This is a genomic window from Paenibacillus sp. D51F (genome assembly GCF_053345695.1).
This window is the reverse complement of record NZ_JBKFAO010000019.1, coordinates 1-54,990: the sequence shown is the minus strand read 5'-3', so window position 1 is coordinate 54,990 and position 54,990 is coordinate 1. Positions and strand designations below refer to the sequence as shown.

Sequence of the window (54,990 nt, the reverse complement as noted above, 5' to 3'; positions counted from 1 at the left end):
TTCAGCAGCCATTTGAGCGGCGTAAGGCGTGCTCTTGCGCGAGCCTTTGAATCCGAGGTTGCCGGAGCTTGCCCAGGAGATGGCGTTGCCGTGCGGATCCGTAATCGTGACGATCGTGTTGTTGAACGTCGAGCGGATGTGCGCTACGCCGGATTCGATATTCTTCCGGTCACGGCGTTTGGTGCGAACCACTTTTTTAGGTTTAGCCATTGTTCTTTATCCCCCCTTATTTCTTCTTGTTCGCTACAGTCCGACGAGGACCTTTACGCGTACGAGCGTTGGTCTTCGTGCGTTGTCCGCGAACCGGCAGACCGCGGCGGTGGCGGATACCACGGTAGCATCCGATTTCAACAAGACGTTTGATGTTGAGGGAAATCTCACGGCGGAGATCGCCTTCTACTTTAACAGACTTGTCGATTACTTCGCGCAGCTTGCTTACTTCGTCTTCCGTGAGGTCGCGAACGCGCGTGCTTGCGCTGACGCCAGTTTCAGCCAGGATCCTCTTAGCAGTCGTTTGACCGATGCCGAAGATGTACTGGAGAGCAATCTCAACGCGCTTGTCGCGCGGCAAATCCACACCAGCTATACGTGCCATGGGCAGTGTCCTCCTTTCTTAACCTTGTCTTTGTTTGTGTTTCGGATTTTCGCAAATGACCATAACGTTGCCTTTGCGGCGAATGACTTTGCATTTCTCGCAAATAGGCTTAACCGAAGGTCTGACCTTCATTGGTAATTACCTCCCGATTCCTTCTTCCATAGAACCCCGCGGTCCTATTTCCGATAGGTAATGCGTCCTCTGGATAAATCGTAAGGCGACAACTGGATAACCACTTTGTCTCCGGTCAGAATACGGATAAAGTGCATTCTGAGCTTGCCGGATACATGAGCGAGAATCTGGTGACCGTTCTCCAGCTCAACCTTGAACATGGCGTTAGGCAGCGGTTCAAGAACCGTTCCTTCGACTTCAATGACGTCTTCCTTGGCCATCCTCATTCTCCTTTCGATCAGCGTACTTCTGTATAACGAATCTAAGCTTGGCATTGGTCACCCGGCCCGTCTCGGACATGCTGTCCGAAACTTCGCTGCTGAGAGCCGGCAGTAACTGAAGATGCTGCACGTTCTTCTTCTTCGGCGAGTCGAAGCGCCGTGCGTCTCCATCGGCGATCAAGACGAACCGGTCGTCGATCAATCCGATGATGATGGCGCAGCTGCCCTCGTCCTTGCCTCGAAGCACTTTGACAAGACGGCCGATCTGAGCCAGCGGATCCAAGTTCCTCTTACTCCGAATCCGGCAGCTTCGTCAAAATCTCGCAGCCGTTCTCCGTGACTGCAACCGTGTGCTCGAAATGAGCGCACCAGGAGCCGTCAACCGTTACAACCGTCCAATTGTCCGTCAGTGTGCGGACATAACGCTCCCCGATGTTCACCATCGGCTCGATGGCCAGCACCATGCCTGGTTTCAGCCTCGGGCCCCGGTCCGGAATGCCGTAGTTCGGAATCTGCGGCTCTTCGTGAAGATCCTGGCCGATTCCGTGACCTACATATTCGCGAACGATGGAGAAGCCCTCGTCTTCCACCGCTTTCTGGATGGCGTGCGAGACCGTATACAGCCGAACATCCGGTTTGACCTGTTCAAGCCCGGCGAACAGCGAACGTTCGGTGACCTCCAGCAGTCGGGAGACTTCATCCGTAACCGTCCCTACCGGATAGGTCCAAGCCGAATCCCCGTGGTAGCCCTCGTACTGAGCGCCGATATCAAGCGTGATGATATCGCCTTCGTTCAGCTTGCGGGATCCAGGGATGCCGTGCACCAGTTCTTCGTTGACAGAAGCGCAAATGCTGCCAGGGAATTGATTGTAGCCTTTAAACGACGGAATAGCGCCTTGACTGCGAATGTAGCGATCGGCGATATCATCCAGCTCGCGGGTCGTAATGCCCGCCCGCACAGAAGCAGCCATAAGACGGTGTGTCTCGGCTACTATGCGTCCCGCCTCTCTCATGAATCGCAGTTCGGCTTCAGACTTGCAGATTATCATTCGTTCGAACCCCGCAGAGCGGCAACGATCTCGGCCGTTACTTGGTCAATTTCCTTCTCTCCGTCCACTTCGCGCAGCAAGCCTTTGCCGCCGTAGTATTCCAGAAGAGGAGCCGTCTTCGAGATGTACTCGTCGAGGCGTGTACCGACCTTCTCCTCGGTGTCGTCCGAACGCTGGTAAAGCTCTCCGCCATCCTTGTCGCAGATGCCTTCAACCTTGGGAGGGTTGAACATCACGTGATAAGTGGTGCCGCAGGTTTTGCAGATGCGGCGTCCCGTCAGCCTGGCCAGCAACAGACCGCGATCGACATGCAGGTTGACTACATGATCGATGCCGCGTTCCATTTCTGCCAGCATGGCGTCAAGCGCTGCAGCTTGCTGAAGAGTGCGCGGGAAGCCGTCCAGCAGGAAGCCTCTCTCGCAATCAGCCAGCAGCAGGCGTTCCCGCACGATCCCGTTGGTGATTTCATCCGGGACAAGAAGACCTTGATCCACGAATTCTTTCGCCTTCTGGCCAAGCGGAGTGCCCTGCTTCATCGCCAGCCGGAACGCATCGCCGGTGGAGATGTGAGGAACGTTGAACTTTTCTACGATTCTCTCGGCCTGGGTGCCTTTGCCGGCCCCCGGAGGACCCATGAAAAGAATGTTCATCCTGTCTTCCTCGCTTTAAGCACAATAGGCACGCGCGGGCTGACCACTACCTCCAGCTGGAGCCAGCAAGCCGCCCGTTCGAAGCCCAGTGTTATTTATTGATAAACCCTTTGTAGTGACGCTTGATCAATTGGGTTTCGATCTGCTTCATCGTGTCGAGAGCGACGCCGATGACGATCAGCAGCGAAGTACCGCCAAGCTGAATCGAACGATCCAAGCCGGCCAAGGATCCGAACAGTATCGGCATCAGCGAGATAACCGCCAGGAACAGAGCTCCGAAGAGGGTTATGCGGGACATGACGCGCGTAATGTAGGTCGAGGTCGGTTTGCCCGGGCGAACGCCTGGGATATAGCCGCCGTTCTTCTTCATTTGATCCGCCATCTGTACAGGGTTGATCTGCACGAAGGTGTAGAAGAAGGTGAAGCCGATAATCAGTATAACATAGATCACCATGCCGAGCGCCTTGTCGTAGCTCAGGTGGTTGATGATCCATTGAGCCCAGCTGTGGCCGGACCAGAACTGAGCGATCGTCGATGGGAACATCAGCAGCGATACCGCGAAGATGACCGGGATAACCCCTGCGCCATTGACCTTCAGCGGAATATGCGTCGATTGTCCGCCGTACATCTTGCGTCCGACAACACGCTTGGCGTATTGGACAGGAATCTTGCGGATGCCCTGTTGGACGAAGATGACGCCGACGAGCACGGCCAGAACCACAATCAGAATGGCCAGAACCTTCAGCACGCCCATGAATACTTCACCAGGCTGATCTACGAAGTAAGTCGTGTAGATCTTCCCGATGTGGCCCGGCATGGCCGCGATAATACCCGCGAAGATAATTACCGAGATGCCGTTGCCGATGCCGCGCTCCGTAATCTGCTCGCCCAACCACATGAGGAAGGCTGTACCGGCCGTCAGGATGACGGCGATCATCGCATAGGTAGCGAAGCCCGGATTTTGAACCAGTTCCATGTTAGTGAGACGATTGAAGCCTACTGCCGTGGCAAAGCCCTGAACAAGACCCAACACAATGGTACCATAGCGCGTAATCTGCGCCAGTTTCCGTTTGCCGTTCTCGCCTTCCTTGGCCCATTCCGCGAAGCGCGGAATGACATCCATGGAAAGCAGCTGCACGATGATCGATGCCGTGATGTAAGGCATGATTCCGATCGCGAAGATCGAGAATTTGAAGAGCGCGCCGCCCGTGAACGTGTTCAGCAAACCGAACAGATCCGAACCTTGGTTATTGCTTGTGAAGACGCTCTTGTCGATGTTGGGCACCGGAATGAAGGAACCGATGCGGTATACAAGCAAAATGAAAAGGGTAAAGAGGATCCTCTTGCGAAGGTCTTCCACTTTCCAAATGTTTGAAACCGTCTTGAACAATTAGATCACCTCGGTTTGACCGCCGGCAGCCTGGATCTTCTCTACCGCAGATTGAGAGAACTTGCTTGCTTTAACCGTAAGTTGAACCGTTACTTCGCCATTGCCGAGAATCTTGATTCCTGCGAGAGGGTTTTTGATGATGCCCTTCTCAACGAGAACTTCAGGAGTTACTTCGGAGCCAGCTTCAAATACATTCAACTCTTCGATGTTGACAATCGCGTACTCTTTGCGGAATGGATTGTTGAAACCACGCTTAGGCAGACGACGATACAGCGGGTTTTGACCGCCCTCGAATCCAGGACGGACACCGCCGCCGGAACGGGCGTTTTGACCTTTATGGCCTTTGCCCGCCGTTTTGCCGTTGCCGCTACCGATACCGCGTCCTTTACGGAACGGGCTCTTGCGGGAACCTTCAGCTGGTTTAAGATCATGCAATTTCATCGTTCGTTGCACCTCCTTGTTGCTCTTTGAAAGTCTATGGATAGCGATTTGCTCGCTCTTATACTTCTTCTACTTTAACCAGGTGGTTAACCGTAGTCACCATGCCGCGGATAGCGGGGCTGTCGTTAAGGACAACCGTCTGGCGAATTTTGCGAAGACCGAGCGAAGCGACCGTTGCGCGCTGCTTCTCGTTGCGGCCGATCAGACTGCGGACGAGGGTTACTTGCAATTTAGCCATCGTGTTCCCCTCCTTAACCCAAGAGCTCTTCGACAGTTTTTCCGCGAAGCTTGGCAACATCTTCAGCGCGTTTCAGGCGGGAAAGGCCTTCGAGCGTTGCGTTAACCATGTTCATGGAGTTGGAAGAACCGAGGGATTTGGTCAGGATGTCGCCGACACCTGCCAGTTCCAGTACTGCACGCACAGGGCCGCCGGCGATAACGCCGGTACCTTGGGATGCTGGTTTAAGCAGAACTTCACCAGCGCCGAAGTGGCCGAGCACCAAGTGCGGGATCGTCGTGTTCACGAGCGGAACAGAGATCAGGTTTTTCTTGGCATCCTCAATACCTTTGCGAATGGCTTCAGGTACTTCAGCTGCTTTGCCGATACCAGCGCCTACATGTCCTTTGCCGTCTCCGACAACAACCAGGGCGCTGAAGCTGAAGCGGCGTCCGCCTTTAACTACTTTTGCTACGCGGTTGATGTGGACAACCTTTTCGGTCAGTTCACCCAACGCATTTGCATCAATACGCAAGTCGATTTACCTCCTTTTAGTTAGAATTGGAGACCCGCTTCACGGGCTGCATCAGCCAGTGCTTGAATCCGTCCATGGTACAGGTAGCCTCCACGGTCGAATACGACGCTCTCATGGCCTTTATCCTTCGCACGCTTCGCGATCAGTTCGCCTACGAGTTTAGCGGATTCGACGTTGCCGCCGTTGTTCACTTTCTCAGCAAGCTCTTTGTCCAGCGTAGATGCGGATGCGATCGTTACTCCAGCCACATCGTCGATCAGCTGAGCGTAGATGTGCTTGGAGGAGCGGTAGACGGAAAGCCGAGGACGCGCTACAGTGCCGTTGATTTTCTTGCGCACGCGCAGGTGGCGTTTCAGACGGGCTTTGTTTTTGTCGCCTTTGGTGATCATTGAGGGATCCTCCCTTCTTGAATAGATGAACCTCTATACCAATAAGCATAGCCTTATGCTTATTTTTTCTTACCGGCTTTGCCTTCTTTGCGGATAATGCGCTCGCCTTCGTACTTGATGCCTTTGCCTTTGTATGGCTCTGGCTCGCGTACGGAGCGGATTTTCGCAGCCGTTGCGCCGACAAGCTCTTTGTCGATGCCGCGGACCGTGATTTTGTTGTTGCCGATCACTTCGAACTCGATGCCGTCAGCAGGCACGATTTCAACCGGGTGGGAGTAGCCGACGTTGAGGACGACTTTCTCACCGGATTTGCTAGCGCGGTAACCAACGCCTACCAGCTCAAGATTCTTGGAGAATCCATCCGTTACACCGCTGACCATGTTCGCGATGATGCTGCGGGTCGTGCCGTGCAGGGAGCGGTGCAGCTTGTTGTCGGAAGGACGTTCTACGAGGATCGTGCCTTCTTCCAAGTTGACTTTGATATCTTTGTGAACCGGACGGCTAAGGGAACCTTTCGGTCCTTTTACCGTGATCACCGTTTCGTCCAGGGAAACATTCACGCCGCTAGGGACGGTAATCGGTTTGCGACCAATACGGGACATTGTTGCACCTCCTATCGTTGTGGCGATTTATTACCAGACGTAGCAGACGACTTCGCCGCCAGCTTTGCCTTGACGTGCTTCTTTGTCGGTCATAACTCCCTTGGATGTGGAGATAATCGCGATTCCGAGACCGCCGAGTACGCGCGGAACCTCGTTGGATTTCGTGTAAACGCGCAGGCCAGGCTTACTGATACGTTTCAGACCAGTAATGACACGCTCGTTGCTGGAGCCGTATTTCAGGAAAATACGGATCATCCCTTGCTTGCTGTCCTCGATATATTCAGCGTCACGAATGAAGCCCTCGCGCTTGAGAATATCAGCGATTTGCTTCTTGATTTTCGAAGCGGGCATTTCAACGGTTTCATGACGAACAAGATTCGCGTTGCGGATACGGGTAAGCATATCTGCGATCGGATCAGACATAACCATTCTTGTGTACCTCCTTCCCGACTAAAGCTGATTACCAGCTGGCTTTTTTGACGCCAGGGATCTGGCCTTTGTATGCTAATTCACGGAAACAAATCCGGCAAATTTTAAACTTTTGCAGAACCGAGTGCGGACGTCCGCAACGCTCGCAACGAGTGTAGGCGCGGACTTTGAACTTCGGAGCGCGTTGCTGCTTAACTTTCATCGAAGTTTTTGCCACTTTGGTATTACACCTCCTGATTCGCGATTACTTCGCGAACGGCATTCCCAGTTGGGTCAGCAGCTCACGAGATTCTTCGTCCGATTGAGCCGTCGTTACGATAACGACGTCCATACCGCGGACTTTATCGACTTTATCGTATTCGATCTCCGGGAAGATCAGCTGCTCTTTAAGGCCAAGGGTGTAGTTGCCGCGACCGTCGAAAGCTTTGGTCGATACGCCGCGGAAGTCGCGTACGCGAGGCAGGGCAACGTTGAACAGCTTGTCGAGGAAGTAGTACATGCGGTCGCCGCGCAGTGTAACTTTAACCCCGATCGGCATATTTTCACGAAGCTTGAAGCCGGCGATGGACTTCTTCGCACGCGTGATTACCGGTTTTTGACCGGAGATGAGGCGGAGATCTTCGACAGCGACGTCAAGCACTTTGGAGTTGGCAACAGCTTCGCCTACGCCCATGTTGATGACGACCTTTTCGATCTTCGGCACTTGCATCACCGTCTGGTAGCTGAACTTCTGCATAAGAGCAGGAGTGATTTCATTCAGAAAACGATCTTTCATTCTTGCTGCCATGGTAAAGGGTCCTCCTTTCCGTAAAGAGTAATTAGTCGATAACTTCGCCGGAGCGTTTAGCTACGCGGACTTTTTTGCCGTTATCAAGCACTTTGTAGCCGATGCGCGTTACTTTGCCGCTCTTCGGATCTACGTGCATCACGTTGGAAACGTGGATCGGAGCTTCCTGCTCGAGGATGCCGCCCTGCGGGTTCGCTTGGGAAGGACGCGTATGCTTCTTCACCATGTTAACGCCTTCGATCAGGACACGGTTCTCACGAGGATAAGCTGCGATGACGCGGCCTTTTTTGCCTTTATCCTTGCCCGTGATGACGATAACGGTATCGTCTTTCTTCACGTGCAGCTTGTTGTTGTGGGATTCCAGAACTTTTTTAACCTTTGGCATGTGTTACACCTCCTGCTCCTTGACTTCAATCACGCCGCCAGGGCGTTAATTAGATAACTTCCGGTGCAAGCGATACGATCTTCATGAAGTCTTTCTCACGAAGCTCACGGGCAACTGGTCCGAAGATACGGGTACCGCGCGGGCTCTTGTCTTCCTTCACGATGACTGCTGCATTCTCGTCGAATGCGATGTAGGAACCGTCCTTACGGCGAACTGTACGCTTCGTGCGCACGATGACCGCTTTGACTACATCGCCTTTTTTGACAACGCCACCGGGTGTTGCTTGTTTGACAGAGCAGACGATCAGATCGCCGATGTGTCCTACGCGACGTCCCGTACCACCCAGAACGCGGATACACATCAGTTCCTTTGCGCCAGAGTTGTCAGCAACCGCAAGGCGTGTAAAAGGTTGAATCATTGAAATGTCCTCCTTTCAGTCATGATGGCCGAATCGTCTTAAAGTACAACGGCTTCTTCGACGACTTGAACCAGTCTCCAACGCTTGTCTTTCGACAGCGGACGAGTTTCCATGATTTTAACCGTATCACCGATTTTCGCAGTGTTGTTTTCATCATGGGCTTTGAATTTCTTCGTGTATTTGATGCGTTTATGGTACAGATCATGTTTTTTGTAGGTTTCTACAGCCACCACGATCGTTTTATCCATTTTGTCGCTGACCACTTTGCCAATCTGAACTTTGCGGTTGTTGCGTTCGCTCATGTTCTTCCTCCTTCCTCAGGCTGGGCCGTTCAGGCACAGGACTGAATTAGCTGCTGATTCCCAGTTCTCTTTGGCGCAGTACCGTTTTGGCACGTGCGATTTCTTTCCGTACCGCGCTGATGCGGGTCGGATTATCCAATTGGCCGGTAGCCAGTTGGAAGCGGAGGTTGAACAGCTCTTCTTTAAAGCCGGCAACCTTTTGGTTCAGCTCGTCAGTGGTCAGGTTGCGGAATTCATTAGCTTTCATTTGCTTCACCACCCACTTCTTCGCGTTTCACAAACTTCGTTTTAACCGGGAGCTTGTGGGCCGCAAGGCGCAATGCTTCGCGTGCGATTTCCTCGGATACGCCGGCAAGTTCGAACATCACTTTGCCTGGTTTAACGACGGCAACCCATTTCTCCACGTTACCTTTACCGCTACCCATCCGGACCTCGAGAGGCTTTTGGGTGATTGGCTTGGAAGGGAAGATCTTGATCCATACTTTACCGCCACGTTTGATGTAACGGGTCATGGCGATACGAGCGGATTCGATCTGACGGTTCGTGACCCAACCAGGCTCAAGCGCTTGAAGGCCGAATTCACCGAAGTGAACTTCCGTGCCGCCTTTAGCGCGGCCTTTCATATGTCCGCGTTGTTCTTTGCGGTGTTTGACGCGTTTAGGTACCAACATGATTAGTTGCCTCCTTCCTGGACGGCTGCTTTCTTCTTCACAGGAAGGATTTCACCGCGGTAGATCCATACTTTTACGCCGATGCGGCCGTAAGTCGTATGTGCTTCAGCTGTGCCGTAGTCGATATCGGCGCGCAGCGTATGAAGCGGCACGGTTCCTTCGCTGTATCCTTCTTGACGAGCGATCTCGGCGCCGCCGAGACGACCGCTGACAGAAGTTTTGATTCCTTTTGCGCCTGCGCGCATCGAGCGCTGCAGAGCTTGCTTCATCGCGCGGCGGAACGAAGTCCGGCGCTCAAGCTGTTGTGCGATGCTTTCGGCAACGAGCGTTGCGTCCAGATCGGCTTGTTTGATTTCGGAGATGTTGATGTGTACTTTTTTGCCGTTCGTCAGGCGAGTCAGTTCGTTGCGAAGGTTTTCAACTTCGGAACCGCCCTTGCCGATTACCATGCCTGGCTTCGCGGTGTTGATCGTGACGTTCACGCGGTTGGATGCGCGCTCGATCTCGATGCGGGACACAGCAGCGTCTTTCAGCTTGCCTTTGAGGAATTCGCGAACTCGAACGTCTTCCATCAGAAGATCGCCGAAATCTTTACCGGCGTACCATTTGGATTCCCAATCCCGGATGACCCCGATGCGAAGACCAACCGGATTTACCTTTTGACCCACTCGTTATCCCTCCTTATTTTTCAGATACGACCAGCGTGATGTGGCTGGTGCGTTTGTTGATACGGCTTGCGCGGCCCATAGCGCGCGGCATAAACCGTTTCATAGTCGGCCCTTGGTTAACGAATACCTGGGATACGACCAGTTTGTTCACGTCGAGCTGGTAGTTATGCTCGGCGTTCGCAATTGCAGAGTTCAGAAGTTTTTCCACGATCGGGGATGCGGCGCGCGGAGTGTGGCGCAGAATTGCGATCGCTTCGCCAACTTGCTTGCCGCGGATCAGGTCGATAACGAGCTGAGCTTTGCGGGGTGCAATGCGCACTTGGTTAGCATGTGCTTTAGCTTCTGCCATGACAGGTACCTCCTCTCAAACAGCGATGGTATGGAAAGGGCAACGCAACTTAACGTCTGCCCGTTTTTTTGTCGTCGTCGTGACCTTTGTAGGTACGAGTCGGCGCGAATTCACCGAACTTGTGTCCAACCATGTCTTCCGTCACGTATACCGGCACGTGCTTGCGGCCGTCATAAACAGCCAGCGTGTGTCCGATGAATTGCGGGAAGATGGTGGAACGGCGGGACCAGGTTTTGATCACCGTTTTCTTGTTCGCTGCATTCAGTTCTTCAACTTTCTTCAGCAGGTACCCGTCGATGAAAGGACCTTTTTTCAAACTACGACCCATGGATCTGCTCCTCCCTTCCTCGAAGCGTTAGCGTGACGTACTTACGTCACGCACAATCGCTCAAGCGGTTATTATTTCGTACGGCGACGAATAATATATTGGCTCGATGCTTTCTTCTTCTTGCGCGTTTTGGCACCAAGGGTTGGTTTGCCCCATGGAGACATAGGCGACTTGCGTCCGATTGGAGCGCGGCCTTCACCACCACCGTGCGGGTGATCGTTAGGGTTCATGACAACGCCGCGAACTTCAGGACGCTTGCCCAGCCAACGGGAACGGCCGGCTTTACCGATTTTCACGAGCTCGTGATCCTCGTTGCCGACAGAACCGATCGTTGCACGGCAAGTTTTCAGGATGCGGCGCACTTCGCCGGAGCTGAGACGGATAACCACGTAGGTTTCCTCTTTACCGAGAAGTTGAGCTTCCGTGCCGGCTGCGCGAACAAGTTGTCCACCTTTGCCAGGCTTCAGCTCGATGTTGTGGATAAGCGTACCGACTGGAATGTTTTCCAGTGGAAGCGCGTTGCCCACTTTGATGTCTGCGGATGGACCGGAAACGATCGGATCGCCGACTTTAAGGCCTTTAGGCGCGATGATGTAGCGCTTCTCGCCATCGACATAGTTGATCAGAGCGATGTTCGAAGTGCGGTTCGGATCGTATTCGATCGTCGCTACGCGGCCTTCGATGCCGTCTTTGGTCCGCTTGAAGTCGATGATGCGGTATTTGCGCTTGTGCCCGCCGCCGTGGTGACGAACCGTGATTTTACCCTGGTTGTTGCGTCCGGCTTTTTTGAAAAGCGGCGCCAGGAGCGATTTCTCCGGTACGTTTGTTGTGATCTCTTCGAATGTCGAGACCGACATGTGGCGACGAGCCGGGGAAGTCGGTTTGTACTTCTTGATAGGCACTATGTTTCCCTCCTTATCTTGTCAGGTTAGACCGACTCGAAGAATTCCAGCTCTTTGCTGTCTTCGCTCAGTTGAACGAAGGCTTTCTTCCACTCGGACGTGTATCCGGAATGACGGCCGTAGCGCTTAGGCTTGGCTGGCACGCGAAGCGTGTTCACGTTCGTCACTTTAACGCTGAAGATCTGCTCGATGGCAGCTTTGATTTCCGTTTTGTTGGCACGGATGTCAACTTCGAACACATAGCGTTTTGCGCTCATGAGCTCAGTTGTCTGTTCCGTGATAACCGGGCGCTTGATAATATCGCGTGGATCTTTCATTACGCAAGCACCTCCTGTACTTTCTCGACCGCATCCTTGGTGATGATGAGTTGGTCATGCGACAGCACATCCAGAACATTGATGCCCGAGGCTGCGACGAACTTCACACCAGGAATGTTGCGGGCGGACAGAGCCACGTTGTTCTCGAATTCAGCCGTTACGACGAGCGCTTTGCGGCCTACTTTGAGGTTGTTCAGAACGGCTTGGAATTCCTTGGTCTTCGGAGCAGCGAAGCTCAGTTGATCGAGAACGATCAGCTCGCTAGCGATGACTTTGGAAGACAGTGCCGAACGAATAGCCAGACGACGAACTTTGCGTGGCAGCTTGAAGCTGTAGCTGCGCGGAGTCGGTCCGAATACCGTACCGCCGCCAACCCATTGCGGGGAGCGGATGGAGCCTTGACGCGCGCGTCCGGTTCCTTTTTGCTTCCAAGGCTTGCGGCCACCGCCGCGAACTTCGGAGCGTCCTTTGGTTTTGTGCGTGCCAGCGCGCTCGGCTGCTTGTTGCAGCAGAACTGCGCTATGCAGTACGTGAGTGTTAGGCTCGATGCCGAAGACATGCTCGGAGAGCTCGATGTCGCCGACTTTTGCGCCGCTCACATTTACCACATCTACTTTAGGCATAGCTTGTTCCTCCTTTCTTCAGGCGGCTAGTTATTTCTTCACCGTTTGTTTGATTTTAACGAAGCTGTTTTTAGGACCCGGAATGGAGCCTTTAACGAGCAGTACGTTGCGTTCAGCATCGACGCGTACGACTTCAAGCTTCTGAATCGTAATCGTCTCATGGCCCATATGTCCCGGAAGGCGCTTGCCTTTCGGTACGCGGTTCGCTTGGATGGAACCCATCGAACCAGGACCGCGGTGGTAACGCGAACCGTGCGCCATAGGGCCGCGGCTTTGTCCCCAGCGTTTGATAACGCCTTGGAAGCCTTTGCCTTTGGATACGCCCGTCACGTCAACGAACTCGCCTTCAACGAACAGGTCAGCTTTGATTTCTTGGCCAACTTCGTATTCGCCCAGGCTGATGCCACGAATCTCACGAACGTAGCGCTTAGGAGCCGTATTGGCTTTTTTGGCATGGCCGACTTGCGGCTTGTTGGCGTTTTTCTCTTTTTTGTCAGAGAAACCGAGCTGAACAGCTTCGTAGCCATCATTTTCTTGGTCTTTCTTTTGCAGGACGACGCATGGGCCGGCTTCGATAACCGTGACTGGCACGACATTACCTTCAGCTGTGAACACTTGCGTCATTCCGAGCTTTTTACCTAAGATACCCTTCATGTTGACACCTCATTTCGTTCTCACTTTAGCTTGCGCTTGTGGATAACTTACAGTTTGATTTCGATATCTACACCGGACGGCAGGTCCAGGCGCATCAGAGCATCGACCGTTTGCGGAGTCGGGTTCACAATATCGATCAGACGCTTATGCGTACGCTGTTCGAATTGCTCGCGCGAATCCTTGTACTTGTGTACTGCACGGAGAATGGTGATGATTTGCTTTTCCGTCGGAAGCGGAATCGGACCGGAAACGCCTGCCCCGGAACGTTTTGCAGTTTCAACGATTTTCTCTGCAGACTGATCAAGAATGCGGTGATCGTATGCTTTCAAGCGAATACGAATCTTTTGCTTTGCCATATAAGTCCCTCCTTCTATCGCCCAATTTAGTATCGGACATACTCCGCGTGAACTCCTTACACATGCTCCATGGCAAAGGAGCCGGGTGTGTCAGCAACCTCCCGCATCATCGCAACGTCACAGACCAACAGACAATATTTTATCACGTCACACATGCTAATGCAACATGTAAATAGGCTTGCGCTTATGTTTCCTTCTTTTGCTCTGAAAAGCCTTCTATAGGCCGTTTTTTTCGATGAAGGCTTAGCACGGATACGAGATGTCGGATGATTGGATTCCTACCTGCAATAGAGAGATTCGATTGAGTTCCTTCTATAGAAATAGAGATGCGTAATCAACATGCCTTCTATGGTCATATAGGTGAGAGACGCTCATCCACCCCATTCCACTTCCCGTTAAACACCAAACCTAAGCGCTGGATAGATTATAGAAATAAGATGGAAAACAAAAAAAGCCCCCGCCGAAGCGGGGGCTTGTCCGATCCGCAGCTAATGCTGCAGGATCATTATTTTTGGATGGTTGCTACGGCGCCAGCGCCTACCGTACGGCCGCCTTCGCGGATCGAGAAGCGAGTTCCTTCTTCGATAGCGATTGGAGCGATCAGTTCAACGGTAACCGTGATGTTGTCGCCAGGCATAACCATTTCCGTACCTTCAGGCAGGTTGATGATGCCCGTTACGTCCGTTGTACGGAAGTAGAACTGTGGACGGTAGCCTGTGAAGAAAGGCTTGTGACGTCCGCCCTCTTCTTTAGTCAGGACGTAGATTTGAGCCGTGAAGTTCGTGTGCGGCTTAACCGAACCCGGTTTAGCCAGAACTTGTCCACGCTCGATGTCTTTACGGTCAACACCGCGAAGCAGTGCGCCGATGTTGTCGCCCGCTTGAGCGGAGTCCATCAGCTTGCGGAACATTTCCACGCCCGTAACGACGGATTTGCGGGATTCTTCAGCCAGACCGATGATTTCAACTTCATCGGAGACTTTGACTACGCCACGGTCGATACGGCCAGTTGCAACCGTACCACGGCCCGTGATCGTGAACACGTCCTCGACAGGCATAAGGAAAGGCTTAGCCGTGTCGCGCTCAGGAGTCGGGATGTAAGTATCAACTTGCTCGAAGAGCTCGATGATTTTTTCAGCCCAAGGACCTTCTGGGTTTTGCAGAGCTTCACGAGCAGCGCCGCGGATGATTGGAGTGTCGTCGCCTGGGAACTCATACTCGTTAAGAAGGTCGCGAACTTCCATCTCAACCAGCTCGAGGAGCTCTTCGTCTTCAACCATGTCGCATTTGTTCAGGAATACGACGATGTAAGGCACGCCTACTTGGCGGGAGAGCAGGATGTGCTCGCGCGTTTGCGGCATAGGGCCGTCAGCTGCGGATACAACCAGGATCGCGCCGTCCATTTGAGCTGCGCCGGTGATCATGTTTTTAACATAGTCGGCGTGGCCTGGGCAGTCAACGTGTGCATAGTGACGGTTAGGCGTTTCGTACTCAACGTGAGCCGTCGAGATCGTGATACCGCGCTCGCGCTCTTCTGGAGCTTTGTCGATTTGGTCGAAAGCCGTAGCTACACCGCCGTATTTTTTGGAAAGAACAGTCGTGATGGCAGCCGTCAGCGTCGTTTTACCATGGTCGACGTGACCGATCGTACCGATGTTAACGTGCGGTTTATTACGTTCAAATTTAGCTTTTGCCATTGAACTTAATCCTCCTTAAGGTCAGGAAAGTTTATGTTAGGTGACAGACGAACACCGCAAGCGGTTCTTCGCCTGTCACAGCGAACCTATATAGAGATTACTCCGATTTGCTCTTGGAAACAATCTCTTCTTGGATCGATTTCGGAACTTCTTCGTAGTGGGAGAGTTCCATGGAGAACACGCCGCGACCTTGGGTACCGGAGCGAAGGGTCGTGGAATATCCGAACATCTCGGCGAGAGGCACCTTGGCACGAACGATTTGCGCGCCTGCGCGCGAATCCATGCCTTCGATGCGTCCGCGACGGGAGTTCAGCATGCCCATGACGTCGCCCATGTACTCTTCTGGGATCGTGACTTCGACCTTCATGATCGGCTCGAGAATGACAGGTTTACACTTGTCTTTCGCAGCCTTGAGGGCCATGGAGCCTGCAATCTTGAACGCCATCTCCGAGGAGTCGACGTCATGATAGGATCCGTCGACGATCGTAGCTTTGATGTCGACCAGCGGGAAGCCGGCAATGACACCATTCTTCATGGACTCTTCAATACCCGCTTGAGTTGGGCCGATGAATTCACGAGGTACGACGCCACCGACGACTTTGTTCTCGAAGACGAAACCGCTGCCCGGCTCGAGTGGTTCGAATTCGATCCACACGTGGCCGAATTGACCGCGACCGCCGGATTGGCGAACGAACTTGCCTTCGACCTTAGCCGCTTGACGGAAGGTCTCACGGTAAGCTACTTGCGGTTTACCAACGTTCGTCTCTACTTTGAATTCGCGGAGCATGCGGTCAACGAGGATTTCAAGGTGAAGCTCACCCATGCCTGCGATGATCGTTTGTCCCGTTTCTTCGTCCGTATGAGCACGGAACGTCGGATCCTCTTCCGAGAGCTTCTGCAGAGCGATACCCATCTTGTCTTGGTCAGCCTTGGTCTTAGGCTCAACCGCGAGTTGGATAACCGGCTCAGGGAAGTTCATGGATTCGAGGATGACCGGATTCTTCTCATCACACAGCGTATCGCCAGTCGTCGTATCCTTGAGGCCTACTGCAGCGGCGATATCGCCGGAGTATACCGAGCTGATCTCTTGACGGCTGTTCGCATGCATTTGAAGAATACGTCCGACCCGTTCGCGCTTGCCCTTCGTTGCGTTGACAACGTAAGAACCGGAGTTCAGTACGCCGGAGTAAACGCGGAAGAAGGTCAGCTTGCCGACGAAAGGATCCGTCATGATTTTGAATGCGAGAGCCGAGAACGGCGCTTCGTCGGAAGATTCGCGGGTCGTCTCCGTACCATCCTCAAGGGTACCCTTGATAGCAGGAACGTCGATTGGAGCCGGCAGATAGTCAACGACTGCATCCAGCATCATTTGCACGCCTTTGTTGCGGTACGAGGAGCCAGCGATGACCGGGAAGATCTTCACTTCAATGACGCCTTGGCGGAGCGCTGCTTTGAGTTCTGGAATGGTGATTTCTTCGCCTTCCAGATACTTCATCATGAGTTCTTCGTCCAGCTCGGCTACTTTCTCGACCAGTTCTGCGCGGAGCTCTTCGGCTTGGTCAGCCAACTCGGCAGGAATTTCGACTTGCTCAGGATCTTTCCCGAGGTCGTCTTTGTATTTGTAGGCAACACGTTCAACGAGATCGATTACGCCGACAAAATCATTCTCGGCGCCGATCGGCAGTTGAATCGCAACAGCATTGGCTTGCAGACGATCGCGCATGTCTTTGATGACATTCAGGAAGTCAGCGCCGATGATGTCCATTTTGTTGATGTAAGCAATCCGCGGAACGTTGTAGCGGTCAGCCTGGCGCCATACGGTTTCGGACTGAGGCTCTACGCCTTCCTTTGCACTGAAAACACCAACTGCCCCGTCCAATACGCGCAGGGAACGTTCAACTTCAACGGTGAAGTCAACGTGTCCCGGGGTGTCGATGATATTGATGCGGTTGCCCTTCCACTGAGCGGTCGTCGCGGCAGACGTGATCGTGATGCCGCGCTCCTGCTCTTGTTCCATCCAGTCCATCGTCGCTGCACCTTCGTGCACTTCGCCGATTTTGTGGGTACGGCCTGTGTAGAACAGGATCCGTTCGGTCGTGGTGGTTTTACCCGCATCGATATGCGCCATAATCCCGATGTTACGCGTATTTGCCAAGGAGAACTCTCTTGCCATTGGAATGTCTCCCTTCAAATTGTACTGCTAGAATCCTACCAGCGGTAGTGAGCGAATGCTTTGTTGGCTTCCGCCATTTTGTGCGTGTCTTCGCGTTTTTTAACGGAAGCGCCGGTGTTGTTGGAAGCGTCGAGAATTTCAGCTGCAAGACGCTCTTCCATCGTTTTCTCCCCGCGGTTGCGCGAGTAGTTCACGAGCCAACGGAGACCAAGCGCGGTACGGCGCTCAGGTTTAACTTCGATCGGCACCTGGTAGTTGGCGCCGCCTACACGGCGGGCTTTAACTTCCAGTACAGGCATGATGTTCTTCAGGGCTGCTTCGAATACTTCCATCGGATCTTTACCGGAGCGTTCTTGAATCAGTTTGAAGGCATCGTACAGCAGTGTTGCAGCAACACCGCGTTTGCCGTCGATCATGATGCGGTTGATGAGACGCGTAACGAGCTTGCTGTTGTACATAGGATCCGGCAGTACGTCGCGTTTTGTTACAGGACCTTTACGTGGCATGTAGCAAGTCCCCCTTTCCCTCAGTATCTAATAAGTTGAAGTTTATAAAAGTATTACTTTTTAACTTTAGGACGCTTCGCGCCATATTTGGAACGAGCTTGCATACGGTTGTTGACGCCAGCCGTATCCAATGCACCGCGAACGATATGGTAACGTACGCCCGGAAGGTCTTTTACACGTCCGCCGCGAATCAGAACGACGCTGTGCTCTTGCAGGTTGTGTCCGATACCCGGAATGTAAGCCGTAACCTCTACGCGGTTCGTCAGACGAACACGAGCGTATTTGCGAAGTGCGGAGTTAGGCTTCTTCGGAGTCATCGTGCCTACGCGAGTGCAGACACCGCGTTTTTGCGGAGCGCTGATTTCCGTAGCCTCACGCTTCAGGGCATTGAATCCCCGCTGCAGTGCTGGCGATTTGGACTTGACCACTTTTGCTTGACGGCCCTTGCGGACCAGTTGGTTAATTGTTGGCATGTCGGTTGCCACCCCCTTCCCATAATTCATGAAACGCTGAACTGATTGACGCTCATTATTTAAGCCCACAGATCCAGGCGGTTCATCTTTGGACAAACAAAAGTTTTTGCCTGACGTATTGAGCGGAAAAATCCGAACCTTACCGGCAAAAACAACGTTCCTACTCTTCATCTCCAACCATTGCTGCCATCGCGGCTCCGACTTCAATCCCGCATTGCTCTCCGAGATCGGTCATCGTCTCCGTCCAAGTCACTGGCACGCTCATTCTTCCGCATAACTCGACGATAGCGCCGGTCAGCCTGTCATCAGCGTCTCTGGCTACATAGACGTGAATCGCCTTGCCTGATTCAACGGTCTTGGTCGTCTGCTTCGTGCCAATCTTGTAAGCCATGGATTCACCATCCTTGCTTAAGCACAGAAATCCACTCACAGGCACACTTCGATATAGTAGCACTAGACTTATCCCCATGTCAAGATGGGCATGTCCATTTGATCAAAAGATATTCCGGTTTCAAGAGCACGCCCATAAAAGAGCAGCCGCCCGAAGGCCGGGCAGCTGCTGATGTTGAGCGGTGTTGCAAGGCTCCGTCGAATTAGGATTCGACCGGAACCGTCTCGCTGAGCTCGGCTTCCGCAACTGCGGTCTCGAGTTCGTCCTCTTGGCCGACGAAGCGGATGCTGCGGTAACGGTTCATGCCCGTACCGGCAGGGATCAGCTTGCCGATGATGACGTTCTCCTTGAGGCCGAGCAGCTGGTCGACCTTGCCTTTGATGGCAGCGTCGGTCAGGACGCGGGTCGTTTCCTGGAAGGATGCCGCGGAAAGGAACGAATCCGTCTCCAGGGAAGCCTTGGTGATGCCGAGCAGTACCGGCTTGGCGACTGCCGGCTCGCGGCCGGACAGAAGCACTTCGCGGTTGGCTGCTTCGTATTCATGCACATCGACAAACGCGCCAGGCAGAAGCTTCGTGTCGCCGGCATCGACGATGCGGATTTTGCGGAGCATCTGCTTGATCATGACTTCGACGTGCTTGTCGTTGATTTCTACGCCTTGGTTCCGGTATACGCGCTGAACTTCCTGCAGGATGTAGTTCTGTACCCCGCGGATGCCTTTGATGCGCAGCATTTCCTTCGGATCGATGGAGCCGTCTGTCAGCTCGTCGCCGGCTTCCAGATGCTGGCCTTCGATGACGCGGATCCGGGAACCGTAGCTGACCGGATACACTTTGGACTCGGCTTCGCCTTGAACTTCGATCTCACGGCGGTCCTTCGTTTCGCGGATGCTCTTCACGACGCCGTCCAGTTCGCTGATGATCGCTTGGCCTTTAGGGTTACGCGCCTCGAAGAGCTCCTGGATACGCGGCAGACCTTGCGTGATGTCGTCGCCGGCAACGCCGCCGGTATGGAACGTACGCATGGTGAGCTGGGTTCCCGGCTCGCCGATCGATTGAGCCGCGATGATGCCTACGGCTTCGCCGATCTCTACATGCTTGCCTGTCGCCAGGTTGCGGCCGTAGCAGATCTTGCAGACGCCGTGACGGGCGCGGCAGCTCAGTACGGAACGGATCTGAAGCTTCTCTACGCCTGCATCGACGATCGCATCGGCCTTCTCGGCGTCGATGAGATCGTTGCGGGCAACGATGACTTCTCCCGTCTGCGGATGACGGATCGTCTCGAAGGAATAGCGGCCCTCGATACGGTCGTACAGATCCTCGATGACTTCCTTGCCGTCCTGAATCTTGGCGACCGTGATGCCTTTGTCCGTGCCGCAATCGTCCTCGCGGACGATAACGTCCTGGGCGACGTCGACGAGACGGCGGGTCAGGTAACCGGAGTCGGCTGTACGGAGGGCGGTATCGGCAAGACCTTTACGCGCGCCGTGAGTCGAGATGTAGTACTCGAGTACCGTCAGGCCTTCACGGAAGTTCGACTTGATCGGGAGCTCGATGATGCGGCCGGATGGGTTGGCCATCAGACCACGCATGCCGCCCAGCTGGGTGATCTGCGATTTGTTACCCCGCGCCTTGGAGTCCACCATGAGCATGATGGAGTTATAGCGGTCCATCGATTTCATGAGGATTTCGGTAATCTGGTCTTTTGTCTTGCTCCAGATCTCGATGACGCGGTCATAACGCTCTTCGTTGGTGATCAGGCCGCGACGGTATTGGTTCGTCACGACTTTGACCTTCTCGTCGGATTGCTTCAGGATTTCTTCCTTCTCCGGCGGCACGATGACGTCGGAGACGGCTACCGTGATGCCCGCGCGGGTCGAGTACGTAAATCCGAGCTCCTTGATCTTGTCAAGGATGACCGACGTCTTGGTCGTGTGGTACTGGCGGAAGCATTCCGCGATCAGAAGACCGAGGTATTCCTTGCCGACAGCGCCCATTTGCGGCACGTTGTCCAGGAAGGAGTTCAGGTCCGCGCCTTTTTCGTACACGAAATATTTATCCGGCGTTCCGTCCATCAAGTTGGTCTTGGTAGCCTCGTTGATGTAAGGGAACGAGCTCGGGAAGATCTCGTTGAAGATGACTTTGCCGACCGTCGTCGAGATGAGCGAGCTGTTCTGCTGATCCGTGAAGGCATCCTTCTTGAGGACCTTCGCCGGAATGAAGATGCGCGCATGCAGCGACACGATGCCCCGCTGATAAGCGGAAACGGCTTCGTTGACGGAGCCGAAGACAGAGCCGGATCCTTGGGCTTCCTTGTTGTCCATCGTCAGATAGAAGGAGCCGAGGACCATATCCTGGGACGGAGTTACGACCGGCTTGCCGTCCTTAGGGTTGAGGATGTTGCCTGCCGCCAGCATCAGAAGGCGGGCTTCCGCCTGCGCTTCCGCGGACAGCGGAACGTGAACGGCCATCTGGTCGCCGTCGAAGTCGGCGTTGTAAGCCGTACATACGAGCGGGTGAAGCTTGATGGCGCGTCCTTCGACAAGGATCGGCTCGAAAGCCTGGATTCCGAGTCTGTGAAGCGTAGGGGCACGGTTCAAGAGAACCGGATGCTCCTTGATGACTTCTTCAAGAACGTCCCACACTTCGGCGCTGACGCGCTCGACTTTGCGCTTGGCGCTCTTGATGTTGTGGGCGAGCCCTTTGTTGACCAGTTCTTTCATGACGAACGGCTTGAAGAGCTCCAGCGCCATTTCCTTCGGAAGGCCGCATTGGTACATCTTCAGGCTCGGTCCGACAACGATAACGGAACGGCCGGAGTAGTCGACGCGCTTGCCGAGAAGGTTCTGGCGGAAGCGGCCCTGCTTGCCCTTCAGCATATGGCTGAGGGATTTCAGGGGACGGTTGCCGGGACCCGTAACCGGACGGCCGCGGCGGCCGTTGTCGATGAGGGCATCGACAGCTTCCTGCAGCATGCGCTTCTCATTCTGCACGATGATGTCGGGAGCGCCGAGATCAAGCAGGCGCTTCAGACGGTTGTTGCGGTTGATGACGCGGCGGTACAGGTCGTTGAGGTCGGAAGTCGCAAAGCGTCCGCCGTCCAGCTGAACCATCGGGCGAAGCTCCGGCGGAATGACCGGGAGCACGTCGAGGATCATCCAATCCGGCTTGTTGCCGGAATGGCGGAACGCCTCGATGACTTCGAGACGCTTGATGGCGCGGTTGCGGCGCTGGCCTTGGGCCGTGCGCAGCTCTTCCTTGAGCTGATCCAGCTCACGCTCGACGTCGATGTCCTGAAGCAGCTTCTTGACGGCTTCAGCGCCCATGCCGGCTTGGAATCCGTAGCCGTATTTCTCGCGGTAGCTGCGGTATTCCTTCTCGGACAGAAGCTGCTTTTTCTCCAGCGGGGTTTCGCCCGGATCCGTCACGACATAGCTTGCAAAGTAGATGATTTCCTCGAGCGAACGGGGCGACATGTCGAGAGCCAGCCCCATCCGGCTAGGAATTCCTTTGAAGTACCAGATATGGGAGACAGGAGCGGCAAGCTCGATGTGTCCCATGCGCTCGCGGCGCACTTTGGCACGGGTGACTTCAACGCCGCAGCGATCGCAGACGACGCCTTTGTAGCGGACGCGCTTGTACTTGCCGCAGTGGCATTCCCAATCCTTGGTCGGGCCAAAGATCTTCTCGCAGAAGAGCCCTTCCTTCTCCGGCTTGAGCGTCCTATAGTTAATGGTCTCCGGCTTCTTGACTTCTCCGCGGGACCAAGAGCGAATCTTCTCCGGCGATGCAAGGCCGATCTTCATGTACTCGAAGTTGTTCACATCCAACAAGGAGCAACCCTCCTTAGTTCAAGTATGCCTTAGGCTTATTCCGCGCCAGCTTCGGCGCCTTCCAGGTTGAGGTTCAGCTTGTCGCTGGCGCCTTCGTCCTCGTCGTCGATTTCTCTCATTTCGATCTCGTTTTCGTCCTCGTTCAGGATTTTGACGTCCATGCCGAGAGACTGCAGCTCTTTGATCAAGACCTTGAACGACTCCGGAACGCCCGGCTCCGGCACGTTCTCGCCCTTCACGATCGATTCATACGTCTTCACCCGGCCGACCACGTCGTCGGATTTGACCGTCAGGATCTCCTGGAGGGTGTAAGCCGCGCCATAGGCCTCGAGCGCCCATACTTCCATCTCGCCGAAGCGCTGGCCGCCGAACTGGGCTTTGCCGCCGAGAGGCTGCTGCGTTACGAGCGAGTATGGACCCGTGGAACGGGCGTGGATCTTGTCGTCGACCATGTGCGCCAGCTTGATCATGTACATGACGCCGACGGTGACTTCGCGCTCGAACGTCTCGCCCGTGCGTCCGTCATACAGAACCGTCTTGCCGTTGCGCTGCATGCCCGATTCTTCCATCGTGTCGAACACGTCGTACTCGCGCGCTCCGTCGAATACCGGCGTAGCGGCGTGGATGCCCAGACGCTTGCAGGCCATGCCGAGATGGACCTCGAGCACCTGGCCGATGTTCATCCGGGAAGGTACGCCCAGCGGGTTCAGAACGACTTCTACAGGCGTTCCGTCCGGCAGGAAAGGCATATCCTCTTCCGGCAGGATGCGGGCGATGACGCCCTTGTTGCCGTGGCGTCCGGCCATTTTGTCGCCTTCGGAGATTTTACGCTTCTGGGCGATGTAGACACGGACCAGCTGGTTCACGCCAGGAGGCAGCTCGTCGCCGTTCTCGCGGGTGAACACTTTGACGTCGACGACGATGCCGTCCGTGCCGTGAGGCACGCGCAGGCTCGTGTCGCGGACTTCGCGCGCTTTTTCGCCGAAGATGGCGTGCAGCAGGCGCTCTTCAGCCGTCAGCTCCGTTACGCCCTTAGGCGTTACTTTGCCGACGAGGATGTCCCCAGCGCTGATCTCGGCGCCGACGCGGATGATGCCGCGCTCGTCGAGGTTCTTGAGCGCTTCTTCGCCGACGTTCGGGATGTCGCGCGTGATTTCTTCAGGTCCGAGCTTCGTGTCGCGGGCTTCGGACTCGTATTCTTCAATGTGGATGGACGTGTACACGTCTTCCTTCACAAGCTTCTCGCTGAGCAGGATGGCATCCTCGTAGTTGTAGCCTTCCCATGTCATGAAGGCAACGACGACGTTGCGGCCCAGAGCCAGCTCGCCCTGCTCGGTCGAAGGACCGTCGGCGAGGATATCGCCTTTCTTGACGATGTCGCCCTTGCGCGCCAGCGGACGCTGGTTGATGCAAGTGCCTTGGTTGGAGCGCATGAACTTGTGCAGCTTGTGCTTCACGAGATCGCCCGTAACCTGCTTGCCGTCCACCATCTCGACGCGGCGCAGCCAAATCTCGTTGGCCGAGGAGCGCTCGATGATGCCGTCATGCTTGGCGACGATGCAGACGCCGGAATCCTTCGCGGACTTGTGCTCCATGCCGGTGCCGACAAGAGGCGCCTTCGGAATGAGCAGAGGCACCGCTTGCCGCTGCATGTTGGACCCCATGAGCGCGCGGTTGGAGTCATCGTTCTCGAGGAACGGAATCAGAGCCGTCGCGACGGATACGACCTGCTTCGGCGATACGTCCATGTAGTCGACGCGCTCGGTCGGCATCGTCAGGATGTTGTCGGCCTGCTTGTTGTAGCGGACGACGACCTGATCGTCGACGAACTTGCTGTCTTCCGTCAGGAGGGCGTTTGCCTGTGCGATGACGTAGTTGTCTTCCTCATCCGCGGTCAGGTAAGCGATCTGCTCCGTGACCACAGCTGTCTTCGGATCCACCCAGCGGTACGGAGCTTCGATGAAGCCGTACTCGTTGATGCGGGCGAAGCTGGACAAGGAGTTGATCAGACCGATGTTCGGTCCCTCAGGCGTCTCGATCGGACACATCCGCCCATAGTGGGAGTGATGGACGTCTCGGACTTCCATGCCGGCGCGTTCCCGGGTCAGACCGCCGGGTCCGAGTGCGGACAGACGGCGTTTGTGCGTCAGCTCGGCCAGAGGGTTCGTCTGGTCCATGAACTGCGACAGCTGGGAAGAGCCGAAAAACTCCTTGATGGATGCGATGACCGGACGGATGTTGATCAGCGCCTGCGGCGTGATCGCGTTGGCATCCTGAATCGACATGCGCTCGCGGACGACGCGCTCCATGCGGGAGAGACCGATCCGGAACTGGTTCTGCAGCAGCTCGCCGACGGAACGCAGGCGGCGGTTGCCCAGATGGTCGATATCGTCCGTGCTGCCTACGCCGTGCAGCAGATTGATGAAGTAGTTGATCGACGAGATGATGTCGGCCGGCGTAATATGTTTGACCGATTTGTCGATGACGTCATTGGAAATGACCTTGATGATTTTGCCATCTTCGTTGGGAGCGAATACGCTCACCGTCTGCAGTGGGATACTATCCGCATCCAGAACGCCGTTGGCGACGTGGTACGTGTTGCTGTTCAGCTGTTTTTCCAGGAATGGAAGCAGCTCATCCAGCAGGCGGCGGTCGATCATTTGGCCGGCTTCGGCCAGAATTTCGCCCGTCTCGTTGTCCACGAGGGTTTCAGCCAGACGCTGGTTGAACAGTCGGTTCTTAATGTGGAGCTTTTTATTGATCTTGTAACGGCCGACATTGGCCAGATCATAACGTTTAGGGTCGAAGAAGCGCGCGACGAGCAAGCTCTTCGCATTGTCCAGCGTAGGCGGCTCGCCTGGACGCAGGCGCTCGTAGATCTCGATCAGGGCTTTTTCCGTGGAGTCGGTGTTATCCTTGTCCAGCGTGTTCTTGATATACTCGTCCTGTCCGAGCAAGTCCAAGATTTCGGCATCGCTGCCGAATCCAAGGGCGCGAAGAAGCACCGTTACCGGAATCTTCCGGGTACGGTCGATGCGCACGTAGATGATATCCTTGGCATCCGTCTCCAGTTCCAGCCAAGCACCGCGGTTAGGAATGACAGTGGCCGTGTAAGTGCGCTTGCCGTTTTTGTCGACCTTGGTGCTGAAGTACACGCTGGGGGAGCGTACCAACTGGCTGACGATAACGCGTTCCGCACCATTGATGATGAAGGTGCCGGTCTCGGTCATCAGCGGAAAATCGCCCATGAACACTTCCTGTTCCTTAACCTCGCCCGTTTCCTTGTTAAGGAGCCTTACCTTAACGCGAAGCGGCGCTGCATACGTAACGTCGCGCTCTTTCGACTCGTCGACGGAATACTTAGGCTCTCCCAGGCTATAATCGATGAATTCCAACGAAAGATTCCCCGTGAAGTCCTGAATTGGAGAAATATCCTGGAACAACTCCAGGAGATCGCTCTCCAGAAACTTCTCATAAGACTTTTGTTGGATTTCAATCAAGTTCGGGACTTCGAGCACTTCGTGAATCCGGTTATAGCTCCTGCGCGTGCGTCGACCATACTGAACAAGTTGTCCTGCCAACTTAACCTCACCCCTCATGTCTGCTTCTCAGCGTGATAAGCGCACTCATGAAACATGACCTAGCCAGACCTCAGCCGGTTACCTTCGGGCCGGCCGGTTTGAGCCTCAATCCCATGGTGGTAAATAAAGAAAAGCCCTTATCGAAGTGGTTTCGAAAAAAGAGCATACTTCCGGTCTGAAACCTCGGCCTCCCCCGCATGGACGAACCATAGGGAAGACATGGTCTCCTATCATGTAATTTTGCCCAAAATCTAAACATTATACGTCAAAAACCAATTTTGTATGCATTGCGCATCAAATAAATAATTCTTGACATTTTAGCGGACTAAAGAGATTCCGCCTATTTTAATGCTGACATTTCATAATAATAGCACATCGACAAAGGCGAGTCAACAAAAATGAGAATTTAGTCTCTAGTCAAAAACGGAAGCTTGCCCTGTATGTCCATTCGCCGTTCTTCCAACGCTTCGCATACGGATAGTCCCTCCAATCGCTGTTGTCGCCAGATTCCTTCCATTACGGATGAATAGGTTCGAATCCGGCGACAAAGGCGACCGCTGCGCTTTTCCAGGATCATTCCGTTTACTCCGCTGCAGCAGGCGACATTCATTGCAAGTATTGCACCGTATCTGGCTAGCCGGCTAATTCTCGATGGAACGGATAGCCTTAAATATCCGGAACCCTTTATCCTTGCCGACTTCCTTGACGCGGCCGAACAGCTGCTGAAGCTTGGCTTCGGCAGAAGGAGCCCCCTGCTTCTTTTGAATGACCACCCACATGCTGCCGCCGGGCTTCAGCAACGAGTACCCTTCCTCGAAGATTCGGTGAACAGTCGCTTTGCCTGCCCGAATCGGCGGATTCGTCAAGATCACATCAAACGGCTCGCCGCCGGCCTTCTCGAACAGATCGCTCTGCTGTATGGACACATTGGCGATTCCATTCAGCTTCGCATTCTCTCCGGCCAGCTCCACGGCGCGCTCATTGATATCCAGCATGACAACCTGTCCTTGCGGAGCCAGCCGCGCTGCCGTCAGACCGATTGGTCCATAGCCGCAGCCGACATCCAGCACGCGGTCATACTCGCCGATCTCCATCTCCTCGATGAGGAAACGGCTGCCGTAGTCGATTCCGCTTTTGGAAAAGACTCCGTTGTCCGTCATGAACTGAAACCTGAAGCCTCTCAGCTCCGTCTCATGCTTCTGCCGGTTCTGCTGCGTTCCCGGCGTACGGGAATAGTAGTGGTCCGACATCATGTCCCTCCTTCCGGATATGCCTCCTCATAGAGAGAACCCCTTGGAACCGCGAGGCTCCAAGGGGTTCTCAAGCTTTTAAGAGAAAGCTTATTTCACTTCTACAGCTGCGCCTGCTTCTTCAAGCTTAGCTTTGATAGCTTCTGCTTCTTCTTTAGCTACTTTTTCTTTGATTGCTTTTGGAGCGTTGTCGACAACTTCTTTCGCTTCTTTCAGGCCAAGACCCGTCAGCTCGCGAACGACTTTGATGACGTTGATTTTGGAAGCGCCAGCGCTCATAAGGATAACGTCGAATTCGGATTGCTCTTCAACTTCAGCAGCGCCGCCGCCAGCAGCTACAACCGTAGGTGCAGCAGCCGTTACGCCGAATTCTTCTTCGATTGCTTTAACGAGATCGTTCAGTTCCAGAACGTTCATGCCTTTAATGGCTTCCAAGATTTGTTCGTTGCTCATGGTTGAACCTCCATTGGGTATAAGTTTTTTTGGTGGTGCTGGGATGCCGGCTATGCCGGCGAAAGGATCAAGCAATTCCTGCCGGCAGCCGGAAGGCCGCCGGACGGAGGAAAATCGTTCTTAAGCTTCTGCTTCTTGCTTTTCCGCCACGGCTTTGACCGCCAGCGCGAAGTTGCGCATAGGAGCCTGGAGGACGCTGAGGAGCATGGAGAGCAGGCCGTCGCGGGATGGCAGGTCTGCCAGCGCCTTGATTTGGGCTGCGTCTACGACTTGGCCTTCGAGGATGCCGCCTTTTACTTTCAGGGCGTCATTTTTCTTGGCGAAGTCGGAGATGATTTTTGCAGGAGCTACGACGTCGTCCGCGCCGAAGGCGATAGCCGTCGGACCCGCGAGAACTTCCGTCAGAGCGGAGAGCTCGGCGGATTCGGACGCGCGGCGCACGAGGGAGTTTTTGAGAACCTGGAATTCGATGCCTGCTTCGCGAAGCTGCCTGCGCAGTTCCGTTACTTGAGCCACGTTCAGTCCGCGGTAGTCAGCTACAACCGTCGTCGTGCTTGCTTTCAGCTTGGCGGCGATTTCTTCCACCTGCTGCTGCTTGGATTCGATAACTTTTACGTTTGCCATTTGTTTACACCTCCCGATGTGGATATCCGTTGCATCCTTTAGAACGGTTTACCTTCAACCTGCCGGTGCATGAATAAAGGCCTCCGCCAAGACAGCGAAGGCCATGATTGTCCGTTTACGGGAAACGTATATCATAACACCTCGGTAGGGGATTAAGCCCGAAGGCACCTACTGTCTTAGGTATGCGTGTTCTGAAGTTAGAATCGCAGCTCTTAGCGGAACGTGGAAACGTTGACGCGAGCGCCAGGTCCCATCGTGGAAGATACAGCGATGTTTTTCAGGTAAATCCCTTTGGCCGATGCCGGTTTGGCACGGTTCAGAGCGTCGATCAGCGATTTGAGGTTCTCAGCCAGCTTCTCGGCGTCGAACGACACTTTGCCGATCGGTGCATGGATTTGACCTGCACGGTCAAGACGGTATTCGATCTTACCGGCTTTGATCTCCTGAACAGCCTTCGTCACGTCGAACGTTACCGTGCCGGCTTTAGGGTTAGGCATGAGGCCTTTACCGCCGAGGATACGTCCGAGCTTGCCGACTTCAGCCATCATGTCAGGCGTAGCCACGCAGACATCGAATTCGAACCAGCCTTGTTGGATTTTGTTGATCATGTCCGCATCGCCGACGAAGTCAGCGCCTGCAGCTTCGGCTTCCTTCGCTTTGTCGCCTTTAGCGAAAACGAGGACGCGCTTTGTTTTGCCCGTACCGTGCGGGAGTACAACGACACCGCGAACGGCTTGGTCTTGTTTCCGCGGGTCAACGCCCAGGCGGACAGCCACTTCGACGGATTCGTCGAATTTGGCGGTTGCTGCTTTTTTCACGAGCTCGATTGCTTCAGACGGCTCGTAAGTCGCTTCGCTGTCGATCAGCTTAGCGGCTTCAACGTATTTCTTGCCATGCTTTGCCATGAAGAGTTCCTCCTTATGTGGTGTGTAGCGGAACGCCTGACGTACAGCCGTCCCTCCCACTGCGAAACCTAGCGGTCTCGCTGTGACGCCGCGCCGCGAGGCGCGTCCTGGATTAGTCGACGATCGTTACGCCCATGCTGCGGGCAGTACCTTCGACCATACGCATTGCAGCTTCTACGGATGCAGCGTTCAGATCCTGCATTTTTTGTTCTGCGATCTCACGGACCTTGGAACGGTTGACCGTAGCGACCTTCTTCTTGTTCGGTTCGCCGGAACCCTTCTCGATGCCTGCTGCTACGCGGAGCAGTACGGCTGCTGGAGGAGTTTTCGTCTCGAACGTGAAGGAGCGGTCTTCGAATACGGTGATGACGACCGGAATGATCAGGCCGGCTTGATCAGCCGTACGCGCGTTGAACTCTTTACAGAACGCCATGATGTTGACGCCTGCTTGACCGAGTGCAGGACCGATTGGCGGAGCCGGGTTGGCTTTGCCTGCCGGTACTTGCAGCTTGACGAGTTTGATGACTTTCTTTGCCATGTGTTACACCTCCTGCGATCGAAGTCAGTTGCCTGACATGAAATGCTCATGCCGCCATCCGGATGAATCCGGAGGCCGGAAACCGGTTCATTATACCTTCTCGACCTGCGTGTAGTCAAGTTCAACCGGGGTTTCACGACCAAACATGTTGACATGGACTTTCAGCTTGCTCTTGTCCATTTGAATTTCTTCAATGACGCCGACAAAGTTAGCAAACGGACCTACTGTAACGCGAACGGTTTCTTTCAGCTCGAATTCCATCTTCGGCTTAGGCTCGGACATTCCCATATGGTTGAGAATGGCGTCCACTTCCTCCGGAAGCAGTGCCGTCGGCTTGGAGCCGGAACCTGTGGAGCCCACGAATCCCGTTACGCCAGGCGTATTGCGAACAACATACCAGGAATCGTCGGTCTGAATCATTTCCACCAGGACGTATCCCGGATAGACTTTGCGCATGACGGTCTTCTTCTTCCCGTCCTTGTTCACGATTTCTTCTTCCATCGGAACCAGCACGCGGAAGATCTTGTCTTCCATGCCCATCGATTCGACGCGGCGCTCGAGGTTGGCTTTCACCTTGTTCTCATAGCCCGAGTAAGTATGAACCACATACCATCTTTTTTCCATTAACAATCCACCTTTGGACCCTTCTTAAACGATCAGTTCAACCAGAGATGAGATCCCGATGTCAAGAAGCCAAAAGTAAATCGTCACAAACACGATCGTGACGAGTACGACGATCGTATAGCTTGTCAACTCTTTACGGTTTGGCCAGCGAACTTTCTTCAGCTCAGCCCAACTGTCTGTGAAAAAACCAAACGTCGATCCGAAGTTTTGCTTCAGCTTTGCGATAAAAGTCACCTGAACCCACCTCCTGACTATCTCGTCTCGCGGTGAGGAGTATGCTCGTTGCAGTACTTGCAGAACTTCCTCATTTCCATGCGGTCGGGGTGATTGCGCTTGTTCTTGGTGTTCGTGTAGTTTCTTTGCTTGCAGTTCGTGCATGCAAGCGTGATAATAACCCGCATTTAGGTCACCTCCCGATCTTAAGAGTGCGCTTCGTCAAACAACGTGCGATAGGACCCGAGAGGGCCTCAGGCCTGATCCGAGTCACTCTAAGTACCTTATCATAACGGATTCTTGCATGTCAATGCAAAATGGAAGGCGTCCGGCGGCCCGGAAGCCGCGCGCAGAGCGGCGGGAAGGCTGGAGAGGCAGGCAGCGGGCAGCCCTTGCCGGCATCGGGACCGGGGGACGGCGCGCAGCTTTCATCGCTGTTTCCAAGTATAGCCGTTTTGATAGACTTCTAAACGGCCGTCCATCGGCAGCCGGGCGGCGCGCAAAAGAAAAAGACCCGTCGTCCGGGTCTTGGATAAAAGCAGGCAGGTTCGGGACAGGGCGGCAGCCTAGCAGCTGACGTCCCGCAGCTCGAGGTACTTCTCCAGCTTGCGTTTCACTCGCTGAAGGGCGTTGTCGATCGACTTGACGTGCCGGTCAAGATCCACGGCGATCTCCTGGTAGGAGCGGCCATCCAGGTACAGCATCAGAACTTTCCGCTCCAGATCGCTCAGAATCTCGGACATCTTGTCTTCGAGGCCGTCGAACTCCTCCCGATTGATGATGAGCTCTTCCGGATCGCTGACGCGGGTGCCGCAGATGACATCCAGCAGCGTGCGGTCGGAATCTTCATCATAAATCGGCTTGTCCAGCGAAACGTAGGAGTTCAGCGGAATATGCTTCTGCCGGGTCGCCGTCTTGATTGCGGTTATGATTTGGCGGGTGATGCACAGCTCCGCGAAAGCTTTGAAGGAAGCCAGCTTGTCTCCCTTGAAGTCGCGGATGGACTTGTAGAGCCCGATCATGCCTTCTTGCACGATGTCTTCCCGGTCCGCGCCGATGAGGAAATAAGAGCGGGCCTTGGCCCGAACGAAATTCCGGTATTTGTTGATCAGATACTCCAGCGCTTCGCTCTCGCCCGTCCGCACCGCCTCGACAACGTCTTCATCCGTTCGGCAGTCATAATCGTGCGTACTCCATTCTCTGAGGTCGATGCTCACCAACTATCCCTCCGGCCTGCAAAGCGTGCACTGCAAGGTCTATTTTTCTTAAGTCAGGAAAGCTCTCCTTCCGCTATCGTCCGGTCTGGAAAACCAGGCGGCGACAAGGGCGGAAAAGCGGACAATTTTGCCAGAAATAATAAGGACAGTATACAAGACCACTCTTGGCATCGTCAACGCAAACGAGCGTTCTATAAACGATAGGATCTTGAAAAATTGTAAACAGATGGTTTGAAACTGCTTTTGCGGAGGCAGATAAGCTCACACGCATATCTCCGCAATCGCCGCTTTCGCCCGTTTCATTGCCCCCGTCTCATCCTTTCCAGCATCGTCCTCATTTCCAGCGACAGCTTGGCATCGATCGTATTGCGGGATTTGGCGTTGTCGGACCGCAGGGTCTTGTCGATCTCGCGGCGGTTCTGCTGCAGCTCGAGCTCCAGCTCCCGGGCCGAGATCCGCAAGGCGCCTTTGCCGAACGCGACATGCTGCTCGACGGAGTCCGAGGTCGCCACATAGATATGGCGGCTTCGCTTTTTGAGCTCGGTGACCAGACGCTCGATGCACTCGTCCGCCGTTTCTTTTTCTTTCGTGAATACGACCGTCAGCTTGTGCTGCTTGTAGGCCGAGCGGCTGCCGGGAACCTGATGCGCATCGAATACGACGTACACCTGATGCCCCGTATAGCCTTGATAATCAGCCAGCAGGTCGAGCAGCCGGTCCCTTGCTTCCTCCAGATTGCTTTCCTTCAAGCGTTCCAGCTCCGGCCAGGCGCCGATGATGTTGTAGCCGTCGACCAGCAGGACATCCGACTGGCGGGACACGGCAGCTAGACGCCCCGGCGCTGCCGGACGACCTCGTACATGAGCACGCCGGCGGCCACGGAGGCGTTGAGCGAATTGAGCTGGCCCAGCATCGGGAGCTTGACGAGGAAATCACATTTTTCGCGGATCAGCCGGCCCATGCCTTTGGCTTCGTTGCCGATGACGATGGCGAGGGGAAGATCGAAGCTGGTCTTGTACACATCCTGCTGAGCCGACACGTCCGCGCCAGCGATCCAGATCCCCTCCTGCTTCAGGCTCTCCATCGTCTGGGCGAGATTGGTCACGCGCGCCACCGGCACATGCTCGGCCGCTCCAGCGGAGGTTTTCCACACCGTCGCCGTCAAGCCGGCAGCGCGGCGCTTCGGAATGATGACTCCGTGCACGCCCGTGCATTCCGCCGTCCTCAGAATGGAGCCCAGGTTATGCGGATCCTCGATCTCATCCAAAATAAGCAGCAGAGGCGTCTCGCCGCGGTCCTTGGCCCGCTGAAGCAGCTCGTCCAATTCGGCATACCGGTAGGCCGCCGCTTGGGCTACGACCCCTTGATGGGAAACTTCAAGGCCCAGCTGGTCGAGCTTGCGCTTGTCGACGAACTGGACGACGATTCCCGCCTTCTTGGCTTCGGCCATGATCGGGGATACCGACGGCTTCTGCACCGTGTCGGCGATCCAGATCTTATTCAGCTCGCGGCCCGAGCGGAGCGCCTCCAGGACGGGATGCTTGCCTGCGATCCATTCCTGCTGCTCCTGTTCGTTCTGGTCATTCTGTTCCTTCTTCTGCCTGTCACTGGCCATTCCCAGTCTCCTTTCCGCGTTCCGCTTCCTTCTCCGAGAAAGCGGCCGCCATCAACTCCCGGATCCGTCCGGTCCGGCCCTTATAATATAAATACCCCATCAGACTCTCAAGAGCGGTCGCCTGCTTGTAATCGGCCGGATCCGCATTGCGCGGAGACTGGCCGGACTTGGCGTTGCGGCCGCGCCTGACGATGTCGGCCTCTTCCTCAGACAGCATCGGCGCCCAGCGCTCCAGCAGCCGCCGCTGCCCCTTGGCCGACACCATTCCGGTCGCCTCGCGATGCAGATGATGCGGCTTGAGATTCGGCTGGGCGAGCAGATGCTGGCGCACCAGCAGCTCGAACACCGCATCGCCGGCGTAAGCGAGCACGATGGGATTCAGCAGCTCCGGCGTCTTGGAAGGCGGCTCGTAAGGGAGCTCGCGGCTTTGTTCCTTCACAGGCTCGTTCATTTGCGGCGCCACCGGATGCCCTGCGGGGTGTCTTCCAGCAAAATGCCTTGCTCTGCCAGCAGGTCCCGGATTTCGTCCGCGCGCTTCCAGTTCTTCGAAGCGCGGGCTTCCGTGCGCTCGACAATCAGCGCATCCACCTCGGCATCCAGCAGTCCATGACGTTCGGACGCGGCCGGAAGCAATCCGAGCACGCTGTCCATGGCGTCCATCAGCGCGATGAACGCAAGCGCCTCGCGGGCCGTCACGACAGGCCGCTGCAGATGCTGGTTCGCTTCGGTCACCAGATCGAACAGCACCGTGATGGCGTCCGGCGTATTGAAATCATCGTCCATCTTGGCCGTGAAGCGGCCGCTCAGCTCCAGAAGCCGGACATCCAGCTCGGCATTTCCGGAATCCGGCACGAACCGGAGCGAGCCTAGGCCGGCGGAGCCGCTGCCTTCGGCATCGACGGCTGTATCGGCTTCGGCTTCCATGGAACCGCCGACCGCCGCCAGCCGGTGCAGCAGATTGGTGCGGCAATTGGCGATCCGCTCCACGCTGCCGAGCGCCTGCTCTACCGTGTCGTCGCTGAAGTTGAGCGGCGAGCGGTAATGGCCGGAGAGCATGAAGTAGCGGATCGCTTCCGGCTTGATCCGGGTCAGCATGTCATGGACCGTGATGCCGTTGCCGAGCGACTTCGACATCTTCTGGTTGTCGATGTTGATGAAGCCGTTATGCATCCAGTAGTTGGCGAGCGGCTTGCCGCTCAGCGTCTCGGACTGGGCGCATTCGCACTCATGATGCGGGAACTGCAGGTCGTTGCCTCCGCCATGGATGTCCAGGGTATCGCCCAGATGCCGCTTCGCCATCGCAGAGCATTCGATATGCCATCCCGGGCGGCCCGGACCCCATGGACTGTCCCATTTGATCTCTCCCGGCTTGGCGCCCTTCCACAGGACGAAATCCTGGGGATCCTCCTTGCGCTCGTCGATTCCGATGCGGATGCCCATCTGCAGCTCCTGCATGTTCTGGTGGGAGAGCTGGCCGTAGTCCGCGAAGGATTTCGTCCGGAAATAGACATCTCCGCCGCTTTCGTAGGCCGCTCCCTTGTCGACGAGATCCTGGACGAAAGCGATGATTTCCGGCATATGCTCCATGACGCGGGGATTCAGAGATGCACGGTGGACGCCGAGCCCTTCCGTATCCTCGTAATACGCGGAGATGAACCTGTCCGCGAGCTCCGGCACCGTCGTACCGAGCTGCTCCGCCTTGCGGATCATCTTGTCGTCCACGTCGGTGAAGTTGACGACGTACTTGACCTCGTATCCGACCGCTTCCAGATAACGGCGCACGACGTCGAAGAAGATCGCGGGCCGCGCGTTGCCGATATGGATATAATCGTAGACCGTCGGGCCGCAGACATACATTTTGACCTTGCCCGGCTCTTGAGTCGTGAACGTTTCCTTGGTCCTGCTCATCGTATTGTAGATTTCCAAACTCATTTTACGTTTCGCCTCCGCTTACCGGTATTTTACCGGTTCCTCCCTGTATTCACGAACGGGTGCCGCAGACTGGCTGAGCCGGTCGACCTCCGCCTTGAGGAAATTGATTTCATTCTGCATGCCGCGGATCATCTCGATGAGCGGATCGGGCAGCTTCGCATGGTTGAGCCTGTCGCCGACCTTTTCTCCGTTGCGCTTGACGATGCGCCCCGGATTGCCTACGACCGTGCTGTTCTCGGGCACCTCCCGGAGAACGACGGCGTTGGAGCCGATATTGGAATGGTCTCCAACCTGGAACGACCCTAGAACCTTCGCTCCCGAGCCGATGACGACATTGCTGCCTATGGTAGGATGGCGCTTGCCCTTTTCCTTGCCCGTGCCGCCGAGGGTGACGCCTTGATAAATGATGACGTCGTCCCCGATCTCGCAAGTCTCCCCGATGACGACGCCCATGCCGTGGTCGATGAACAGGCGGCTGCCGATTCTGGCCCCGGGATGGATTTCAATTCCGGTCATGAACCGGCTGACCTGAGAGATGATGCGGGCGGCCGTGAACCATTTGCGCTTGAACAAATAATGCGCGGCGCGATGCGCCCAGATGGCATGCAGTCCCGAATAGGTGAAGATCACCTCGAACACGCTGCGCGCAGCGGGGTCGTTGTCGAACACGGCCCGTATATCGGATTTCATGTGACGCAACATCGGCTTCAGCCCCTTTCGGGCGAGATGATCCAAGCTTTCTTCCGTCCGATCAAAAAAATAAGCCTCCGCAGCCCGAAGGCTGCAGAGGCGTATAGACGCGGTCCCACTCTGCGGCACAGGGCCGCATCCGCCCGGGAGAAACGCGCGTAGAGCGGTCTCAATCGGGTCAGGATGCCTAGCAGCCCTGTCTCGTAGCCTGTAACGCCGGCCATGCGTTGCCGCCTACCCGAGCGGAAGAGAAGCTTCCGCAAGATCGGAGCAAGGCTCGCAGGTGCATGAACCCGCCGCCGGAATGGACAACTCCCAGCCGTCACCCTCTCGGCGCGTCGCGATGTGCTGCGGCCGGATGCGTGGCGGTTGTCCTCTCTGCAATCCCGGATATGGCGGTTCTCTCCTGGTCAAAGCCTGTAAAAAGGTTCAATTACTTGTAGTATACCCGATAACCCGCAAAGTGCAAGAAGCCGGAGCGCGGAAATATATGCGAGGCCGTCCTCAGCCCAAGCGGGCGCGCAGGCGCTCGGCGACTTTGGCTTGACCCAGCAGCGCGATGGTGCGGTTGAGGTCCGGTCCGTGCGTCTGGCCGGTGACCGCGGCCCGGATCGGCATGAAGAGCGATTTTCCCTTGCAGCCGGTTTCCTTCTGGACCGACTTGATGAGCGCTTTGATGCCCTCTTCGTTCCAGGCTTCAGGCTCCAGCGTCTCGACGCCGGACAGGAAGGCACCCAGCACCGTCGGCACCGTTTCTTCCTCCAGCACGGTAACAGCCTCAGCCTCGTCCTGTAACGATTCCAGGAAGAACAGCTCGGTCAGCGGCACGATCTCGGCTCCCCAGCGCAGCTTGTCGCGGTAGAGGCCGATCAGGTCGGCCGCCCATTCGCGCTCGCCGGCCTCAGGCTCCTCCGATACGCGGCCCGCCTTCTGCAGATGCGGCAGGCACAGGTCGACGAGGCGCGGAAGCTTCAGCGACTTGATGTATTCGTTGTTCATCCAGGCCAGCTTGTTCGTATCGAACACGGCAGGGCTGCGGCTGAGGCGCGACTCGTCGAATGCCTCCACGAGCCCCTCGCGGGTGAACAGCTCCTGCTCGCCCTCCGGCGACCAGCCCAGCAAGGCGATGAAGTTGAACAGCGTCTCCGGCAGATAACCGAGATTTTCGTACTGCTCGATGAACTGGATGATGGACTCGTCCCGCTTGCTCAGCTTCTTGCGGGATTCGTTCACGATCAGCGTCATATGGGCGAACAGCGGCGGCTCCCAGCCCAAAGCTTCGTAGATCATCAGCTGGCGCGGCGTATTGGAGATATGGTCCTCGCCGCGGAGCACGTGGGATATCTTCATGAGATGGTCGTCGACCGCAACCGCGAAGTTGTAGGTCGGGATGCCGTCCTTCTTCACGATGACGAAATCTCCCGTTTCCTTGGTATCGATGCTGATCGTGCCCTTGACCATGTCGTCCCAAGTATACGTGCGGTCCTCCGGCACGCGGAAGCGGATGCTCGCGACGCGTCCTTCCGCTTCGAAGGCGGCCTGCTGCTCGGCGGTCAGATCGCGGTGGCGGCCCGAATACCGCGGGGTTTCGCCGCGCGCGCTCTGCTCTTCCCGCTCCTGCTCGAGTTCTGCTTCCGTGCAGTAGCAGCGGTAAGCCTTGCCCTCGTCGAGCAGCTGCTGCCAGTACCGATTGTAGATGTCGAGGCGTTCGGTCTGGCGGTACGGGCCATAGCCGCCGCCGATATCGATGCTTTCATCCCAGGTGATGCCGAGCCAGCTCATGTACTTCAGCTGGCTCTCCTCGCCGCCGGCCACGTTGCGCTTCATGTCCGTGTCCTCGATGCGGACGATGAGCTTGCCGCCATGCCTGCGGGCGAACAGATAGTTGAACAGCGCGGTGCGCGCGTTGCCGATATGCAGATGTCCCGTCGGCGACGGAGCATAGCGGACGCGGATTTCCTGCGTTCCTTGGTCTGCCATCTTGAATTCCCCATTTCGTTCTTGTTTTCGTCCCGGGGCCTCGCCCTATGAACGCTATTTATGTAAGTGGAACCATTACGGCGCTGGAGGCAGCGGCAACATGATGGAGAGGGCACAGCGTTCGCCTTTGAAACCGAGTTCCACTGTGGATGAGCAGGATGAGGAAATACGGATTCGACAGCGATCGGAATCAATGTTCCGCTTGCTTGAGCTGACTGTACGGTTACACTTAGCAGCCTAAAATAAGTGCCATCATAGCATATTTTTCACGAGGCAGACAACCGCCTGAGCGGCGATTCCCTCGCCCCGTCCGGGAAATCCGAGCCGTTCCGTCGTTGTCGCCTTGACGTTCACCTGATCCTGCTCCGCTCCCAGCACTCGGGCGATCACTTCCACCATCGCGGGAATGTACGGCGCCATTTTGGGAGCCTGCGCGATAATCGTGCAGTCCAGGTTCCCCAGCGCATATCCCCGCTGAACCGCAAGCGCCCATACATGCTCCAGCAGCTTGACGCTGTCGGCATCCTTGAACGCAGGGTCCGTGTCCGGGAAATGCTTGCCGATATCGCCGAGCGCAAGCGCGCCGAGCACCGCATCCGCTACCGTATGCAGCAGCACGTCGGCATCGGAATGGCCGAGCAGCCCTTTTTCGAATGGAATGGCGACGCCCCCGATAATGCATGGACGGCCCTCCACCAGCTGATGCACGTCGAATCCTTGTCCCACTCTAATCATCTCTACCGTCCCCTCTCCCTCTGCTCCAGAAGAAATTCCGCGTAGGGCAGATCTTCCGGGGTCGTAATCTTGATATTCGTATATTCCCCTTGGGCCACGGCGACCGGATCGCCGAGCCGCTCCACGACCATGGAGTCGTCCGTTCCGAGAAAGCCGTCCGCAAGAGCCCGTTCGTGGGCTTCCGCGAGACGGGCGCGGCGAAAAGCTTGCGGGGTCTGGATCGCCCACAAGCTGCTCCGGTCCGGCGTCGACTCGATGATGCCCGCCGCGTCCACCTTCTTGATTGTGTCCTTGACCGGCACGGCCAGCACGGCCGCGCCGGCCTCCTCGGCACGCGCCAGGCACGCGGACACCGCGGCCTCGCTGACGAGCGGCCGGACGCCGTCATGGACAAGCGCCCAATCCGCCGAGAGCGAGTCCAGCCCGATCCGCACCGAATGCTGGCGCTCGGAGCCGCCCTCGACGATCGCCGTCACCTTGGTCAAGCCGTACTCCCCGCACCAGCGGCGGCATCGTTCGACATCCGCCGCGCCCGTGACGAGCACGATCTCCCGGATGGCGTCCATCCCCTGGAACAGCTCCAGCGTATGGACCAGCACCGGCTTGCCCCGCAGCAGCAGGAACTGCTTGCTCTCCGGTGTGCCCATCCGCGTGCCGCGTCCGGCCGCCACGATGACGGCCCCCCAGCAGGCCTCCCGGAAGCCGACAAGCGCCGCATCCGAAGACGCGGCGCCCGGGGCGGCCTGAGGAGTTGCGGCTTCCTTGCCGCCATATTGCTTGTCCATCTTCAGAAGCTCACTTCCCGCTGTAACGTTTATTCCCTATCATACTCTGTTACAGCGCTTTTTCCAACAGCTTGGGCTTCGCGAAGATCATCCGTCCCGCCGAAGTCTGGAGCACGCTCGTCACGAGCACCTCCATCGTCATGCCGATGTAATCCCTGCCGCCCTCCACGACGATCATCGTTCCGTCGTCGAGATAGGCGACTCCTTGTCCATGCTCCTTGCCGTCCTTGATGATCTGCACGACGATTTCCTCGCCCGGCAGCACGACCGGCTTGACCGCATTGGCCAGATCGTTGATGTTCAGCACCGACACTCCTTGCAGCTCGCAAACCTTGTTGAGGTTGAAATCATTCGTGAGCACCTTGCCCCGCAGCAGCTTGGCCAGCTTGACGAGCTTGCTGTCCACCTCGCCGATCTCCTCGAAATCCCCCTCGTAGATAAGGACCTTCACATCAAGCTCCTTCTGGATCTTGTTCAAGATGTCCAGGCCGCGGCGGCCGCGGTTGCGCTTGAGCAGATCGGAGGAATCGGCGATATGCTGCAGCTCCTCGAGGACGAACTCGGGAATGACGAGCGTCCCCTCGATGAAGCCGGTCTTGCAAATATCCGCGATCCGGCCGTCAATGATGACGCTTGTGTCCATGATCTTATGCTCTTCGAAATTGGCATGCTCTTCCTTCTCAGGAACGGGCAGCGTCTTCGGCTGCATCATCGCGTGGAGCCCTTCCGTCAGTTCCTCTTTCTTTCTCAACCCGACGCTGAGTCCCACGTAGCCGAGTCCCAAAGTCAGCAGCGCCGGGGCGATCGTCGCCGCCGCGCCCGGAAGCTGGGATACCGAGGGATAGAGCAGAGCCGAAAGGATAAGCCCGCCGGTCAATCCTGCCGCGCCGGCCAGCAGATCCGCCGCCGGCATGTCGGAAGCGCGGCGCACGCCTTCCCCGAGCATTCTCTCCAGCCTTCCGGCAAGGGCGGTCGCCAGCAGCAGGCCCGCCAGCGCGCCTGTCGCCAGGCCGGTGTAAAACCCGAAAGAACCGTAGCTCCCTGCGAGAGGGCTGTAGCTTCCAAGGCCGGCCGGAAGCGCTCCGCCTGTTCCATTGCCGAACTGAGAGCCGATCATGCCGCCGAATACGATACCGAGTAATTGCAGAATACGTTTTATCATCATCGCTTATGCCACCTCCATTAGCCAGTATGTTCCAATTTGGAGAAGGCTAAACCGTCACATCCAAGCAACAATTTCGCAGCAGGAGGCGGCGACGGGCCGGCCCGATTCCCGTCCATGGGTCGGATGTCCTGCCGGAGACGCCGTCATGAAGGATTTCTCATAATGGCGATTTCGTTTTTGTATTCTGGACAGGGCGGGCTTATAATGGATTCAGGTTAATCGCCGTCCAGCATACGGCGGATGAAATCGCATGTTCGCCCCATGACAATGCATTTCCATAGCAGCAAAAATCGCGAAAGAGGTGGATACCGATGAGCGCTCCAACGCTCCAAGAGTTTCAGCAGCAAGTATCGGAATTGCTCCTGCGTCACCGGAGCATGCTCGATGTCCTGTCCAAGTTCGGACAGACGGGCGCAGCTGTCAACCGCGCTGTCACGAAAGCCGTGACCGAATGCGGCTGTATTGAAATCCAAGCCAGCAAGCAGCCTTATTCGGACGATCCCGAGCTTGAGAGCGCCAAGCAGCTTCTGGGCACCCACATGGACGGCCATGTGTGCGAGAACTGCCGTGATGTGCTGAAAAACGAGCTGGGACGCCACCTGTTCTACATGTCCGCGCTCTGCAATCTGCTGGAAATCGATCTCGGCGAGGTTCTGTCCGCCGAATCCGATAAATGCTCTACGCTCGGCATTTTCAATTTGACCTGAACCGGAATCCGCTCCGGAAATTGCAAAAAAGCAGTCCATCCTCCATTCGAGGGCGGACTGCTTTTTATTTGCTGACTTCAACGACGACGACGGCTAAGGCCGGCAATATGCGAGCCTCATCTCAGGCAAGGCGAAACTCCATGAACAAACCCGGCACCGTATTCGGCACCGGGTCATGAGGGAGTCGACGCAGCATCGCAGGCTCCAATCCACACCTGCGGCAAGAAAGCGCTAGACGCTCCGCTTGCGGACGTTCTCTTCTTCGCCTTCGGAACGGCGGGCTCTGCGGCGGCGCAGGCGTCCCTGGACGTTAACGTTTTTTTTTAGGCCGTACAGCGCATAGAGCAGCAGCGGCACAAAAATGATCTTGGAGATTTGATCCGGGAAAGCGACGCCGAGCACGACCGCAATGACGACGACGATCGGAATGCTCCAGATCGCACCCTTGGGCAGTCCGATCTTCTTGAAGTTCGGGTACTTCACCGTGCTGACCATCAGCAGTGCGAGAACGAGCGTGCTCGCCATCAGCACCCAAGGCTGGATATCCGTATAGAACAGAGCCAGTGTAGCCAGGACGCCCCCTGCCGCCGGAATCGGCAGGCCGACGAAGTAGCCCGGAATGCCGGAGATGACGTTGAACCGGGCGAGCCGGAGCGCGCCGCAGATCGGGAAGATCGCTGTCACGATCCAAGCGGCGGGCTGCGAGCTGAGATCCTGGAATGCCACGACATACATGATGAAGGCAGGGGCGACACCGAACGATATGATATCGGACAAGGAATCGAGCTCCTTGCCGAATTCGCTTTGAACATTGAGCGCGCGGGCGACGCGGCCGTCAACCCCATCCAGAAGCATGGCGATGATGACCATCATGGCGGCGACTTCAGGCTTCTCATTGAACACCATGATAATGGCGACGATCCCGAGGAACAGGTTGCCTATGGTAAAAAGACTCGGCAATGATTTTGCAAACACTTCATTTCCACCTCATCTCTACTATGCCTTAGGATTCCATGGACATCGATGGAAAAAATTCCACCATCATCCAAGCCCTCCTGTCGGCATTCCCCCATTCTAGGGGAATCAGATTTGTCTGTCAATGAACATTTGATCTTGAATCCGGCGCAATCCTTCCTTGATCGCCCGGGCGCGCACCTCGCCGATTCCGTCCACTTCATCCAATTCGCCGATCGTGGCCATGACGATATTCGGCAGATTTCCGAATTTCTCGATCAGATTGTTCATGATGATGAGCGGAAGCCGCGGAATTCGGTACATCTGACGGTAGCCGCGCGGATGAACGGCCTCATCTGCGATCGCCGCTCCTTGCGGATAGCCGAGCAGCCGGATGACATGAGGCGCGTCCATCAGCTCGTCGTTGCTGAGCTTTTTGAGCCCGATCCGGATGTCCCGGATCTTCTCGTCGCTGTTGTCGCGGGCGTAATCCTTGAGCAGGAACCAGGCATCCTCCTCCACGCCTCCGATGAGCTCTTCCATCTGCATGCTGATCAGACGGCCTTCGGTGCCGAGCTCGTTGACGTACCGCTTGATCTCCATTTTGATCCGCAGCACCATCTCCACGCGGTGGATGACATGCGCGACCTCCTGCAGCGTCACCAATTCCTCGAATTCCAGCGCGGACAGATTCGTGAACGACTGCCTTAGCACCGCCTTGTATTTCTCCAGCGTCTGGATCGCCTGATTCGCCTTCGTAAGAATAACGCCCATGTCCTTCAGGGAATACCTTAGATTACCCATATACAAGGTGATGATATTACGCCTTTGCGAAATAGATACCACCAGCTTGCCCGTCTGCTTGGCCACCCGCTCCGCAGTGCGGTGCCTGATTCCGGTCTCGATCGACGAAATCGACGGGTCCGGAATCAGCTGCGTATTCGCATACAGAATCTTCTTGAGATCCTCGCTCAGAATGATGGCCCCGTCCATCTTGGCCAGCTCGTACAGATAGTTCGGGGAAAAGTCGCAATTGATGGAAAACCCGCCGTCCACGACCTCCATGACCTCGGGACTGTATCCGACGACGAGCAGCGCGCCTGTTTTCGCCCGCAGCACGTTGTCCAGCCCTTCGCGGAAAGCGGTGCCCGGCGCGACCAGCTGCAGCAGCTGATTCGTGATTTCGATCTCTCTGTTCTCTTTCATGATTTCTAGCGAACCCCCTATTCCAGCGCCGCGCGCAATGCTTCGGATACGGTATTCACGCCGACAATCGTTATATCGTCCGGCGGCTTCCAGCCCTTGAGGCTTTTCTCGGGCATGATGACCCGCTTGAAGCCAAGCTTCTGGGCTTCCTTGACCCGCTGCTCGGCTCGGGATACAGCGCGCACCTCGCCGGTCAGCCCCACTTCGCCGAAGACGACGTCGAAAGGACGCGTTGGAGCGTCCTTGAAGCTGGAAGCAAGCGCGACGGCGGCGGCCAGATCGACAGCGGGCTCGTCAAGCCGCACTCCTCCAGCGGCGTTCAGGTAAGCATCCTGCGTCTGCAGGAACAGCCCGATCCGTTTTTCCAGCACGGCGATGATCAGCGCCATCCGGTTGTGGTCATAACCGGTGGACGTCCGGCGCGGCGACGGGAAATGCGTAGGCGCCACAAGCGCCTGGAGCTCGACGAGCACAGGTCTCGTTCCCTCCATGCTCGCCACGACGGTGGAGCCGGAGACGCCCAGAGGCCGCTCCGACAGAAACAGCTCCGACGGGTTCGCGACTTCGCGCAGCCCGCTCTCGCCCATCTCGAAGATGCCGATCTCGTTGGTGGAGCCGAAGCGGTTTTTGACGGCGCGAAGCAGGCGGTAGGAATGATGGCGTTCCCCCTCGAAGTAAAGGACGCAGTCCACCATATGCTCCAGCAGCCTCGGGCCGGCAATCGCCCCCTCCTTGGTGACATGTCCGACCAGCACGGTCGCGATGCCGCCCAGCTTGGAGACGCGCATGAAGTGGGCCGTGCATTCCCTCACCTGGGCGACGCTGCCCGGAGCGGACTGGACGCTGGGGTCATAGACGGTCTGGATCGAGTCGATGACGAGAAAATCAGGCTGGACGGTATCGATGGCGTCATTGATATGCTCCATGTTCGTCTCGCAGAGCACGAACAGCGACGCGCTCAGCGCGCCGAGGCGATCGGCGCGGAGCTTGGTCTGGCGAACGGATTCCTCGCCCGATATATAGAGCACCTTGAGTCCTGCGGCCGACAATGCATGGGACGTCTGCAGCAGCAGCGTCGACTTGCCGATGCCGGGGTCTCCGCCGACGAGTATGAGGGAGCCCGGCACGACGCCGCCGCCCAGCACCCGGTTCAGCTCCCCGATGCTGCTTTCGATGCGGGGCTCATGCCCGGTATCTATGTCTATGATGGAACGCGGCTTTTCTTTCGTCCCGCGGGCCATTGGAGAGGACAATCCGACGCCGGCGGTCTTGACCACCGTCTCCTTTTCCTCCACCATCGTGTTCCAGGCGCCGCAGCCGGGGCATTTCCCAAGCCATTTGGGCGATTCCGTTCCGCATTCCGTACAGGCGAATTTCACTTTTAGTTTGGCCATCGAAGGCTCCTTTTACGGATATGACGTACCTTCAAAGTTTACCATTTCAGAGGCCGCAACAAAAGAAAATCATGCGAACATTCTTTCGATGGAGCTCCTTTCTTGCCGATGTCCGGGAATCTAAGAAAAAGATAAGATCTTTTCCGTTATACTGGCAGAAAAGAGATAGAGGAAGCGGTGGGCCATGAACGAAGAAACGGTGCTGCTCGTCGATGACGAGCCCGAAATCGTCAAGCTGATGGGACTTTACCTCAAGCAGGAAAGGTTCCGACTTCTGACCGCTGCAAGCGGCGGCGAGGCTCTTGAAATCATCCGGAAGGAAAAAGTGGATCTAGTCGTGCTCGATGTCATGATGCCCGGCATGAACGGAATCGACACCTGCATGGCAATCAGGGAGATCCGGCAGATGCCGATCATCTTCCTGTCCGCCAAAAGCGAGGAGATCGATAAAATCCATGGCCTCAGTGTCGGGGCCGACGATTATGTGTCCAAGCCGTTCAGCCCTCTGGAGCTGCTCGCCCGGATCAAAAGCCAGCTGCGCCGATATGGCATCTATGGAGCCGCCGCAGGCGACGCCTCCTCGGCGGATGCCGTCACGATTGACGGCATCGCGTTCAACTCCGCGACGCGGGAAGTGATTGTCGAGGGCCAGGAGGTGCGGCTTACTCCCCGGGAATTCTCCATCCTGGAGCTGCTCGGACGCAATCCCGGCCGAGTGTACAGCATCGAGCAGCTGTACGAGATGATCTGGCAGGAAACTTTTTTTGAAGCGGGCAATACCGTCATGGTCCATATCCGCAAGCTCAGGGAGAAGATCGAAGCCGATCCGAGGCACCCCAGGTACATCAAGACCGTATGGGGCGTCGGCTACAAAATGGAGAAGCTGTAGGCCGCGAGGGCATGTTCGATACCTTGAAGCATAGCCGCAGAACGACGTCCGTTAATGAGGGAGGCACATCTTTGGCCAGCCGCATCTTTCAAACCTTTCTATGGAAATTCATCCTCAGCTTCGCCGGCAGCCTGCTCGGCATGGGAGTGCTTCTTTTGCTGGGCAATTACTTGGCGGAGCTGCTCATCCGGTTCAATCCGTCCAAGTCCTTTTTCCTGACGAAGGCGCTTGCCTACACCATCAATTGGATCGGCTCCGGCCCCGTTCGGGTCATCTTCGGACTGCTGCTGTTCATCTGCTTGTTCTTTTCCTTGTCCAGGGGCATCATCAAGCGCTTCGACACTCTGACGAGCGCCCTGCAGGCGATCTCGGCAGGAGATTTGTCCCACCGCATCGACGAGAGCAGCAGCGATGAGCTCGGGGTCGTTGCGCGCAGCGTCAACGAAATGGCCCGCAGGCTGCAGCTCGCCCAGGAAGAGGAACGGGCTGCCGTGCAAGCCAAGGACGACCTCATCACCGGCGTGTCCCATGATCTTCGCACTCCGCTCACCTCGGTGCTCGGGTTCCTGGAATATATCGAGGACGACCGGTACCGGGACGAGGTCGAGATGCGGCAGTATGTCCACATCGCCTATGAAAAATCTCTCGTGCTGCGCAAGCTGATCGACGATCTGTTCGAATATACCCGCGTCACCAGCAGCGGTTTCCCGCTCCAGCGCGAAACCGTCGATCTCAATCCCTTTCTCGGGCAGCTTGCCGAAGAATTCATGCCGGCGCTGGAGGAAGCCGACATGGCCTGCCGCGTTCATCCCGCAGATAGCCCCCTCATCGTGGATGCGGATCCGGAGCTGCTGCTCCGCGTCTTCGAAAATCTGATCAGCAATGCAATCCGTTATGGAGCAGACGGAGGCGCGCTGGACATCCTTCTGCGCAAGGACGAGCTTGAGCCTGCTGCGGAAATCATCTTCCGCAACTACGGCAAGCCTATCCCACAGGACCAGCTCCCACGGCTGTTCGAGCGCTTCTATCGAGTCGACGCCTCCCGCTCCAAGGCAACTGGCGGCAGCGGCATCGGGCTTGCCATCGTCAAGAGCATACTGGATCTCCACGGAGGAGCGGCATTCGCGACAAGCTCCAGGCGCAAGACGGAATTCATCGTCCGCCTTCCTCTTCCTTGCGGCTCCGACGCACAATCGGCAGCAGCCGGAGCGAGCGATTAAGAATAACGATTCCATTTTTATTCGACATCAAGGGTAGGAATTTAAATATTCCTATCTTTTTTGCGATTTCGTAAATTTACATCAAAAACATTCAACTACAAACCTTAAATCCATTTAGTTAATCGTGTTTTAAACTCAGTTATTCAACATGTATCAATGTCTATTCGGAATTATAAAAAAGGGGACATAAGCTCCTTGCACCGATCTATTGCAGCTTAAATAGGATGGATATAAGACCGTTTTGTATGATCCAGCAAACACTGACATTCACCTGACTTCATATTCACCGCCGCTTCCTAAAACCAACCGTCCCTGCGTATAACTTGTGATTCAATGGTCGATGCTAAGCATATATCGAACGGATTAGAGCCTGTACAAGCTCGTCATGCGAACTCATTCCCATGATCCAAGGAGGGACTCCAATGCCCGATCTGCTGAGACTCGCCCTGATCGCCATCGCCCTGCTGTTCGTCGGCCTCGTCATGCACTGCGTCCGCAAAGGAGTGCTTCGGGACCGCTACGCGCTGCTCTGGATTACCGTCAGCGGAAGCATACTCGGCTTGTTCCTGCTGCCCTTCCTTCCGCTGGGCCACGGCTGATGATGGACTGCGGCGGCCAACAAAAAAGCTGTCTCCTCACGAATAGAGGAGACAGCTTTTTTGTTATTCCGCTCCCAGGCGGAACAGAACCTCGTGGATGCTCAGCTTGGAGCCAAGCATCAGATCCCTTGGATTCGGCGCGCTTGCCGTTGCGGCCCCATGCCCTGCTTCCTGAGCGCCGCTGCCGTGATGGCCGCCGGCTTCATGAGGATGCCCGGACGCTGCTGCAGCCGCATGCCCCTCCACCGGGTTGCCGTCTGCAGCCGTGCCGCCCATCGGCTGCGCTCCTCCAGCCGGAGCTGCGTTCTCCGCTCCCTCAGGAGCCCGCCGCGCATGCGCTTGCTTGAACGAATCGCTGTTCACCCAGTTGTCGAAGCTGGCCTTATCCGTCCAATGCGTCACGACCTTCAGCTCGTCCGATTCCTCCTTGCGGTCGAGCAGCAGCTCCATGCCCGCGAAGCCCGGCATCGTATGGACGCCTTTCGGGTTTTTGAACCTTTCCGCCACCTGTTCTCCGAAGCCCGACTTAATCTGAATCGTATTCGTTACGACGATCATTACCTTTCGCCTCCTTGCGAGAATGGGAACGCTCTTTTCTCAGTTTAACAGCCTGGGCAGCCCGGCACAAACGACGCCCTGTCCTCGGTTTTTTGCCCTTCCCGCTGGAAATAAAAAAAGCCTCCGTTCCAAAATGGAACGAAGGCTATCCGCAAATCCGTCTGGACGTCCGGCATCAGCCGTTCCATCCTTCGAATCTGCAAGGCAAGCGGCTTACTTCGCAGCCGTCTCTTCCTGCTCGGCTTTATGCTGTTCCGGATGAGGCTTGACGGTCAGCTCGCCGTTCTCCTCGTCGATCACCAGCATATCGCCTTTCTTGATATTGCCCATCAGCAGCTCTTCGGACAGCCGGTCCTCGATATGCTTCTGGATCGCACGGCGCAGCGGACGCGCGCCGTAGGCAGGATCGAAGCCTTCCTTGGCCAAGAAATCCTTCGCTTTGTCCGTGAGATCGAAGTCGACTTCCTGCTCGCGCAGCCGCTTGCGCAGCTCGTCGGACATCAGCGTCACGATGCGGGCGATATGCTCCTCTGCGAGGGAGTGGAACACGATGGACTCGTCGATCCGGTTCAGGAATTCGGGACGGAAGCTCTTCTTCAGCTCACCCATGACTTTTTCCTTCATCTGGTTGAACTCGCGTCCGGCATCATGCTGGGCCGTAAATCCGAGCGTCGAGTTGCGCTTGATCTGATCGGCGCCGACATTGGACGTCATGATGATCAGCGTATTCCGGAAATCGACCACGCGGCCTTTGGAATCGGTCAGTCGGCCGTCCTCCAGAACCTGCAGCAGAATATTGAACACTTCCGGATGCGCCTTCTCGATTTCGTCCAGCAGCACGACGGAGTAAGGCTTGCGGCGGACCTTCTCGGTCAACTGGCCGCCTTCCTCGTAGCCGACGTATCCCGGAGGAGCGCCAACGAGGCGGGAAGTGGAATGTTTCTCCATATATTCCGACATGTCGATGCGGATGACCGCATTCTCGTCTCCGAACATCGCCTCGGCCAAAGCGCGGGCCAGCTCGGTTTTGCCGACGCCGGTAGGACCGAGGAAGATGAAGGAACCTATCGGACGCTTCGGATCCTTGAGTCCGGCACGGGAGCGGCGAACGGCGCGGGAGACGGCCTTGACGGCATCCTCCTGGCCGATGAGGCGGCTGTGCAGGATCTCTTCCATCTTAAGCAAGCGCTCGGTTTCTTCCTCGGCAAGCTTGAGTACCGGGATTCCCGTCCAGTTGGCGACGACCTGAGCGATGTCCTCCGGAGTTACCTCGGAATCCGTGCGTCCCTGCTTTTCTTTCCACGTATTCTTCGTCGTGTCTAGCTCTTCGCGGATTTTCTGCTCCGTGTCGCGGAGCGCCGCGGCCTTCTCGAATTCCTGGCTCTGAACGGCGGCATCCTTCTCCTTGCGCACCTCGTCGAGGCGACCTTCCATCTGCTTCAGATCCGGCGGGATCGTATAGGTATGCAGGCGGACCTTGGAGCTGGCCTCGTCGATCAAGTCGATCGCTTTATCCGGCAGGAAGCGGTCGGTGATGTAACGGTCGGACAGCTTGACTGCCGCCACAATGGATTCATCCGTGATTTTCACGCGGTGATGGGCTTCGTAACGATCGCGAAGTCCATGCAGAATCTGAATCGCTTCGTCCGGAGTAGGCTGATCAACCGTGATCGGCTGGAAGCGGCGCTCGAGAGCGGCATCCTTCTCGATGTACTTGCGGTACTCGTCGAGAGTGGTGGCGCCGATGCATTGCAGCTCGCCACGGGCGAGCGCCGGCTTCAGGATGTTGGAGGCGTCGATGGCGCCTTCCGCGCCGCCTGCCCCGATCAGCGTGTGCAGCTCGTCGATGAACAGGATGATGTTGCCCGCTTGGCGGATCTCATCCATGATCTTCTTGAGCCGGTCCTCGAATTCGCCGCGATACTTGGTGCCTGCCACGACGGAGCCCATATCCAGCGTCATGACGCGCTTGTCGCGAAGCGTCTCGGGAATCTCGTTGGCGATGATCTTCTGAGCCAGACCTTCGGCGATCGCCGTCTTGCCGACGCCGGGCTCGCCGATCAGCACAGGATTGTTCTTCGTCCGGCGGCTGAGAACCTGGATGACGCGCTCGATCTCTTTGCTGCGGCCGATGACGGGATCCAGGTTGTTCTCGCGGGCGGAAGCTGTCAGGTCGCGTGCAAGTCCGTCCAGGGTCGGCGTGCTGACGTTGGCCGGCGCTCCGTGGTTGCTCGATACCGCCTCGCTGCTGCCGAGCAGCTGCAGCACTTGCTGCCGCGCCTTGTTCAGGCTGATGCCGAGGTTGTTCAGCACGCGGGCCGCCACGCCTTCGCCTTCGCGGATCAAGCCGAGCAGAATATGCTCCGTGCCGACGTACGTATGCCCCAGCTTGCGGGCTTCGTCCATGGACAGCTCGATGACCTTCTTCGCACGAGGCGTGTAGGCGATGTTGCTAGGCTGCTCTTGGCCGCGGCCGATGAGCGATTCCACCTCGTCCTGTATTTTCTCGAGTCCCAGACCAAGCGCGATCAGAGCTTTGGCCGCGATGCCTTCGCCTTCCCGAATGAGGCCGAGCAGAATATGCTCCGTGCCGATATTGTTATGTCCAAGCCGCACCGCCTCTTCCTGGGCGAGAGCGAGCACCTTCTGCGCACGTTCCGTAAATCGTCCAAACATCATTCGTAAGCACCTCCATCATGGATTACAGGGAGCAGCCGGCTGCGGATCAGCTCCGCGCGCCTTGCATCGCGCTGCTCCGTATTCATTTTCTCCTCGAATGCCTGCTGCAGGAAGCCAGGCTGGGTCATTACCATCAACTCATTCATAACCTGCGGGGAAACATCCCGAATCAAGCCCAGATCGATGCCAAGCCGAACATCCGACAATCTCTGAGCCGATTCCTTGGAATCCATGACCGCCGCATGGGACAGGATGCCGTAAGATCTCATCACCCGATCCTCGAGCCGAAGGCGCGACTCCGCCTGCAGACGATCGCGGGCCGCTTTTTCATGCTCCATGATCTGCCTGACGACGCCATGCAGATTGTCGATGATCTCATCCTCCGACTGTCCAAGCGTAATCTGGTTGGAAATCTGGAACAGATTGCCGAGCGCCTCGCTTCCCTCGCCGTACAGCCCCCTCACAGCCAGCCCCACTTGAGTAATGGCGGACAGGATTCGGTTGATCTGCTGCGTGAGCACGAGCGCCGGCAGATGCATCATGACGGATGCGCGGATGCCGGTCCCCACGTTGGTGGGACAGCTGGTCAGAAATCCGCGTCTCTCATCAAAAGCAAAGTCGACTGCTTCCTCATAAATATCGTCGATCTTGCTGGCAAGCTTCCATGCCTCCTGGACCTGGAAACCCGGATATAAACATTGGATGCGCAAATGATCCTCTTCGTTAATCATAATGCTGACGGATTCGTTCTCGCTCATGACGACCGCTCCCGCACGGGCTTCGTTCGCAAGCGCGGGACTGATCAGATGCTTCTCCACCAGCACCCTGCGCTCCAGCTCGCTGAGATCCGAAAGAACGATCGTCTCGAACGGGCCGATCGGCTCAAGCTTCCCTTCCTGCGCCACGGAAGCAAGCTTGCTCATGACTTCCGAGGACTGCTGGCTAGTGGCCAGAATCGGAAAGGGATAATTGTGCAGGTTGCGGGCGATTCTTACCCGGCTGCTGAAGACGATATCCGAATCGGGTCCGTCTCCCTTCATCCACTCGCTCAGCGCCTTCTGGGCAAACCGGTTGGCTGCCAATCCAATCCCTCCCTACCGTGCAGCCCCCTTGCGGAAGCTGCGCTTATGATGTCTATCTGGATGCTTCCGACCATCAGGCTTCCTTGATCTGCTTCTCCAGCTCGCGGATCTCGTCCCTGAGCTTGGCGGCGGCTTCGAACTCTTCTTTCTGGATCGAGCTCTTCATTTCCTGCCTCAGCCGGTCGATTTCCCTCTGCGTTTGAATCCTTCCGCCCGAGCGGCGGGGGATCTTGCCGACATGGACCGTATTCCCATGCACTCTCTTCAGCAGAGGATCGAGTCTTTCCCCGAAATGCTTGTAGCAAGAGCTGCAGCCGAACCTTCCTAGCTTGGAGAACTGCGAATACGTAAGTCCGCATTCCTCGCAGCGCGGCACCGCCTGCTTCGTCCCTGCCAAGCTTCCCGCAGGCTCGAAATCCATGAGCCCAGACAACAGGCTGTGAATGGAAAAGCCGTTCGGAGCTCCCGGGATGCCTTCGCCCCTTTCGCGGGCGCAGGCTTCGCAGATATGGAACTCCGTCTTCTCTCCGTTTACGATCTTGGTAAAATGAAGCGTTGCCGGCCTTTTGCCGCATTCCTGACAAAGCATGCCGCGTCCCTCCTCACCGGTCCTTCTCTATTGCTTACCCAGAAGCGAGATCAGCATCGCCTTCAGCAGCCTGGCCCGAAGCTCGTCGCGCTGCGGCAGCTTGATCGCGATGGACTCCCGGCATACAGCCGCCCGGAGCAGGCTGCCCTCTCGCTTGGAAATGAATAAAGCTTCTTCCAATTGGTAAATAAGTCCTTCTGCGGCGCTTTGATCGACTTGATTGCCGATCGTATGATGAATATGGCCGTGGATGGCTTTGAGCGCAGGCAGCTCGATCCGTTGGATCCGGATATAGCCGCCTCCCCCTCGCTTGCTCTCCACGAGGTATCCCTTCTCGAGCGTGAAGCGGGTACTGATGACATAATTGATCTGCGACGGCACGCAGGAGAAGCTGTCCGCCAATTCGTTGCGCTGTATTTCCACCGCACCTTCGGGACTGTCCTGAAGCAGCTGCTTCAAATGCTGCTCCAATGCATCGGAAATGTTTCGCATTTCACCCACCTCCCTATGCCGGGGCACCTTCAGGATTTTTCTTGAATTGCGGTTAGAAGCCAAACAGCCAAAGGCGTCCCTGTAGCATTCCCTCATCGGCGCAAATTAAGACCCGCGAACGGGGACCGGAAGAAAAGGATCTTAGCCTTGCGTAAGGCTGGATCAGAGGCAACTGACTTTGACTTTCTTTGACTTATATCTTTGATTATACTCCTTTTTCATAAAAGGTCAAGGAAACTTCCACTGCTGCCATCTATGCAAAAAGGCAGCCTCGCCCTGCTGTCGTTATCAGCTTGGGATAAGACGCCCCGCTTTATACTCCGGTTAGAAGAAGTCCATGAAATTCGTCATCCCGTCAGGGATTCGGCTGCCCAGCCGGACGGCCTCCGGCCGCGGACCCGAGATATGATCCATCTGCTGGAGATCCCGCGCGCGCTTATATCCGATGAGAAGAGCAGCCAAAGTTCCGATGGAGAGATCAAGGCGCTTGGACGAAGTTCCATCCTGATACCGGGAAAGGCTGCCCCTGCCCTCCTCCGTGATTTCCAGCATCCACAATCCGTCATTCCAGGATGCGTCCTCATCATGAATCTGGAGGACAAACTGATCGCGGACTCCCGGCTCGAACGGAAGCTGCTTGACGAGAGATTGGACATCGATGATACGAACCATGAAATAAGGATGAATGCTCTGCTCGATGCGCGGATCGACAAGCTGATAAGGCAGCGGATCCCCCGCATAGGTATGCAGCACAGCGGAATCGATCATGGAATCATGATTGCTGAAGAAATTCCAAAGCCCCACCCTCGCTTCTTCCGTAAGATAGACGAGCTCATGAATGTCGAGACGCCTCTCCTTCACCTTGTAGAGGGCATACCCTTCCGGCGTGCCGTTCTGGCTCCGGTACAGCACCGCATCCCCTTGCTTCCGCTTGAAGACCGAATGCTCCCACCAATCCGAAGTCCTTGCCAGCGTGCCATTGAAGCCCTCCGAATAGGTCTGATAAAGGATGCCCAGCAGCTCGGCATGATCGCGGACTTGAATCCGCTCGACTTTGCCGTTGTTGTGCATTCGTTGAGGCAGCTTGTCTGTCGCCAAGGTGTACTTGACCCGGTCGATGAACAGCTCCCAGCCGTATTTGCGGTAAAATCCAATCGAAAACGGCGCCAGCATGGAAATGGATTGGCCGTTCGCTTTCATTTCCTCCATCGCATGACGGAGCAGCTTGCCCACATGCCCGGAACGCCTCGATTCCGGCCAGCTTGCGACAGATGAGATTCCCCCCATCCTCAGCACGATGCCGTTCCAGTTCACCTCGAGTGGAATGATTCTGACCTGGGAGACGATTCGTTCCTGCTCGACACCTACGATAACTTCCTCGCACTTGGCTCTTGCTCTGGCCTGCTCCAGCTCCTCTGCGGAAAGCTCAATTTGGAAGGCATATTGGCTAAGCTTCATATGTTCGTCGAATTCTTCCGGCTTCAATGTTCTAATTTTCATCCTGCACCCTCTTTCCCAAGATGATAGGTATAGAGCTATTATGACACATATTGTATTTATTTCCCACTTGTATCCTTTTTAATAGGGTTCATTTTCAACGCCGGAAATTATTCCTCCCCTTAACTTTGCACGTTCTTTAAGGTTCATTTGGTTTTTCGTTATCCATGTATGAATGTCTCTTGGATGAAAGAAATCAAAAAAAGCCTGACCGGCGATTGCTCGCGGATCAGGCTTCTCTCTGTGCTTGGCGACGTCCTACTCTCCCAGGACCCTGCGGTCCAAGTACCATCGGCG

68 protein-coding genes and 1 other annotated feature (1 of these 69 only partly in view) are annotated in these 54,990 nt (G+C 56.1%); of the genes, 4 read left to right on the top strand and 64 right to left on the bottom strand.

What is annotated here, in order from left to right; genetic code table 11:
- The 55 genes from rpsK to ACLBWT_RS21725 form a co-directional block, all read right to left on the bottom strand.
- Positions 1–210: the 5' portion of a 30S ribosomal protein S11 gene (gene rpsK / locus ACLBWT_RS21995; protein WP_021878306.1), read on the bottom strand. Its footprint begins 186 nt before the window's first position; the window shows 210 of its 396 coding nt (coding positions 1–210); its start codon is at positions 208–210; its stop codon lies off the left edge, out of view.
- Between the two features lie 16 nt (positions 211–226).
- Positions 227–595, bottom strand: a complete 369-nt coding sequence (gene rpsM / locus ACLBWT_RS21990) for a 30S ribosomal protein S13 (protein WP_048743584.1) — start codon at positions 593–595, stop codon at positions 227–229.
- 18 nt (positions 596–613) lie between these two features.
- On the bottom strand, positions 614–727 hold the full coding sequence (gene rpmJ / locus ACLBWT_RS21985) for a 50S ribosomal protein L36 (RefSeq protein ID WP_021296640.1): 114 nt from the start codon (positions 725–727) through the stop codon (positions 614–616).
- Between the two features lie 44 nt (positions 728–771).
- Positions 772–987: a translation initiation factor IF-1 gene (gene infA, locus ACLBWT_RS21980; RefSeq protein ID WP_125663939.1), complete on the bottom strand. Its 216-nt coding sequence runs from the start codon at positions 985–987 to the stop codon at positions 772–774.
- Positions 965–1,270 carry a hypothetical protein gene (locus tag ACLBWT_RS21975; RefSeq protein WP_447665222.1) on the bottom strand — a complete coding sequence of 102 codons (306 nt, stop codon included), beginning with the start codon at positions 1,268–1,270 and terminating at the stop codon, positions 965–967. Before ACLBWT_RS21975 ends, infA begins: the two co-directional genes overlap by 23 nt.
- Before the next feature lie 7 nt (positions 1,271–1,277).
- Complete coding sequence (gene map / locus ACLBWT_RS21970; protein ID WP_021878309.1) at positions 1,278–2,036, bottom strand: type I methionyl aminopeptidase; 759 nt, start codon at positions 2,034–2,036, stop codon at positions 1,278–1,280.
- Positions 2,033–2,686, bottom strand: coding sequence for an adenylate kinase (locus ACLBWT_RS21965; protein WP_447665221.1), 654 nt, complete (start codon positions 2,684–2,686; stop codon positions 2,033–2,035). Before ACLBWT_RS21965 ends, map begins: the two co-directional genes overlap by 4 nt.
- A gap of 91 nt (positions 2,687–2,777) precedes the next feature.
- Positions 2,778–4,076 (bottom strand): preprotein translocase subunit SecY, encoded by a 1,299-nt coding sequence (gene secY / locus ACLBWT_RS21960; RefSeq protein ID WP_021878311.1) that lies wholly within the window; start codon positions 4,074–4,076, stop codon positions 2,778–2,780.
- On the bottom strand, positions 4,077–4,517 hold the full coding sequence (gene rplO, locus ACLBWT_RS21955) for a 50S ribosomal protein L15 (RefSeq protein ID WP_048743590.1): 441 nt from the start codon (positions 4,515–4,517) through the stop codon (positions 4,077–4,079).
- Positions 4,518–4,575: 58 nt separating this feature from the next.
- On the bottom strand, positions 4,576–4,755 hold the full coding sequence (gene rpmD, locus ACLBWT_RS21950; RefSeq protein WP_021878313.1) for a 50S ribosomal protein L30: 180 nt from the start codon (positions 4,753–4,755) through the stop codon (positions 4,576–4,578).
- Between the two features lie 13 nt (positions 4,756–4,768).
- Positions 4,769–5,269, bottom strand: coding sequence for a 30S ribosomal protein S5 (gene rpsE, locus ACLBWT_RS21945; protein ID WP_048743592.1), 501 nt, complete (start codon positions 5,267–5,269; stop codon positions 4,769–4,771).
- A gap of 20 nt (positions 5,270–5,289) precedes the next feature.
- A complete protein-coding gene (gene rplR / locus ACLBWT_RS21940) occupies positions 5,290–5,658 on the bottom strand; it encodes a 50S ribosomal protein L18 (protein ID WP_048743594.1) in 369 nt (122 codons plus the stop codon).
- Positions 5,659–5,717: 59 nt separating this feature from the next.
- Complete coding sequence (gene rplF, locus ACLBWT_RS21935) at positions 5,718–6,260, bottom strand: 50S ribosomal protein L6 (protein WP_049868848.1); 543 nt, start codon at positions 6,258–6,260, stop codon at positions 5,718–5,720.
- Between the two features lie 30 nt (positions 6,261–6,290).
- A complete protein-coding gene (gene rpsH, locus ACLBWT_RS21930; RefSeq protein ID WP_447665220.1) occupies positions 6,291–6,689 on the bottom strand; it encodes a 30S ribosomal protein S8 in 399 nt (132 codons plus the stop codon).
- A gap of 31 nt (positions 6,690–6,720) precedes the next feature.
- Positions 6,721–6,906, bottom strand: a complete 186-nt coding sequence (locus ACLBWT_RS21925; protein ID WP_010348808.1) for a type Z 30S ribosomal protein S14 — start codon at positions 6,904–6,906, stop codon at positions 6,721–6,723.
- A gap of 27 nt (positions 6,907–6,933) precedes the next feature.
- On the bottom strand, positions 6,934–7,476 hold the full coding sequence (gene rplE / locus ACLBWT_RS21920) for a 50S ribosomal protein L5 (protein WP_021878319.1): 543 nt from the start codon (positions 7,474–7,476) through the stop codon (positions 6,934–6,936).
- Between the two features lie 31 nt (positions 7,477–7,507).
- Entirely contained in the window at positions 7,508–7,861 is a 354-nt protein-coding gene (gene rplX, locus ACLBWT_RS21915; RefSeq protein ID WP_021878320.1) for a 50S ribosomal protein L24, read from the bottom strand.
- Positions 7,862–7,910: 49 nt separating this feature from the next.
- The gene (rplN, locus tag ACLBWT_RS21910) at positions 7,911–8,279 is read right to left on the bottom strand and encodes a 50S ribosomal protein L14 (RefSeq protein WP_048743599.1); all 369 of its coding nucleotides are present in this window, start codon (positions 8,277–8,279) and stop codon (positions 7,911–7,913) included.
- A 38-nt stretch (positions 8,280–8,317) separates the two neighbouring features.
- On the bottom strand, positions 8,318–8,581 hold the full coding sequence (gene rpsQ, locus ACLBWT_RS21905; protein ID WP_021878322.1) for a 30S ribosomal protein S17: 264 nt from the start codon (positions 8,579–8,581) through the stop codon (positions 8,318–8,320).
- Between the two features lie 46 nt (positions 8,582–8,627).
- Positions 8,628–8,828, bottom strand: coding sequence for a 50S ribosomal protein L29 (gene rpmC, locus ACLBWT_RS21900; RefSeq protein ID WP_048743602.1), 201 nt, complete (start codon positions 8,826–8,828; stop codon positions 8,628–8,630).
- Entirely contained in the window at positions 8,818–9,252 is a 435-nt protein-coding gene (gene rplP, locus ACLBWT_RS21895; protein WP_076360233.1) for a 50S ribosomal protein L16, read from the bottom strand. Before rplP ends, rpmC begins: the two co-directional genes overlap by 11 nt.
- Before the next feature lie 2 nt (positions 9,253–9,254).
- Complete coding sequence (gene rpsC / locus ACLBWT_RS21890; protein ID WP_021878325.1) at positions 9,255–9,920, bottom strand: 30S ribosomal protein S3; 666 nt, start codon at positions 9,918–9,920, stop codon at positions 9,255–9,257.
- Between the two features lie 13 nt (positions 9,921–9,933).
- Positions 9,934–10,269: a 50S ribosomal protein L22 gene (rplV, locus tag ACLBWT_RS21885; protein WP_447665219.1), complete on the bottom strand. Its 336-nt coding sequence runs from the start codon at positions 10,267–10,269 to the stop codon at positions 9,934–9,936.
- Positions 10,270–10,318: 49 nt separating this feature from the next.
- Positions 10,319–10,597 carry a 30S ribosomal protein S19 gene (gene rpsS, locus ACLBWT_RS21880; RefSeq protein ID WP_021878327.1) on the bottom strand — a complete coding sequence of 93 codons (279 nt, stop codon included), beginning with the start codon at positions 10,595–10,597 and terminating at the stop codon, positions 10,319–10,321.
- Between the two features lie 71 nt (positions 10,598–10,668).
- Complete coding sequence (gene rplB / locus ACLBWT_RS21875; protein ID WP_447665218.1) at positions 10,669–11,499, bottom strand: 50S ribosomal protein L2; 831 nt, start codon at positions 11,497–11,499, stop codon at positions 10,669–10,671.
- 26 nt (positions 11,500–11,525) lie between these two features.
- Complete coding sequence (rplW, locus tag ACLBWT_RS21870) at positions 11,526–11,816, bottom strand: 50S ribosomal protein L23 (protein ID WP_447665217.1); 291 nt, start codon at positions 11,814–11,816, stop codon at positions 11,526–11,528.
- On the bottom strand, positions 11,816–12,439 hold the full coding sequence (gene rplD / locus ACLBWT_RS21865) for a 50S ribosomal protein L4 (RefSeq protein WP_021878330.1): 624 nt from the start codon (positions 12,437–12,439) through the stop codon (positions 11,816–11,818). Before rplD ends, rplW begins: the two co-directional genes overlap by 1 nt.
- Positions 12,440–12,469: 30 nt before the next feature.
- Positions 12,470–13,093 (bottom strand): 50S ribosomal protein L3, encoded by a 624-nt coding sequence (rplC, locus tag ACLBWT_RS21860; RefSeq protein WP_076360229.1) that lies wholly within the window; start codon positions 13,091–13,093, stop codon positions 12,470–12,472.
- A gap of 47 nt (positions 13,094–13,140) precedes the next feature.
- On the bottom strand, positions 13,141–13,449 hold the full coding sequence (gene rpsJ, locus ACLBWT_RS21855) for a 30S ribosomal protein S10 (protein WP_017692074.1): 309 nt from the start codon (positions 13,447–13,449) through the stop codon (positions 13,141–13,143).
- A gap of 505 nt (positions 13,450–13,954) precedes the next feature.
- Complete coding sequence (gene tuf / locus ACLBWT_RS21850) at positions 13,955–15,145, bottom strand: elongation factor Tu (RefSeq protein WP_447665216.1); 1,191 nt, start codon at positions 15,143–15,145, stop codon at positions 13,955–13,957.
- 97 nt (positions 15,146–15,242) lie between these two features.
- Positions 15,243–17,318, bottom strand: a complete 2,076-nt coding sequence (gene fusA, locus ACLBWT_RS21845; protein WP_447665215.1) for an elongation factor G — start codon at positions 17,316–17,318, stop codon at positions 15,243–15,245.
- A gap of 35 nt (positions 17,319–17,353) precedes the next feature.
- A complete protein-coding gene (gene rpsG, locus ACLBWT_RS21840; RefSeq protein WP_447665214.1) occupies positions 17,354–17,824 on the bottom strand; it encodes a 30S ribosomal protein S7 in 471 nt (156 codons plus the stop codon).
- Between the two features lie 53 nt (positions 17,825–17,877).
- Positions 17,878–18,297 (bottom strand): 30S ribosomal protein S12, encoded by a 420-nt coding sequence (rpsL, locus tag ACLBWT_RS21835; protein ID WP_048743621.1) that lies wholly within the window; start codon positions 18,295–18,297, stop codon positions 17,878–17,880.
- Between the two features lie 160 nt (positions 18,298–18,457).
- A complete protein-coding gene (locus ACLBWT_RS21830; protein ID WP_447665213.1) occupies positions 18,458–18,688 on the bottom strand; it encodes a ribosomal L7Ae/L30e/S12e/Gadd45 family protein in 231 nt (76 codons plus the stop codon).
- A 202-nt stretch (positions 18,689–18,890) separates the two neighbouring features.
- On the bottom strand, positions 18,891–22,520 hold the full coding sequence (gene rpoC / locus ACLBWT_RS21825; protein ID WP_447665212.1) for a DNA-directed RNA polymerase subunit beta': 3,630 nt from the start codon (positions 22,518–22,520) through the stop codon (positions 18,891–18,893).
- A 35-nt stretch (positions 22,521–22,555) separates the two neighbouring features.
- Complete coding sequence (rpoB, locus tag ACLBWT_RS21820; protein WP_447665211.1) at positions 22,556–26,101, bottom strand: DNA-directed RNA polymerase subunit beta; 3,546 nt, start codon at positions 26,099–26,101, stop codon at positions 22,556–22,558.
- A 641-nt stretch (positions 26,102–26,742) separates the two neighbouring features.
- Entirely contained in the window at positions 26,743–27,351 is a 609-nt protein-coding gene (locus ACLBWT_RS21815; protein WP_447665210.1) for a class I SAM-dependent methyltransferase, read from the bottom strand.
- 90 nt (positions 27,352–27,441) lie between these two features.
- The gene (rplL, locus tag ACLBWT_RS21810; RefSeq protein WP_447665209.1) at positions 27,442–27,804 is read right to left on the bottom strand and encodes a 50S ribosomal protein L7/L12; all 363 of its coding nucleotides are present in this window, start codon (positions 27,802–27,804) and stop codon (positions 27,442–27,444) included.
- 120 nt (positions 27,805–27,924) lie between these two features.
- Positions 27,925–28,428, bottom strand: coding sequence for a 50S ribosomal protein L10 (gene rplJ, locus ACLBWT_RS21805; protein ID WP_076360215.1), 504 nt, complete (start codon positions 28,426–28,428; stop codon positions 27,925–27,927).
- Positions 28,429–28,491: 63 nt separating this feature from the next.
- Positions 28,492–28,627, bottom strand: a sequence feature (ribosomal protein L10 leader region).
- 13 nt (positions 28,628–28,640) lie between these two features.
- A complete protein-coding gene (gene rplA, locus ACLBWT_RS21800) occupies positions 28,641–29,333 on the bottom strand; it encodes a 50S ribosomal protein L1 (RefSeq protein ID WP_048743631.1) in 693 nt (230 codons plus the stop codon).
- 112 nt (positions 29,334–29,445) lie between these two features.
- Positions 29,446–29,871: a 50S ribosomal protein L11 gene (rplK, locus tag ACLBWT_RS21795; RefSeq protein ID WP_021878535.1), complete on the bottom strand. Its 426-nt coding sequence runs from the start codon at positions 29,869–29,871 to the stop codon at positions 29,446–29,448.
- A gap of 90 nt (positions 29,872–29,961) precedes the next feature.
- Positions 29,962–30,495, bottom strand: coding sequence for a transcription termination/antitermination protein NusG (gene nusG / locus ACLBWT_RS21790; RefSeq protein WP_048743635.1), 534 nt, complete (start codon positions 30,493–30,495; stop codon positions 29,962–29,964).
- A gap of 24 nt (positions 30,496–30,519) precedes the next feature.
- The gene (secE, locus tag ACLBWT_RS21785; RefSeq protein ID WP_447665208.1) at positions 30,520–30,729 is read right to left on the bottom strand and encodes a preprotein translocase subunit SecE; all 210 of its coding nucleotides are present in this window, start codon (positions 30,727–30,729) and stop codon (positions 30,520–30,522) included.
- Between the two features lie 17 nt (positions 30,730–30,746).
- Complete coding sequence (gene rpmG / locus ACLBWT_RS21780) at positions 30,747–30,896, bottom strand: 50S ribosomal protein L33 (protein ID WP_089525796.1); 150 nt, start codon at positions 30,894–30,896, stop codon at positions 30,747–30,749.
- A gap of 378 nt (positions 30,897–31,274) precedes the next feature.
- Complete coding sequence (sigH, locus tag ACLBWT_RS21775) at positions 31,275–31,925, bottom strand: RNA polymerase sporulation sigma factor SigH (protein ID WP_447665207.1); 651 nt, start codon at positions 31,923–31,925, stop codon at positions 31,275–31,277.
- Between the two features lie 299 nt (positions 31,926–32,224).
- The gene (locus ACLBWT_RS21770) at positions 32,225–32,746 is read right to left on the bottom strand and encodes an NYN domain-containing protein (protein ID WP_447665206.1); all 522 of its coding nucleotides are present in this window, start codon (positions 32,744–32,746) and stop codon (positions 32,225–32,227) included.
- A 5-nt stretch (positions 32,747–32,751) separates the two neighbouring features.
- Positions 32,752–33,540, bottom strand: coding sequence for a 23S rRNA (guanosine(2251)-2'-O)-methyltransferase RlmB (gene rlmB, locus ACLBWT_RS21765; protein ID WP_447665205.1), 789 nt, complete (start codon positions 33,538–33,540; stop codon positions 32,752–32,754).
- Positions 33,530–33,991 carry a Mini-ribonuclease 3 gene (locus ACLBWT_RS21760; protein ID WP_447665204.1) on the bottom strand — a complete coding sequence of 154 codons (462 nt, stop codon included), beginning with the start codon at positions 33,989–33,991 and terminating at the stop codon, positions 33,530–33,532. Before ACLBWT_RS21760 ends, rlmB begins: the two co-directional genes overlap by 11 nt.
- On the bottom strand, positions 33,988–35,472 hold the full coding sequence (cysS, locus tag ACLBWT_RS21755) for a cysteine--tRNA ligase (protein WP_447665203.1): 1,485 nt from the start codon (positions 35,470–35,472) through the stop codon (positions 33,988–33,990). Before cysS ends, ACLBWT_RS21760 begins: the two co-directional genes overlap by 4 nt.
- Positions 35,473–35,490: 18 nt before the next feature.
- Positions 35,491–36,174: a serine O-acetyltransferase gene (gene cysE / locus ACLBWT_RS21750; RefSeq protein ID WP_447665202.1), complete on the bottom strand. Its 684-nt coding sequence runs from the start codon at positions 36,172–36,174 to the stop codon at positions 35,491–35,493.
- 5 nt (positions 36,175–36,179) lie between these two features.
- Positions 36,180–36,386, bottom strand: coding sequence for a hypothetical protein (locus ACLBWT_RS21745; RefSeq protein ID WP_447665201.1), 207 nt, complete (start codon positions 36,384–36,386; stop codon positions 36,180–36,182).
- A 280-nt stretch (positions 36,387–36,666) separates the two neighbouring features.
- Positions 36,667–38,142, bottom strand: coding sequence for a glutamate--tRNA ligase (gene gltX / locus ACLBWT_RS21740; RefSeq protein ID WP_447665200.1), 1,476 nt, complete (start codon positions 38,140–38,142; stop codon positions 36,667–36,669).
- Positions 38,143–38,394: 252 nt separating this feature from the next.
- On the bottom strand, positions 38,395–38,877 hold the full coding sequence (ispF, locus tag ACLBWT_RS21735) for a 2-C-methyl-D-erythritol 2,4-cyclodiphosphate synthase (protein ID WP_048743647.1): 483 nt from the start codon (positions 38,875–38,877) through the stop codon (positions 38,395–38,397).
- Between the two features lie 2 nt (positions 38,878–38,879).
- Positions 38,880–39,662, bottom strand: a complete 783-nt coding sequence (gene ispD / locus ACLBWT_RS21730; protein WP_447665199.1) for a 2-C-methyl-D-erythritol 4-phosphate cytidylyltransferase — start codon at positions 39,660–39,662, stop codon at positions 38,880–38,882.
- Between the two features lie 49 nt (positions 39,663–39,711).
- Positions 39,712–40,824 carry a PIN domain-containing protein gene (locus ACLBWT_RS21725; protein ID WP_447665229.1) on the bottom strand — a complete coding sequence of 371 codons (1,113 nt, stop codon included), beginning with the start codon at positions 40,822–40,824 and terminating at the stop codon, positions 39,712–39,714.
- A 314-nt stretch (positions 40,825–41,138) separates the two neighbouring features.
- Here ACLBWT_RS21725 and ACLBWT_RS21720 point away from each other — a divergent pair, with 314 nt between their 5' ends.
- Positions 41,139–41,534: a hypothetical protein gene (locus tag ACLBWT_RS21720; protein WP_021878523.1), complete on the top strand. Its 396-nt coding sequence runs from the start codon at positions 41,139–41,141 to the stop codon at positions 41,532–41,534.
- Between the two features lie 231 nt (positions 41,535–41,765).
- On the opposite strand, the gene pssA is transcribed toward ACLBWT_RS21720, so the two are convergent.
- The 3 genes from pssA to radA all read right to left on the bottom strand — a co-directional run bounded on the left by pssA (position 41,766) and on the right by radA (position 45,088).
- Positions 41,766–42,509, bottom strand: a complete 744-nt coding sequence (gene pssA, locus ACLBWT_RS21715) for a CDP-diacylglycerol--serine O-phosphatidyltransferase (protein ID WP_447665198.1) — start codon at positions 42,507–42,509, stop codon at positions 41,766–41,768.
- Positions 42,510–42,617: 108 nt separating this feature from the next.
- Positions 42,618–43,694: a DNA integrity scanning diadenylate cyclase DisA gene (gene disA / locus ACLBWT_RS21710; protein WP_447665197.1), complete on the bottom strand. Its 1,077-nt coding sequence runs from the start codon at positions 43,692–43,694 to the stop codon at positions 42,618–42,620.
- A gap of 17 nt (positions 43,695–43,711) precedes the next feature.
- Positions 43,712–45,088: a DNA repair protein RadA gene (gene radA / locus ACLBWT_RS21705; RefSeq protein WP_021878520.1), complete on the bottom strand. Its 1,377-nt coding sequence runs from the start codon at positions 45,086–45,088 to the stop codon at positions 43,712–43,714.
- Between the two features lie 184 nt (positions 45,089–45,272).
- Here radA and ACLBWT_RS21700 point away from each other — a divergent pair, with 184 nt between their 5' ends.
- From ACLBWT_RS21700 to ACLBWT_RS21690, 3 genes are all read left to right on the top strand, one after another.
- Entirely contained in the window at positions 45,273–45,977 is a 705-nt protein-coding gene (locus tag ACLBWT_RS21700; RefSeq protein WP_447665196.1) for a response regulator transcription factor, read from the top strand.
- Between the two features lie 71 nt (positions 45,978–46,048).
- Positions 46,049–47,197: a sensor histidine kinase gene (locus ACLBWT_RS21695; RefSeq protein WP_447665195.1), complete on the top strand. Its 1,149-nt coding sequence runs from the start codon at positions 46,049–46,051 to the stop codon at positions 47,195–47,197.
- Between the two features lie 422 nt (positions 47,198–47,619).
- Entirely contained in the window at positions 47,620–47,796 is a 177-nt protein-coding gene (locus tag ACLBWT_RS21690) for a DUF2304 family protein (RefSeq protein WP_121234953.1), read from the top strand.
- Between the two features lie 63 nt (positions 47,797–47,859).
- Here ACLBWT_RS21690 and ACLBWT_RS21685 read toward each other — a convergent pair whose 3' ends face one another.
- The 6 genes from ACLBWT_RS21685 to ACLBWT_RS21660 all read right to left on the bottom strand — a co-directional run bounded on the left by ACLBWT_RS21685 (position 47,860) and on the right by ACLBWT_RS21660 (position 54,696).
- Positions 47,860–48,354, bottom strand: coding sequence for an antibiotic biosynthesis monooxygenase (locus ACLBWT_RS21685; protein ID WP_447665194.1), 495 nt, complete (start codon positions 48,352–48,354; stop codon positions 47,860–47,862).
- A 213-nt stretch (positions 48,355–48,567) separates the two neighbouring features.
- Positions 48,568–51,033, bottom strand: a complete 2,466-nt coding sequence (clpC, locus tag ACLBWT_RS21680) for an ATP-dependent protease ATP-binding subunit ClpC (protein WP_447665193.1) — start codon at positions 51,031–51,033, stop codon at positions 48,568–48,570.
- Positions 51,030–52,073, bottom strand: coding sequence for a protein arginine kinase (locus ACLBWT_RS21675; protein WP_447665228.1), 1,044 nt, complete (start codon positions 52,071–52,073; stop codon positions 51,030–51,032). Before ACLBWT_RS21675 ends, clpC begins: the two co-directional genes overlap by 4 nt.
- A 115-nt stretch (positions 52,074–52,188) precedes the next feature.
- Positions 52,189–52,704, bottom strand: a complete 516-nt coding sequence (locus tag ACLBWT_RS21670; protein WP_447665192.1) for a UvrB/UvrC motif-containing protein — start codon at positions 52,702–52,704, stop codon at positions 52,189–52,191.
- A gap of 27 nt (positions 52,705–52,731) precedes the next feature.
- Entirely contained in the window at positions 52,732–53,196 is a 465-nt protein-coding gene (locus ACLBWT_RS21665; protein WP_048743656.1) for a CtsR family transcriptional regulator, read from the bottom strand.
- Between the two features lie 324 nt (positions 53,197–53,520).
- A complete protein-coding gene (locus ACLBWT_RS21660) occupies positions 53,521–54,696 on the bottom strand; it encodes a GNAT family N-acetyltransferase (protein ID WP_447665191.1) in 1,176 nt (391 codons plus the stop codon).
- Positions 54,697–54,990: the final 294 nt, after the last annotated feature.

Coding starts and splice junctions, on each gene's coding strand:
- nusG (WP_048743635.1), bottom strand. CDS start 30,495: ATGGAAAAAAGATGGTATGTGGTTCATACTTACTCGGGCTATGAGAAC.
- rplD (WP_021878330.1), bottom strand. CDS start 12,439: ATGCCTAAAGTAGATGTGGTAAATGTGAGCGGCGCAAAAGTCGGCGAC.
- rplX (WP_021878320.1), bottom strand. CDS start 7,861: ATGCCAAAGGTTAAAAAAGTTCTGGAATCCCACAACAACAAGCTGCAC.
- rpsH (WP_447665220.1), bottom strand. CDS start 6,689: ATGGTTATGTCTGATCCGATCGCAGATATGCTTACCCGTATCCGCAAC.
- ACLBWT_RS21685 (WP_447665194.1), bottom strand. CDS start 48,354: ATGATCGTCGTAACGAATACGATTCAGATTAAGTCGGGCTTCGGAGAA.
- rplO (WP_048743590.1), bottom strand. CDS start 4,517: ATGAAATTGCATGATCTTAAACCAGCTGAAGGTTCCCGCAAGAGCCCG.
- map (WP_021878309.1), bottom strand. CDS start 2,036: ATGATAATCTGCAAGTCTGAAGCCGAACTGCGATTCATGAGAGAGGCG.
- rplL (WP_447665209.1), bottom strand. CDS start 27,804: ATGAGCAACGAACAAATCTTGGAAGCCATTAAAGGCATGAACGTTCTG.
- rpsM (WP_048743584.1), bottom strand. CDS start 595: ATGGCACGTATAGCTGGTGTGGATTTGCCGCGCGACAAGCGCGTTGAG.
- rplC (WP_076360229.1), bottom strand. CDS start 13,093: ATGAAGGGTATCTTAGGTAAAAAGCTCGGAATGACGCAAGTGTTCACA.
- clpC (WP_447665193.1), bottom strand. CDS start 51,033: ATGATGTTTGGACGATTTACGGAACGTGCGCAGAAGGTGCTCGCTCTC.
- rpmD (WP_021878313.1), bottom strand. CDS start 4,755: ATGGCTAAATTGCAAGTAACCCTCGTCCGCAGTCTGATCGGCCGCAAC.
- rplF (WP_049868848.1), bottom strand. CDS start 6,260: ATGTCCCGTATTGGTCGCAAACCGATTACCGTCCCTAGCGGCGTGAAT.
- rpmG (WP_089525796.1), bottom strand. CDS start 30,896: ATGCGGGTTATTATCACGCTTGCATGCACGAACTGCAAGCAAAGAAAC.
- tuf (WP_447665216.1), bottom strand. CDS start 15,145: ATGGCAAAAGCTAAATTTGAACGTAATAAACCGCACGTTAACATCGGT.
- rpsG (WP_447665214.1), bottom strand. CDS start 17,824: ATGCCACGTAAAGGTCCTGTAACAAAACGCGACGTACTGCCGGATCCT.
- rpsS (WP_021878327.1), bottom strand. CDS start 10,597: ATGGGTCGTAGTTTGAAAAAAGGTCCTTTCATCGACGGGTACCTGCTG.
- ispD (WP_447665199.1), bottom strand. CDS start 39,662: ATGGACAAGCAATATGGCGGCAAGGAAGCCGCAACTCCTCAGGCCGCC.
- radA (WP_021878520.1), bottom strand. CDS start 45,088: ATGGCCAAACTAAAAGTGAAATTCGCCTGTACGGAATGCGGAACGGAA.
- rplA (WP_048743631.1), bottom strand. CDS start 29,333: ATGGCAAAGCATGGCAAGAAATACGTTGAAGCCGCTAAGCTGATCGAC.
- rpsQ (WP_021878322.1), bottom strand. CDS start 8,581: ATGAGCGAACGCAACAACCGCAAAGTTCAGATTGGCAAAGTGGTCAGC.
- rlmB (WP_447665205.1), bottom strand. CDS start 33,540: ATGGCCAGTGACAGGCAGAAGAAGGAACAGAATGACCAGAACGAACAG.
- rplR (WP_048743594.1), bottom strand. CDS start 5,658: ATGATCACCAAAGGCGACAAAAACAAAGCCCGTCTGAAACGCCACCTG.
- ACLBWT_RS21725 (WP_447665229.1), bottom strand. CDS start 40,824: ATGATAAAACGTATTCTGCAATTACTCGGTATCGTATTCGGCGGCATG.
- ACLBWT_RS21665 (WP_048743656.1), bottom strand. CDS start 53,196: ATGCGAAACATTTCCGATGCATTGGAGCAGCATTTGAAGCAGCTGCTT.
- rpmC (WP_048743602.1), bottom strand. CDS start 8,828: ATGAAAGCTAATGAATTCCGCAACCTGACCACTGACGAGCTGAACCAA.
- fusA (WP_447665215.1), bottom strand. CDS start 17,318: ATGGCAAGAGAGTTCTCCTTGGCAAATACGCGTAACATCGGGATTATG.
- ACLBWT_RS21720 (WP_021878523.1), top strand. CDS start 41,139: ATGAGCGCTCCAACGCTCCAAGAGTTTCAGCAGCAAGTATCGGAATTG.
- gltX (WP_447665200.1), bottom strand. CDS start 38,142: ATGGCAGACCAAGGAACGCAGGAAATCCGCGTCCGCTATGCTCCGTCG.
- ACLBWT_RS21815 (WP_447665210.1), bottom strand. CDS start 27,351: ATGTCGGACCACTACTATTCCCGTACGCCGGGAACGCAGCAGAACCGG.
- rpmJ (WP_021296640.1), bottom strand. CDS start 727: ATGAAGGTCAGACCTTCGGTTAAGCCTATTTGCGAGAAATGCAAAGTC.
- ACLBWT_RS21660 (WP_447665191.1), bottom strand. CDS start 54,696: ATGAAAATTAGAACATTGAAGCCGGAAGAATTCGACGAACATATGAAG.
- rplJ (WP_076360215.1), bottom strand. CDS start 28,428: ATGGCAAACGTAAAAGTTATCGAATCCAAGCAGCAGCAGGTGGAAGAA.
- rplE (WP_021878319.1), bottom strand. CDS start 7,476: ATGGCAGCAAGAATGAAAGATCGTTTTCTGAATGAAATCACTCCTGCT.
- rplW (WP_447665217.1), bottom strand. CDS start 11,816: ATGAAAGATCCACGCGATATTATCAAGCGCCCGGTTATCACGGAACAG.
- ACLBWT_RS21745 (WP_447665201.1), bottom strand. CDS start 36,386: ATGGCCGGCGTTACAGGCTACGAGACAGGGCTGCTAGGCATCCTGACC.
- rpsJ (WP_017692074.1), bottom strand. CDS start 13,449: ATGGCAAAGCAAAAGATTCGTATTCGCTTGAAAGCATACGATCACCGC.
- rplN (WP_048743599.1), bottom strand. CDS start 8,279: ATGATTCAACCTTTTACACGCCTTGCGGTTGCTGACAACTCTGGCGCA.
- ACLBWT_RS21690 (WP_121234953.1), top strand. CDS start 47,620: ATGCCCGATCTGCTGAGACTCGCCCTGATCGCCATCGCCCTGCTGTTC.
- ispF (WP_048743647.1), bottom strand. CDS start 38,877: ATGATTAGAGTGGGACAAGGATTCGACGTGCATCAGCTGGTGGAGGGC.
- rplV (WP_447665219.1), bottom strand. CDS start 10,269: ATGGCAGAAGCTAAAGCACATGCTAACCAAGTGCGCATTGCACCCCGC.
- ACLBWT_RS21965 (WP_447665221.1), bottom strand. CDS start 2,686: ATGAACATTCTTTTCATGGGTCCTCCGGGGGCCGGCAAAGGCACCCAG.
- ACLBWT_RS21675 (WP_447665228.1), bottom strand. CDS start 52,073: ATGAAGGGAGACGGACCCGATTCGGATATCGTCTTCAGCAGCCGGGTA.
- disA (WP_447665197.1), bottom strand. CDS start 43,694: ATGAAAGAGAACAGAGAGATCGAAATCACGAATCAGCTGCTGCAGCTG.
- rplP (WP_076360233.1), bottom strand. CDS start 9,252: ATGTTGGTACCTAAACGCGTCAAACACCGCAAAGAACAACGCGGACAT.
- ACLBWT_RS21670 (WP_447665192.1), bottom strand. CDS start 52,704: ATGCTTTGTCAGGAATGCGGCAAAAGGCCGGCAACGCTTCATTTTACC.
- rplK (WP_021878535.1), bottom strand. CDS start 29,871: ATGGCAAAGAAAGTCATCAAACTCGTCAAGCTGCAAGTACCGGCAGGC.
- cysS (WP_447665203.1), bottom strand. CDS start 35,472: ATGAGTTTGGAAATCTACAATACGATGAGCAGGACCAAGGAAACGTTC.
- cysE (WP_447665202.1), bottom strand. CDS start 36,174: ATGTTGCGTCACATGAAATCCGATATACGGGCCGTGTTCGACAACGAC.
- ACLBWT_RS21830 (WP_447665213.1), bottom strand. CDS start 18,688: ATGGCTTACAAGATTGGCACGAAGCAGACGACCAAGACCGTTGAATCA.
- rpsL (WP_048743621.1), bottom strand. CDS start 18,297: ATGCCAACAATTAACCAACTGGTCCGCAAGGGCCGTCAAGCAAAAGTG.
- ACLBWT_RS21760 (WP_447665204.1), bottom strand. CDS start 33,991: ATGAACGAGCCTGTGAAGGAACAAAGCCGCGAGCTCCCTTACGAGCCG.
- ACLBWT_RS21700 (WP_447665196.1), top strand. CDS start 45,273: ATGAACGAAGAAACGGTGCTGCTCGTCGATGACGAGCCCGAAATCGTC.
- infA (WP_125663939.1), bottom strand. CDS start 987: ATGGCCAAGGAAGACGTCATTGAAGTCGAAGGAACGGTTCTTGAACCG.